At 69.8% G+C, this 54,050-nt stretch carries 58 protein-coding genes and 1 pseudogene (2 of these 59 cut by a window edge); 36 read left to right on the top strand and 23 right to left on the bottom strand.

Going from position 1 to position 54,050, the window contains the following annotated elements; translation table 11 throughout:
- From thrS to RA210_RS04060, 10 genes are all read left to right on the top strand, one after another.
- Nucleotides 1–1,531, top strand: partial view of a threonine--tRNA ligase gene (gene thrS, locus RA210_RS04105; protein WP_201485490.1) — the 3' portion only. The gene continues 401 nt to the left of window position 1, outside the view; the window shows 1,531 of its 1,932 coding nt (coding positions 402–1,932); the start codon falls outside the window, past its left edge; the stop codon is at nucleotides 1,529–1,531.
- Entirely contained in the window at nucleotides 1,525–2,109 is a 585-nt protein-coding gene (locus RA210_RS04100; RefSeq protein ID WP_201485489.1) for a 6-pyruvoyl trahydropterin synthase family protein, read from the top strand. Before thrS ends, RA210_RS04100 begins: the two co-directional genes overlap by 7 nt.
- Nucleotides 2,110–2,257: 148 nt before the next feature.
- Nucleotides 2,258–2,710, top strand: a complete 453-nt coding sequence (locus RA210_RS04095; RefSeq protein ID WP_201485488.1) for a bacteriohemerythrin — start codon at nucleotides 2,258–2,260, stop codon at nucleotides 2,708–2,710.
- Between the two features lie 8 nt (nucleotides 2,711–2,718).
- Entirely contained in the window at nucleotides 2,719–3,087 is a 369-nt protein-coding gene (locus RA210_RS04090; RefSeq protein WP_201485487.1) for a DUF2946 family protein, read from the top strand.
- A gap of 73 nt (nucleotides 3,088–3,160) precedes the next feature.
- The gene (locus RA210_RS04085; RefSeq protein ID WP_201485486.1) at nucleotides 3,161–3,703 is read left to right on the top strand and encodes a putative natural product biosynthesis protein; all 543 of its coding nucleotides are present in this window, start codon (nucleotides 3,161–3,163) and stop codon (nucleotides 3,701–3,703) included.
- 364 nt (nucleotides 3,704–4,067) lie between these two features.
- Nucleotides 4,068–4,283, top strand: a complete 216-nt coding sequence (gene cydP, locus RA210_RS04080; RefSeq protein ID WP_136491084.1) for a cytochrome oxidase putative small subunit CydP — start codon at nucleotides 4,068–4,070, stop codon at nucleotides 4,281–4,283.
- The gene (locus tag RA210_RS04075; protein WP_201485485.1) at nucleotides 4,280–5,893 is read left to right on the top strand and encodes a cytochrome ubiquinol oxidase subunit I; all 1,614 of its coding nucleotides are present in this window, start codon (nucleotides 4,280–4,282) and stop codon (nucleotides 5,891–5,893) included. Before cydP ends, RA210_RS04075 begins: the two co-directional genes overlap by 4 nt.
- Nucleotides 5,894–5,903: 10 nt before the next feature.
- Nucleotides 5,904–7,046, top strand: a complete 1,143-nt coding sequence (cydB, locus tag RA210_RS04070; protein WP_201485484.1) for a cytochrome d ubiquinol oxidase subunit II — start codon at nucleotides 5,904–5,906, stop codon at nucleotides 7,044–7,046.
- Between the two features lie 97 nt (nucleotides 7,047–7,143).
- The gene (gene cydX, locus RA210_RS04065; protein WP_201485483.1) at nucleotides 7,144–7,260 is read left to right on the top strand and encodes a cytochrome bd-I oxidase subunit CydX; all 117 of its coding nucleotides are present in this window, start codon (nucleotides 7,144–7,146) and stop codon (nucleotides 7,258–7,260) included.
- The gene (locus RA210_RS04060) at nucleotides 7,244–7,543 is read left to right on the top strand and encodes a cyd operon YbgE family protein (protein ID WP_201485482.1); all 300 of its coding nucleotides are present in this window, start codon (nucleotides 7,244–7,246) and stop codon (nucleotides 7,541–7,543) included. Before cydX ends, RA210_RS04060 begins: the two co-directional genes overlap by 17 nt.
- Nucleotides 7,544–7,547: 4 nt before the next feature.
- Here the strand turns inward: RA210_RS04060 and RA210_RS04055 are convergent, their stop codons facing one another.
- From RA210_RS04055 to RA210_RS04045, 3 genes are all read right to left on the bottom strand, one after another.
- Entirely contained in the window at nucleotides 7,548–7,934 is a 387-nt protein-coding gene (locus tag RA210_RS04055) for a DUF1850 domain-containing protein (protein WP_201485481.1), read from the bottom strand.
- On the bottom strand, nucleotides 7,931–9,955 hold the full coding sequence (locus tag RA210_RS04050) for a TRAP transporter permease (RefSeq protein WP_201485480.1): 2,025 nt from the start codon (nucleotides 9,953–9,955) through the stop codon (nucleotides 7,931–7,933). Before RA210_RS04050 ends, RA210_RS04055 begins: the two co-directional genes overlap by 4 nt.
- A gap of 168 nt (nucleotides 9,956–10,123) precedes the next feature.
- Nucleotides 10,124–11,080: a TAXI family TRAP transporter solute-binding subunit gene (locus RA210_RS04045; RefSeq protein ID WP_201485479.1), complete on the bottom strand. Its 957-nt coding sequence runs from the start codon at nucleotides 11,078–11,080 to the stop codon at nucleotides 10,124–10,126.
- A 338-nt stretch (nucleotides 11,081–11,418) separates the two neighbouring features.
- Between RA210_RS04045 and RA210_RS04040 the strand changes: the two genes are divergently transcribed.
- Complete coding sequence (locus RA210_RS04040) at nucleotides 11,419–11,778, top strand: hypothetical protein (protein WP_201485478.1); 360 nt, start codon at nucleotides 11,419–11,421, stop codon at nucleotides 11,776–11,778.
- Nucleotides 11,779–11,818: 40 nt separating this feature from the next.
- On the opposite strand, the gene RA210_RS04035 is transcribed toward RA210_RS04040, so the two are convergent.
- The 3 genes from RA210_RS04035 to RA210_RS04025 are packed head-to-tail and all read right to left on the bottom strand — an operon-like array spanning nucleotide 11,819 to nucleotide 15,839.
- On the bottom strand, nucleotides 11,819–13,144 hold the full coding sequence (locus tag RA210_RS04035) for a sigma-54-dependent transcriptional regulator (protein ID WP_201485477.1): 1,326 nt from the start codon (nucleotides 13,142–13,144) through the stop codon (nucleotides 11,819–11,821).
- Nucleotides 13,145–13,146: 2 nt separating this feature from the next.
- The gene (locus RA210_RS04030) at nucleotides 13,147–14,928 is read right to left on the bottom strand and encodes a sensor histidine kinase (protein WP_201485476.1); all 1,782 of its coding nucleotides are present in this window, start codon (nucleotides 14,926–14,928) and stop codon (nucleotides 13,147–13,149) included.
- Between the two features lie 2 nt (nucleotides 14,929–14,930).
- Entirely contained in the window at nucleotides 14,931–15,839 is a 909-nt protein-coding gene (locus tag RA210_RS04025) for a LysR family transcriptional regulator (RefSeq protein ID WP_201485475.1), read from the bottom strand.
- A 166-nt stretch (nucleotides 15,840–16,005) separates the two neighbouring features.
- Here RA210_RS04025 and RA210_RS04020 point away from each other — a divergent pair, with 166 nt between their 5' ends.
- Complete coding sequence (locus RA210_RS04020) at nucleotides 16,006–17,187, top strand: acyl-CoA dehydrogenase (protein WP_201485474.1); 1,182 nt, start codon at nucleotides 16,006–16,008, stop codon at nucleotides 17,185–17,187.
- 153 nt (nucleotides 17,188–17,340) lie between these two features.
- On the top strand, nucleotides 17,341–18,564 hold the full coding sequence (locus RA210_RS04015) for a CaiB/BaiF CoA transferase family protein (RefSeq protein ID WP_201485473.1): 1,224 nt from the start codon (nucleotides 17,341–17,343) through the stop codon (nucleotides 18,562–18,564).
- A gap of 57 nt (nucleotides 18,565–18,621) precedes the next feature.
- Here the strand turns inward: RA210_RS04015 and RA210_RS04010 are convergent, their stop codons facing one another.
- Nucleotides 18,622–18,993 (bottom strand): DOPA 4,5-dioxygenase family protein, encoded by a 372-nt coding sequence (locus RA210_RS04010; protein WP_201485472.1) that lies wholly within the window; start codon nucleotides 18,991–18,993, stop codon nucleotides 18,622–18,624.
- Between the two features lie 109 nt (nucleotides 18,994–19,102).
- Between RA210_RS04010 and RA210_RS04005 the strand changes: the two genes are divergently transcribed.
- Nucleotides 19,103–20,662: a SulP family inorganic anion transporter gene (locus RA210_RS04005; RefSeq protein WP_201485471.1), complete on the top strand. Its 1,560-nt coding sequence runs from the start codon at nucleotides 19,103–19,105 to the stop codon at nucleotides 20,660–20,662.
- Nucleotides 20,663–20,696: 34 nt separating this feature from the next.
- Here the strand turns inward: RA210_RS04005 and aroE are convergent, their stop codons facing one another.
- Both aroE and hemF read right to left on the bottom strand, forming a co-directional pair.
- Complete coding sequence (aroE, locus tag RA210_RS04000) at nucleotides 20,697–21,515, bottom strand: shikimate dehydrogenase (RefSeq protein ID WP_201485470.1); 819 nt, start codon at nucleotides 21,513–21,515, stop codon at nucleotides 20,697–20,699.
- Nucleotides 21,516–21,600: 85 nt separating this feature from the next.
- Nucleotides 21,601–22,509, bottom strand: a complete 909-nt coding sequence (hemF, locus tag RA210_RS03995) for an oxygen-dependent coproporphyrinogen oxidase (RefSeq protein WP_201485469.1) — start codon at nucleotides 22,507–22,509, stop codon at nucleotides 21,601–21,603.
- 156 nt (nucleotides 22,510–22,665) lie between these two features.
- On the opposite strand from hemF, the gene RA210_RS03990 reads away from it, so the two are divergent.
- A complete protein-coding gene (locus RA210_RS03990) occupies nucleotides 22,666–23,640 on the top strand; it encodes a quinone oxidoreductase family protein (RefSeq protein WP_201485468.1) in 975 nt (324 codons plus the stop codon).
- A gap of 155 nt (nucleotides 23,641–23,795) precedes the next feature.
- Nucleotides 23,796–24,008 (top strand): hypothetical protein, encoded by a 213-nt coding sequence (locus RA210_RS03985; protein ID WP_136491372.1) that lies wholly within the window; start codon nucleotides 23,796–23,798, stop codon nucleotides 24,006–24,008.
- On the opposite strand, the gene RA210_RS03980 is transcribed toward RA210_RS03985, so the two are convergent.
- The 4 genes from RA210_RS03980 to RA210_RS03965 all read right to left on the bottom strand — a co-directional run bounded on the left by RA210_RS03980 (nucleotide 24,009) and on the right by RA210_RS03965 (nucleotide 27,795).
- A complete protein-coding gene (locus RA210_RS03980; RefSeq protein ID WP_201485467.1) occupies nucleotides 24,009–24,851 on the bottom strand; it encodes a helix-turn-helix domain-containing protein in 843 nt (280 codons plus the stop codon).
- 69 nt (nucleotides 24,852–24,920) lie between these two features.
- Entirely contained in the window at nucleotides 24,921–25,478 is a 558-nt protein-coding gene (locus tag RA210_RS03975; protein WP_136491370.1) for an L-threonylcarbamoyladenylate synthase, read from the bottom strand.
- Nucleotides 25,479–25,559: 81 nt separating this feature from the next.
- Nucleotides 25,560–26,672, bottom strand: a complete 1,113-nt coding sequence (dprA, locus tag RA210_RS03970) for a DNA-processing protein DprA (protein ID WP_201485466.1) — start codon at nucleotides 26,670–26,672, stop codon at nucleotides 25,560–25,562.
- A gap of 100 nt (nucleotides 26,673–26,772) precedes the next feature.
- Nucleotides 26,773–27,795: a LysM peptidoglycan-binding domain-containing protein gene (locus RA210_RS03965; protein WP_136490043.1), complete on the bottom strand. Its 1,023-nt coding sequence runs from the start codon at nucleotides 27,793–27,795 to the stop codon at nucleotides 26,773–26,775.
- 140 nt (nucleotides 27,796–27,935) lie between these two features.
- On the opposite strand from RA210_RS03965, the gene def reads away from it, so the two are divergent.
- The 9 genes and pseudogenes from def to RA210_RS22145 all read left to right on the top strand — a co-directional run bounded on the left by def (nucleotide 27,936) and on the right by RA210_RS22145 (nucleotide 36,287).
- A complete protein-coding gene (gene def, locus RA210_RS03960; protein WP_201485465.1) occupies nucleotides 27,936–28,445 on the top strand; it encodes a peptide deformylase in 510 nt (169 codons plus the stop codon).
- A gap of 50 nt (nucleotides 28,446–28,495) precedes the next feature.
- Nucleotides 28,496–29,437 (top strand): methionyl-tRNA formyltransferase, encoded by a 942-nt coding sequence (gene fmt, locus RA210_RS03955; RefSeq protein WP_201485464.1) that lies wholly within the window; start codon nucleotides 28,496–28,498, stop codon nucleotides 29,435–29,437.
- Nucleotides 29,437–30,774, top strand: coding sequence for a 16S rRNA (cytosine(967)-C(5))-methyltransferase RsmB (gene rsmB, locus RA210_RS03950; protein ID WP_201485463.1), 1,338 nt, complete (start codon nucleotides 29,437–29,439; stop codon nucleotides 30,772–30,774). The genes fmt and rsmB overlap by 1 nt, the downstream gene beginning before the upstream one ends.
- Nucleotides 30,771–32,144 (top strand): Trk system potassium transporter TrkA, encoded by a 1,374-nt coding sequence (gene trkA, locus RA210_RS03945; protein WP_201485462.1) that lies wholly within the window; start codon nucleotides 30,771–30,773, stop codon nucleotides 32,142–32,144. Before rsmB ends, trkA begins: the two co-directional genes overlap by 4 nt.
- Before the next feature lie 57 nt (nucleotides 32,145–32,201).
- Complete coding sequence (locus RA210_RS03940; RefSeq protein ID WP_136490038.1) at nucleotides 32,202–33,653, top strand: TrkH family potassium uptake protein; 1,452 nt, start codon at nucleotides 32,202–32,204, stop codon at nucleotides 33,651–33,653.
- An 82-nt stretch (nucleotides 33,654–33,735) separates the two neighbouring features.
- Nucleotides 33,736–34,059 (top strand): tetratricopeptide repeat protein, encoded by a 324-nt coding sequence (locus RA210_RS03935; protein WP_136490037.1) that lies wholly within the window; start codon nucleotides 33,736–33,738, stop codon nucleotides 34,057–34,059.
- Nucleotides 34,060–34,089: 30 nt separating this feature from the next.
- A complete protein-coding gene (locus RA210_RS03930) occupies nucleotides 34,090–34,443 on the top strand; it encodes a YkgJ family cysteine cluster protein (RefSeq protein WP_136490036.1) in 354 nt (117 codons plus the stop codon).
- 128 nt (nucleotides 34,444–34,571) lie between these two features.
- Nucleotides 34,572–35,162 (top strand): annotated as a pseudogene (locus tag RA210_RS22150) (MCP four helix bundle domain-containing protein); the annotation flags it as partial.
- 66 nt (nucleotides 35,163–35,228) lie between these two features.
- On the top strand, nucleotides 35,229–36,287 hold the full coding sequence (locus tag RA210_RS22145; protein WP_372239877.1) for a methyl-accepting chemotaxis protein: 1,059 nt from the start codon (nucleotides 35,229–35,231) through the stop codon (nucleotides 36,285–36,287).
- A 107-nt stretch (nucleotides 36,288–36,394) separates the two neighbouring features.
- On the opposite strand, the gene RA210_RS03920 is transcribed toward RA210_RS22145, so the two are convergent.
- Nucleotides 36,395–36,661 carry a PilZ domain-containing protein gene (locus tag RA210_RS03920; protein WP_136490034.1) on the bottom strand — a complete coding sequence of 89 codons (267 nt, stop codon included), beginning with the start codon at nucleotides 36,659–36,661 and terminating at the stop codon, nucleotides 36,395–36,397.
- A 76-nt stretch (nucleotides 36,662–36,737) separates the two neighbouring features.
- Nucleotides 36,738–37,625 carry a lysophospholipid acyltransferase gene (locus tag RA210_RS03915; protein WP_136490033.1) on the bottom strand — a complete coding sequence of 296 codons (888 nt, stop codon included), beginning with the start codon at nucleotides 37,623–37,625 and terminating at the stop codon, nucleotides 36,738–36,740.
- Between the two features lie 205 nt (nucleotides 37,626–37,830).
- Between RA210_RS03915 and glyQ the strand changes: the two genes are divergently transcribed.
- From glyQ to RA210_RS03860, 11 genes are all read left to right on the top strand, one after another.
- A complete protein-coding gene (glyQ, locus tag RA210_RS03910; RefSeq protein ID WP_201485461.1) occupies nucleotides 37,831–38,799 on the top strand; it encodes a glycine--tRNA ligase subunit alpha in 969 nt (322 codons plus the stop codon).
- Nucleotides 38,796–40,850 (top strand): glycine--tRNA ligase subunit beta, encoded by a 2,055-nt coding sequence (glyS, locus tag RA210_RS03905; RefSeq protein WP_201485460.1) that lies wholly within the window; start codon nucleotides 38,796–38,798, stop codon nucleotides 40,848–40,850. The genes glyQ and glyS overlap by 4 nt, the downstream gene beginning before the upstream one ends.
- A 189-nt stretch (nucleotides 40,851–41,039) precedes the next feature.
- Nucleotides 41,040–41,585 (top strand): D-glycero-beta-D-manno-heptose 1,7-bisphosphate 7-phosphatase, encoded by a 546-nt coding sequence (gene gmhB, locus RA210_RS03900; protein WP_136490030.1) that lies wholly within the window; start codon nucleotides 41,040–41,042, stop codon nucleotides 41,583–41,585.
- Complete coding sequence (locus RA210_RS03895) at nucleotides 41,582–42,316, top strand: lysophospholipid acyltransferase family protein (RefSeq protein WP_201485459.1); 735 nt, start codon at nucleotides 41,582–41,584, stop codon at nucleotides 42,314–42,316. Before gmhB ends, RA210_RS03895 begins: the two co-directional genes overlap by 4 nt.
- Before the next feature lie 57 nt (nucleotides 42,317–42,373).
- Nucleotides 42,374–43,495: a PilT/PilU family type 4a pilus ATPase gene (locus RA210_RS03890; protein ID WP_201485458.1), complete on the top strand. Its 1,122-nt coding sequence runs from the start codon at nucleotides 42,374–42,376 to the stop codon at nucleotides 43,493–43,495.
- Between the two features lie 132 nt (nucleotides 43,496–43,627).
- Nucleotides 43,628–44,803: a Fic family protein gene (locus RA210_RS03885; RefSeq protein WP_201485457.1), complete on the top strand. Its 1,176-nt coding sequence runs from the start codon at nucleotides 43,628–43,630 to the stop codon at nucleotides 44,801–44,803.
- A gap of 102 nt (nucleotides 44,804–44,905) precedes the next feature.
- On the top strand, nucleotides 44,906–45,388 hold the full coding sequence (locus tag RA210_RS03880) for a GNAT family N-acetyltransferase (protein WP_201485456.1): 483 nt from the start codon (nucleotides 44,906–44,908) through the stop codon (nucleotides 45,386–45,388).
- An 85-nt stretch (nucleotides 45,389–45,473) separates the two neighbouring features.
- Nucleotides 45,474–45,836: a glutaredoxin family protein gene (locus RA210_RS03875; protein ID WP_201485455.1), complete on the top strand. Its 363-nt coding sequence runs from the start codon at nucleotides 45,474–45,476 to the stop codon at nucleotides 45,834–45,836.
- A 13-nt stretch (nucleotides 45,837–45,849) separates the two neighbouring features.
- Nucleotides 45,850–46,338, top strand: coding sequence for a hypothetical protein (locus RA210_RS03870; protein ID WP_201485454.1), 489 nt, complete (start codon nucleotides 45,850–45,852; stop codon nucleotides 46,336–46,338).
- Nucleotides 46,339–46,344: 6 nt separating this feature from the next.
- Nucleotides 46,345–46,842, top strand: a complete 498-nt coding sequence (locus RA210_RS03865; protein WP_201485453.1) for a hypothetical protein — start codon at nucleotides 46,345–46,347, stop codon at nucleotides 46,840–46,842.
- A 16-nt stretch (nucleotides 46,843–46,858) separates the two neighbouring features.
- The gene (locus RA210_RS03860) at nucleotides 46,859–47,164 is read left to right on the top strand and encodes a hypothetical protein (protein ID WP_201485452.1); all 306 of its coding nucleotides are present in this window, start codon (nucleotides 46,859–46,861) and stop codon (nucleotides 47,162–47,164) included.
- 126 nt (nucleotides 47,165–47,290) lie between these two features.
- Here RA210_RS03860 and RA210_RS03855 read toward each other — a convergent pair whose 3' ends face one another.
- The 8 genes in view from RA210_RS03855 to RA210_RS03820 are tightly spaced (at most 26 nt apart) and all read right to left on the bottom strand, a layout consistent with a single transcriptional unit that may run on beyond the window.
- Entirely contained in the window at nucleotides 47,291–47,515 is a 225-nt protein-coding gene (locus RA210_RS03855; RefSeq protein WP_256659053.1) for a 4-oxalocrotonate tautomerase, read from the bottom strand.
- 23 nt (nucleotides 47,516–47,538) lie between these two features.
- On the bottom strand, nucleotides 47,539–48,333 hold the full coding sequence (dmpH, locus tag RA210_RS03850; RefSeq protein ID WP_201485451.1) for a 2-oxo-3-hexenedioate decarboxylase: 795 nt from the start codon (nucleotides 48,331–48,333) through the stop codon (nucleotides 47,539–47,541).
- Complete coding sequence (gene dmpG / locus RA210_RS03845; protein WP_201485450.1) at nucleotides 48,330–49,370, bottom strand: 4-hydroxy-2-oxovalerate aldolase; 1,041 nt, start codon at nucleotides 49,368–49,370, stop codon at nucleotides 48,330–48,332. The genes dmpH and dmpG overlap by 4 nt, the downstream gene beginning before the upstream one ends.
- Nucleotides 49,371–49,383: 13 nt before the next feature.
- On the bottom strand, nucleotides 49,384–50,307 hold the full coding sequence (locus tag RA210_RS03840; RefSeq protein WP_090350892.1) for an acetaldehyde dehydrogenase (acetylating): 924 nt from the start codon (nucleotides 50,305–50,307) through the stop codon (nucleotides 49,384–49,386).
- Between the two features lie 25 nt (nucleotides 50,308–50,332).
- Nucleotides 50,333–51,115, bottom strand: coding sequence for a 2-oxopent-4-enoate hydratase (gene dmpE, locus RA210_RS03835; RefSeq protein WP_201485449.1), 783 nt, complete (start codon nucleotides 51,113–51,115; stop codon nucleotides 50,333–50,335).
- Nucleotides 51,112–51,978 carry an alpha/beta fold hydrolase gene (locus RA210_RS03830; RefSeq protein ID WP_201485448.1) on the bottom strand — a complete coding sequence of 289 codons (867 nt, stop codon included), beginning with the start codon at nucleotides 51,976–51,978 and terminating at the stop codon, nucleotides 51,112–51,114. The genes dmpE and RA210_RS03830 overlap by 4 nt, the downstream gene beginning before the upstream one ends.
- A 7-nt stretch (nucleotides 51,979–51,985) precedes the next feature.
- On the bottom strand, nucleotides 51,986–53,446 hold the full coding sequence (locus tag RA210_RS03825; protein WP_201485447.1) for a 2-hydroxymuconic semialdehyde dehydrogenase: 1,461 nt from the start codon (nucleotides 53,444–53,446) through the stop codon (nucleotides 51,986–51,988).
- 26 nt (nucleotides 53,447–53,472) lie between these two features.
- Nucleotides 53,473–54,050, bottom strand: partial view of a catechol 2,3-dioxygenase gene (locus RA210_RS03820; protein ID WP_136490014.1) — the 3' portion only. It continues 346 nt past the right edge of the window; the window shows 578 of its 924 coding nt (coding positions 347–924); its start codon lies off the right edge, out of view — the gene reads right to left on this strand; it ends in the stop codon at nucleotides 53,473–53,475.

Genomic DNA, 54,050 nt, shown 5'->3' with positions numbered 1-54,050 from the left:
CAGCCGCCGCGAGCTGCCGCGCGAGGCCGCCATCGACCACTTCGCGGCCCAGGGCGAGCACTACAAGGCCGAGCTGATCCGCGACATCCCCTCAGGCGAGGTGCTGTCGCTGTATCGCCAAGGCGATTTCGAGGATCTCTGCCGCGGCCCGCACATCCCGCGCACCGGCCACCTGCAGGCCTTCAAGCTGACCAAGGTGGCCGGCGCCTACTGGCGCGGCGACGCCAGGAATGCCGCGCTGCAGCGCATCTACGGCACCTGCTGGGCCAGCGCCAAGGAACTCAAGGCCTACCTCACCCGCCTGGAGGAAGCCGGCAAGCGCGACCACCGCAAGCTCGGCAGCCAGCTCGACCTGTTCCACTTCGACGACTGCGCGCCCGGCTCGGTGTTCTGGCATCCCAAGGGCTGGACCCTGTTCCAGCAGCTGATCCAGTACATGCGCCAGCAGCAGGACGCCGCCGGTTATGTCGAGGTCAACACCCCGGACGTGATGGACCGCAGCCTGTGGGAAACCTCCGGGCACTGGTTCAACTACCGCGACAACATGTTCACCACCAGCACCGAGGACGAGCGGGTGTTCGCCCTCAAGCCGATGAACTGCCCCGGCGCGGTGGCGCTCTACGCCCGCGGCCTGAAGAGCTACCGCGACCTGCCGCTGCGCATGGCCGAGTTCGGCAAGGTGCACCGCTACGAGCCGTCCGGCGCGCTGCACGGCCTGCTGCGCGTGCGCCACTTCACCCAGGACGACGCGCACATCTTCTGCACCACCGCGCAGATGGAGCAGGAATGCGCCGACACCATCGCCCTGGTGTTCGCCATCTACCGCGACTTCGGCTTCGATGAGGTGGCGGTCAAGCTGTCCACCCGCCCGGCCAACCGCATCGGCAGCGACGCGACCTGGGACCAGCTGGAAGGCGCGCTGTCCGGCGCCCTGCAACGCATGGGCATCGCCTATCAGCTCAACCCCGGCGAAGGCGCCTTCTACGGGCCCAAGCTGGAGTTCGTGCTGCGCGACGCCATCGGTCGCGACTGGCAGTGCGGCACCCTGCAGGTCGACCTCAACCTGCCGGAGCGCTTCGACATCAGCTACGTCAACGAACAGGGCGAGCGCGAGCGCCCGGTGATGCTGCACCGCGCCCTGTTCGGCTCGCTGGAGCGCTTCACCGGCATCCTCATCGAACACTACAGCGGCCTGTTCCCGCTGTGGCTGGCACCGCAGCAGGCCTCCGTGCTGACCATCTCCGAAGGGCAGAACGACTACGCCCGCCAGGTGCTGGCCGCGCTCAGGCGCGCCGGCCTGCGCGCTAGCGCCGACCTGCGCAACGAGAAGATCGGCTACAAGATCCGCGAAGCCACCCTGCAGAAGGTGCCCTACCTGCTGGTGATCGGCGAACAGGAGAAGGCCGAGGACCGCGTCACCCTGCGCAGCCGCGCCGGCGACAACCTCGGCAGCCTGGCGCTGGCGGAGCTGGTCGAACGCCTCAGCGCCGAGGCGCGCATGCCCGGCCGCGAGCACGCCCAGCCATGCTGATCCGCAAGCTGTTCCGCTTCGAGAACGCGCACATCGTGCGCGGCTGCACCAGCCGTCGCTGCGCGCGCTCGCTGCACGGCCATTCCTATCGCGTCGAGCTGCTGCTGGAGGCGCATGCCCTCGACCACGGGCAGATGGTCTACGACTTCGGCCTGCTCAAGGGCGGCGTGCGCGAGCTGATCGACGCCTTCGACCACGCGCTGAGCTTCTGGGACGGCGACGACCCCGAGTACATCGCCAGCTGCCAGCGCTTCTCCGAGCGCTGGATCGCCCTGCCGGTGTCGCCGAGCGCCGAGCAGCTGGCGCGGGTGATCTTCCGCCTGGTCGATGCGCTGCTGGCGCAGACCGAGACGGCCAACGGCGAAGGCGACGTGCGCCTGCACTCGGTGATCGTCCACGAGACCGAGAGCGGCTACGCGCAGTGCTTCCGCGCGGATGCGTTCAATCCGCGCATGGGGGCCTTCGAGCTGGCGCAGATCCGCTTCTCGACGCAGATCCGCGCCGAGTGGTCGGACCCGCAGCTGTTCGACCGGCTGCTGGCCGGCGAGCGCTGGCGCAATCCCCGCCCACTGCCCTGAGCGCCCGGCGAGGCCGTGCAATTCTCCGCTGCCCATGCTCTGCAGCGGCTTATCGGCTAACATCCGCCCGCGCCGGGAGTGCCGTAACGCAACGGTAACCTGCCGCGAGCGCTTTTCCGTGTTACCTACAAGGAGTTGACGAATTCGCATGGACAGCCTGAGCCTTTCCTGGTCGGACGACTACAAGATCGGCATCGCCGTGATCGACGAGCAGCACAAGCGGCTCTTCGCCTACTTCGACGAACTCGCCACCGTCATCGCCAGCGGCAATCCGCAAGGCATCGAGGTGATCGTCAACGGGTTGGTGAGCTACGCCATTTCCCACAACACCTTCGAGGAAAGCCTCATGGCCAAGGCGCGCTACCCGATGCTCGATGCGCACCACAAGGTCCACGAGAGTTTCAAGAGCCGGGCCAACAAGTACCTTCGCCAGCTGGAGGCCGGCTGCGACCCGCTGAAGCTCGCCGAGCAGGTGCGGATCTTCATCGGCCTGTGGCTGATCAACCACGTCAAACAGGAGGACCGGGACTACGTCCCCTACGTGCAGAAGATCGATAGCGGCTCGCTGCTGTCGGGCCTGTGGAAAAAGCTGTTCCGCTGAGCCCCCGCATGCTCCGCTCCGCTGACAACCGCTGGCTCGCGACCCTGGCGCTGTGCCTGGGCATACTGCTCAACGCGCTCGTCTGCAGCTACCACCATGCCAGCCATGTCGGCCTCGAGCTGCTGCTCGGGCCGGGCGCCTTCTGCCAGACCGACGACGGCGACGCTCCGGCAGGCGGCCTGCCCGCCAGCGACGAGGCGCCGCAGCCGTTCAACTGCCCCCTGTGCAATCCCGCCACCCTCGCCCTGGCGCTGCTGTTCTGCCTGAGCTGGCTGCTCCGGCGGCGCGGCCCGGACGCCGTGCGCCTGCCGCGCGAAAGACGCTGCAAGGCTCCCCCGCGCCACTGCTGGCCGCCGCTGAACCCGCGCGCGCCCTGAAAGCCGCCGTCGTTACCCCTCGACATCCGACCGCGCCCGCGGTCGGCCCATACGGTTTTCAGGATTCGCCACCATGGAAAAAATCGCCCGTGCAGCCGGCAAGCGCCCGGCCGTGCAACCCTTTCCCGACTACCCCGGCAATGCCCGCAGCTTCGTGCACCTCGACGCCCGCCTGCTGCCCTACTGGCACACCCTGTTCGACGTCTGCCCGGCGCTGCTCAAGCTCGACCCGCCGGACGGCACCCGGATCTTCCGCACGTTCATGACCTGGGCCTACCGCCGCCAGGTCATCCTCGACTGGACCTTCCACCTGCAGGTCTGCCGCTGGCTGCTGGAATCCGACTACCGCTTCCGCATCGACGAGGAGCACATCGAGACGCTGATGATCGCCGCCGCCGCCCGCTGGGTGGTCAGCGACCACAGCGAGGCCCTCGGCGTGGTGCTGGCCTGGCAGGGCTCGGCCGCGCCGGTGTTCGACTGGAAGCGCAGCGCGCGTCCGGCATGCCGGCCGATGGCCGTCGAACTGGAAGAGCTGCCGCCGACCCCCTGGGACTTCGCCTGGTGCCCGCTGGGCACCCGCAGCGGCGCCGGCTTCCGCCGCTGGCTGAAGGTGTGAACCTGCGACAACCTGCCACGGCTGCGCCGTCGCTCCCGCCGACCGCCGCAACCACGCCGGGGCGGCGCTGCACTGTGGCAGGCTGTCGCAGTTGAGGACGCCGGCCGCCGGCACGACACTGGCCCTGTCTCGAGCCGGAGCTTAGGGGTTCCACGACTAGGCTCGGGTCAACCAGCTGCAACCACCCAGTGGTTGTCTGTCCCTCTCCCCCCCTCGCCTGCGAGGGGGGGCTTTTTTCAGGTCGCCCGGGGGCCCTCCCCGCCAACAACAATCCGCGACCGTCCGTACGCTGCCGCATCGCCGTCAGCCTGGAACCCCGCCCACATCCGCCGTCAGCCGCCGAATGAAGCCCGGAGTCCCCCGCATGTCGTCACCTCCCCGTTCTTCGCCCTGGCGCATCCCCCTGGTGCGCGAACTCGCCGTCATCCTGCTGCTCAAGCTGGCCATCCTGCTGACCATCCGCGCCCTCTGGTTCGGTGCGCCGACCGTGCCGGAGAACGGCAGCGAGCGGGTCGGCCGGCACCTGCTGGGCCACGGCGCGCCACCGTCTTTGTCACTCACCGAGGAGGAGCCGAGATGATCTCGGAAGCCGTCGTCGACCTGTCGCGTCTGCAATTCGCCATGACCGCGATGTACCACTTCCTGTTCGTGCCATTGACGCTCGGGCTGGCCTTCCTGCTGGCGATCATGGAGTCGGTCTACGTGATGACCGGCAAACAGGTCTACCAGGACATGGTCAAGTTCTGGGGCAAGCTGTTCGGCATCAACTTCGCCCTCGGCGTCACCACCGGGCTGACCATGGAGTTCCAGTTCGGCACCAACTGGGCCTACTACAGCCACTACGTCGGCGACATCTTCGGCGCGCCGCTGGCCATCGAAGGCCTGATGGCGTTCTTCCTCGAGTCCACCTTCATCGGCCTGTTCTTCTTCGGCTGGGACCGGCTGTCGAAGGTGCAGCACCTGGCGGTGACCTGGCTGGTGGCGCTGGGCTCCAACCTGTCGGCGCTGTGGATCCTGATCGCCAACGGCTGGATGCAGAACCCGGTCGGCGCCGAGTTCAACTACCAGACCATGCGCATGGAGCTGGTCGACTTCGGCGCGCTGATCTTCAACCCGGTGGCGCAGGTCAAGTTCGTGCACACCGTGGCGGCCGGCTACGTCACCGGGGCGATCTTCGTGCTGGCGATCTCCAGCTACTACCTGCTGAACAAGCGCGACCTGGGCTTCGCCCGCCGCTCGTTCGCCATCGCCTCGGCCTTCGGCCTGGCCTCGATCCTCTCGGTGATCATCCTCGGCGACGAGTCGGGCTACGAGATCGGCGACGTGCAGAAGACCAAGCTGGCCGCCATCGAGGCCGAGTGGGAAACCCACCCGGCACCGGCTGGCTTCACCCTGTTCGGCCTGCCCAACCAGGAGGAGATGCGCACCGACTACGCGGTGAAGATTCCCTGGGCGCTGGGCCTGATCGCCACCCGCTCGCTGGACGAGGAGGTCAAGGGCATCAAGGACCTGATCGTCGAGCACGAGGCGCGCATCCGCAACGGCATGACCGCCTACGCACTGCTCGAGCAGCTGCGCGCGGGTGACCAGAGCAGCGCGACCATCGCCGCCTTCGAGGCGGTCAAGCACGACCTCGGCTACGGCCTGCTGCTGAAGAAGTACACCGCCAACGTGGTCGATGCCAGCGACGAGCAGATCCGGCTGGCCGCCAGGGACACCATTCCCCACGTGTTCAGCCTGTTCTGGAGCTTCCGCGCCATGGTCGCCTCCGGTTTCCTGATGCTGGCGCTGTTCGCCTGCGCCTTCTGGGCCTCGGCGCGCAAGAACGAGGAGTCCAAGCCCTGGCTGCTCAGGTGGGCGCTGCTCAGCCTGCCGCTGCCGTGGATCGCCGCGCAGACCGGCTGGTACGTGGCCGAGCACGGTCGCCAGCCGTGGTCGATCGGCGAGGTGCTGCCGACCCATCTGTCGGCCTCCAGCCTGAGCACCGGCGACGTGTGGGGCTCGCTGATCGCCCTGATCGCCTTCTACAGCCTGCTGCTGGTGGTGGAGATGTACCTGATGATCAGGTTCGCCCGTCTCGGCCCGTCCAGCCTGCATACCGGCCGCTACCACTTCGAGCGCCCGGCGGTCGCCGCCGAGCTGCCCATCCCGCACGGCGGGCAGGCCGCCGGCCAGCCGGTCCACGCCTGAGGAGAGAGCCATGTTCGACTACGAAACCCTGAAACTCATCTGGTGGGTGCTGATCGGCGTGCTGCTGATCGGCTTCGCCCTCACCGACGGCTTCGACATGGGCGCCATGGCGCTGATGCCCTTCGTCGGCCGCACCGACAACGAGCGGCGGGTGGCGATCAACACCATCGCCCCGCACTGGGACGGCAACCAGGTGTGGTTCATCACCGCCGGCGGCGCGCTGTTCGCCGCCTGGCCGATGGTCTACGCCACCGCCTTCTCCGGACTGTACTGGGCGATGCTGCTGGTGCTGTTCGGCCTGTTCTGCCGTCCGGTGGGCTTCGACTACCGCAGCAAGCTGGAGAGCCAGCAGTGGCGCAGCGCCTGGGACTGGGCGCTGTTCGTCGGCGGCGCTCTGCCTGCGCTGCTGTTCGGCGTGGCCTTCGGCAACCTGTTCCTCGGCCTGCCGTTCCGCCTCGACGAGCTGATGCGGCCGTCCTACGAGGGTTCGTTCTTCGCCCTGCTGCACCCGTTCGCCCTGCTCGCCGGGCTGGTCAGCCTGAGCATGCTCTGCGCCCACGGCGGCGCCTGGCTGATGCTGCGCACCGATGCCGACCTGCAGCAGCGCTCGCGGCTGGCCACCCGGCTGTGCGCGCTGGTTTTCCTGCTGACCTTCGTCGCCGCCGGCGGCTGGCTGGTCAGCGGCATCCAGGGCTTCAGCCTGGTCGGCGGCTTCAGTGACCTGGGCGCGGCGCTCAACCCGCTGCACAAGCAGGTGAGCCTGGACAACAGCGGCTGGCTGGCCAACTACCAGCTCTACCCGCTGACCCAGGCCGCGCCCCTGCTGGGCATCGCCGGCGGGCTGCTCGCCGCGCTGGGGGCGCAGCTCAACCGCGGCGGCGTGGCCTTCCTCGGCAGCAGCCTGGCCATCGTCGGCACCATCTGCACCGCCGGCTTCGCGCTGTTCCCCTTCGTGCTGCCCTCGACGCTCGACCCGGCGTCGAGCCTGACCGTGTGGGACGCGGTATCCAGCCGCAAGACCCTGGGCATCATGCTGGTGGTGGCGGGCATCTTCGTGCCGCTGATCCTTGCCTACACCCTGTGGAGCTACCTGCGCATGTGGGGCCGACTGACCGACAAGACCATCGAGGCCAACCCGCACGGCCTGTACTGAAACCATGACGGTAGCCGCGGCTTCGTGCGCGACCCGCTCGCGGATCAAGCCGCGGCCACCGCGAGATGAGCCCCTCCGGGGCCAAGGAGAACGACAGATGTGGTACTTCGCCTGGATCCTCGGCGTGCTGCTGGCCTGCAGCTGCGGGATCGTCAACGCGCTGTGGCTGGAAACCACCCAGAACCTCGACGAGGGCGATGCGGGTGGCCGCTGAGCCCCGTCCCTGGCTGCGGCGCGGCATCAGCCGCGCCGGTTCCCTGCTGCTGGCCGCACCGCTGGCGCTGGTGCTGCTGATCCATCCCGCCGCCATGCTCGACGCCGAGGGCCGCTACAGCCACGGCCTGCTGATGCTGGTGATGTGGGGCATCTGCAGCGGCTTCGTCCACGGCGTCGGCTTCGATCCGTACAGCCGGCTGTGGCGCACGGTGTTTCATCCGCTGGGCGGCTGGTTGCTGATGGGGCTGGGCTATCTGATCCTCTGGCGGGCGCAGGGCTGAGCCTTCATCCCTGCACACAACTCCACAACTCCAGCGCCGGCCGCTGCGCCGTGGGCGGGCCGAGCCAGTGGCTCAGTTCCCGGCAGCCGCCGTCGAAACACAACTGGTAGTCCCCCGCCTCGGGGGTGCGCCCGACGCGCAGCGGCTGCAGCGGCGGCAGCTGCCGGCGGTAGTGCCAGCTGCCGCCCTGCAGCACGGCGCCGTCGGGGATCTCCATGCCGGCGCCGTTGCCCCTGACCCGCGCCTCGCCGAGGACCAGTCCCTCGGGCGTGACGCGGTAGTCCTCCTCCCAGCGCACCTTCTCGATGGTGTGGGTCCAGGCCAGGGTGAAGGCCGGCACGGGCAGGCTCGCCCACACCGCGCCGGCCAGCCCCAGGCACAGGCCGATCACGCCGCCACCGCCAGGGCGCGGCGCGCGCGCCAGCAGTGCTGGGCGAGGAACAGGCCGCCGAGGGCGAAGCCCAGCTCGTCGCTGAGCGGCAGGGCGAGGATCAGCGCCACCCCGGCGGCGAAGGCCAGCAGGCGCTCCCAGGCGGCCAGGTCGCGCTGCAGGTGGCCGGTGAAGGCCGCGCCCCACAGGGCGATCGCCAGCGCCGCCTTGACCAGCATGTAGGCGATCGCCGCCCAGCTGTCGCCCTGCAGCATCAGCGCCGGATCGTAGACCGCCATGAACGGTACGACGAAGCCGGCCGCGGCGATGCGCACCGCCCACAGGCTGATCCTGAAGCCGCTCTCGCGGGCGATCGGCGCCGCGGCGAAGGCGGCCAGCGCCACCGGCGGGGTGAGGTCGGCCATCAGGCCGAAGTAGAAGACGAACATGTGCGAGACGATCAGCGGCACGCCCAGCTCCAGCAGTGCCGGCGCGGCGATGGCGCTGGTGATGATGTAGTTGGGGATGGTCGGGATGCCCATGCCCAGCACCAGGCAGGTCAGCATGGTCAGCAGCAGCGAGAGGAACAGGTTGTCCTGGCCGATGGCGAGGATGTAGCCGGCGAAGGTGGTGGCGATGCCGGTCAGCGACACCACGCCGATGATCACCCCAACCAGGGTGCAGGCGATGCCCACCGGCACCGCATGGCGGGCGCCCTCGACCAGCGCGTGCAGGCACAGGGTGAGGGTGTCGCGGCCGCCCTTGACGAACCAGCACACCGCCACCAGCAGGCCGATCACCGCGAACACCACGCCGATGCCGAGGCTGAAGAAGCCGGCGCAGAGGATGCCGAGGGCGATCCAGAAGGCCATGCGCAGGCCCCACGAGGACACCTTGAGGATGATCGCCGAGCCGAGGATGACGATGGCGGTCAGCGCCAGGCCGACGATGCCGGAGAACATCGGCGTGCGCCCGGCGAACAGCAGGCAGACCAGCACCACCAGCGGGATCAGCAGGAACCAGCGCTCCTTCACCGCCGCCCAGGCGTTCGGGCACTCGCTCTTCGCCAGGCCGCGCAGGTCGGCGCGCTTGGCCTCCAGGTGGACCATCCAGAACACCGAACCGAAGTACAGCAGCGCCGGCAGCAGCGCCGCCTTGGCCACCTCGACGTAGGGCACGTTGATGGTCTCGGCCATGATGAAGGCCACCGCGCCCATCACCGGCGGCATGATCTGGCTGCCCATGCTGGCGGTCGCCTCCACCGCACCGGCGAACGCCGGGCGGTAGCCGAAGCGCTTCATCAGCGGGATGGTGAACTGGCCGGTGGTCACCACGTTGGCCACCCCGGAGCCGGTGATGGTGCCCATCAGCGCCGAGGACACCACCGACACCTTGGCCGGGCCGCCGAGCTTGTGGCCGAACAGGCCGAGGGCGAAGTCGGTGAACAGCTTGATCATCCCGGCCTGCTCGAGGAAGGCGCCGAACAGGATGAACAGGAAGATGTAGGTGGCCGACACATAGGTCGGCGTGCCGTACAGGCCCTCGGTGCCGAACGCCAGCTGGTTGACGATCTGGTCGACGCCGTAGCCACGGTGCGCCAGGTCGCCCGGCAGGTACTCGCCGAACAGGCCGTAGGCGAGGAACAGCAGGCAGATGATCGGCAGGGCGATGCCCATCACCCGCCGCGCCGCCTCGAACACCAGGGCGACCAGCAGCACGCCGACCGCCATGTCGGCGCCGGTCAGCTCGCCGGAGCGCTGGATCAGGTCGGCCTCGAACAGCCATTGGTAGGCGAAGGTGGCCATGCCGGCCAGGCCGAGCAGCCAGGCCAGCGGCTGGAACGGCCGCGCGCTGCCGCGCGCCGGATAGCAGAGGAACACCAGCAGCAGCAGGAAGCCGACGTGGCCGGCGCGCAGCACCTGGCTGGACACCGGATGGAAGGCGGCGGTGACGATCTGGTAGATGGAGAACAGCAGGGCGACGGTGAACAGCGCCTTCGGCCACTGGCCGGGGCTGGCGTGCAGACCTTGGCTTTCGCTCATGGGGACACCTCGGAGCGGGAAATCGGAAGGGACGAGAGCCGCCAACAAAACCTGCCGCGAGCGTTCACGCTGGCTTTGCTGGCACCTCTGCGGGCGGGCGGCGGGCGCAAGGCCCGCGGCCATGCACCGGCGGAGCGCCGCTGGCGGCGCCCCGACCGGCTCGGCGCCTTACTGGAGCACGCCGGCTTCCTTGTAGAAGCGCTCGGCGCCCGGGTGCAGCGGAATCGGCAGGTTCTGCGTGGCGGTCTGCAGCTGGATGTCCTTGGCCGCCGAGTGCGAGGAGGCCAGCCGGCCGAGGTTGTCGAACATCAGCTTGGTCATCTGGTAGGCCACCTCGTCGGAGACCTTGTCGTGGGTGACCAGGATGTTGGTGATCGCCACGGTCGGCACGTCCTCGCTCTGGCCGTCGTAGGTGCCGGCCGGAATCATCCTGGCCTGGTAGGCCGGGCTGCCGATCTTCGCCACCACCTCCGCCGGCACGCCGATGAAGTTCAGCGGCATCACCGACGACAGGTCGCGGATCGCCGCCATGCCCAGGCCCGAGGACTGCAGGGTGGCGTCCAGCTGGCGGTTCTTGATCAGCTCCACCGACTCGGCGAAGGGCAGGAACTCGACCTTGCCCATGTCCTCGTAGGACAGCCCGGCGGCCTTGAAGATGGCCCGCGCGTTCAGCTCGGTGCCGGACTTGGCGGCACCGACCGAGATGCGCTTGCCCTTGAGGTCCGCCAGGGTCTTGATGCCGGATTCGGCGCTGGCGACGATCTGGATGTAGTTCGGGTAGGTGCCGGCGATGGCGCGCAGCCTGGTCAGCGGCGCCTTGAAGCCGGCGTCCGCGACGCCCTTCCAGGCATCATCCACCGAGTCGGCCAGCGAGAAGCCCAGCTCGCCGCGCCCGGCCTGCAGCAGGTTGAGGTTCTCCACCGAGGCCTTGGTGGCCTGCACCGAGGTCTTCGAGCCGTCGATGCCGGTGCTGTACACCTGCGACAGCGCCACGCCCACCGGGTAGTACACCCCGCTGGTGCCACCGGTGAGGACGTTGATGAAGGTCGGCGCGGCGAGGCTGGCGGTGCTGGCAGTCAGGGCGGCGGCAGCGGCGAACAGGCCGAGGCGTTTGCTCAGGGTCATGGCGTATCTCCGTCTTTGTTGTGCTTGTTCTTGGAATGGTCCGGACGGGCGAGGGGGCGCGCCGGCCGGGTGCAGTCACATTGCAGACGGCGTGCCAGATGGGTGGATGGCTCTGGGATGGGGGTTGGCGGGGAATGGGCGAGGAGGGATCGGCGGATTCTTGCCGGTGATGACCGGGCTCTCGGCAAGAATCCGCCGATCTCCGGACGCGCCGCTCGCCGCGGCCGACCAGCGACGATTGCCGACCCAGCCCCGGCAACTATGGTTGATCCATGGTGACCGTCGGGAAAGGCCGGCGGGCGCAACAGACCAATTCGAATTGCGAGGTGACCATGCCGATGAAACGACTACTGCTAATGACCGCCCTGGCCGGGACGCTGTGCACCGGCCAGGCCATGGCCGAAACCCGGGAGAGGGCCCAGGATCAGGTCCGCGACCAAACGCAGCAGCAGATTCAGGAGAGGACGCAGAGCCAGGAGCGTGTCTATGGCAGCCAGCTGATGACACCCGAGGAGCGGCTGGAATACCAGAACCGCATGCGCAACACGACGACCGCCGAAGAGCGCGAGCGGCTGCGCCTGGAGCATCACCAGCAGATGCAGGAACGAGCCAAGTCGCGGGGCATGACCTTGCCGGACATGCCTGCGGGCATGGGACCTGGTGGCGGCATGGGACCGGGCGGCGGCAGGGGCCGCTGAGCCTGCGCTGCGAAGGGGGGGCGCCTCAGCGCTCCACCTCCTATCCCTCAACGAACTCCCCGCGACTGATCCCATGCCGCTGCATCTTCTCGTTCAGCGTCCGCCGCGGCAGCTGCAGCAGGGCCATGGCCTCGGCGATGTTGCCGCGGCATTGCTGCAGGGCCTGGCGCAGGCACTGGGCCTCGAAGGCGTCGAGCTGCTCGGCCAGCGACTGGCCGGGGCCGCTGGTCGCCGGGGCGCGGCCGAGGCCAAGGACGTGGCGTTCGGCGGCATTGGCCAGTTCGCGCACGTTGCCCGGCCAGTCGTGGGTCAGCAGGCGCGCCAGATCGGCGGCGGTGAGCGGGCGCGGCTCGCGGCCGTGGCGGGTGGCGGCCTCGCGGGCGAAGTGGTTGAACAGCAGGGGGATGTCCTCGCGGCGCTCGCGCAGCGGCGGGATGTGCAGTTCGGCGATGTTGAGGCGGTAGAGGAGGTCCTCGCGGAAGCGTCCGGCGCGTACCTCGGCGGCCAGATCGGGCTTGACCGCACTGATCACCCGCAGGTCGACGGCGATGCTGCGGTTGGAGCCGAGGCGCTCCAGGCTCTTCTCCTGCAGCACGCGCAGCAGCTTGGCCTGCTGGGCCAGCGGCAGGCTCTCCACCTCGTCGAGGAACAGGCTGCCGCCGTCGGCGTGCTCGATGCGGCCGATGCGCTTGCCCTGGGCGCCGGTGAAGGCGCCGCTCTCGTGGCCGAACAGCTCGCTCTCGAACAGCTGCTCGGGGATCGCCGCGCAGTTGAGGGCGACGAAGGCCTTGTTCGCGCGCGGGCCGAAGTCGTGCAGGCAGCGCGCCACCCGCTCCTTGCCGCTGCCGGTCTCGCCGCGGATCAGCACGTTGACCGCGGTGGGCGCCAGTTCGAGGATCTGCCGGCGCAGCTCGACCATCGCCGGCGACACGCCGAGCAGTTGGCCCTCGATGCGTCCGCGCTCGCCCGCCTGGCGGCGCAGGGCGCGGTTCTCGCCGACCAGGCGGCGCTTGTCGAGGGCGCGCTGCAGGCTGGCGAGCAGGCGTTCGGGGGTGAAGGGCTTCTCGATGAAGTCGTAGGCGCCCTGGCGCATGGCCTCTACCGCCATCGGCACGTCGCCGTGGCCGGTGACCATGATCACCGGCAGCTCCGGGTCGAGCGCCTGCAGCTTCGCCAGCAGCACCAGGCCGTCCATGCCGGGCATGCGCACGTCGCTGACCACCACGCCGGGGAACTCGGCGTCGAGCAGCGCCAGCGCCTCCTCGGCGCGCGCGCAGGTGCGCACGGTGAGCCCGGACAGCTCCAGCCACTGCTGCACCGCCTCGCGGATCGGCGCCTCGTCGTCGATGAAGATGATCGGTTGCATGTTCACTCCTGCTGCGCTGCCGGCAGTGTACCCGGCGCCGCCACCGCCGGCAGGCGCAGGCTGAACAGCGCTCCGTCGCCGGCGTTGCGCGCCTCGAGCTGGCCGCCCAGCTCGCGGACGATGCCGTAGGACACGGCGAGGCCGAGGCCCAGGCCGTCGCCCACCGGCTTGGTGGTGAAGAACGGCTCGAACACCCGCGCCAGCGCCTCGGCGGGGATGCCGCCGCCGCTGTCGGCGACGGTCAGCAGCCAGTCGCCGCCGTCGCGGCGCAGGTCGATGCGCAGCTCGCGCACCTCCTTGTCCACCATGGCGTCGAGGGCATTGTGCAGCAGGTTGACCAGCACCTGCTCGAGACGGATGGCGTCGCCCTCCACCCAGGCCTCGGCATTGCGCTGGCGCAACACCAGCACCTGGTCCTGGCGGATGCGCGGCTCGAGCAGCAGCAGGGCATGGTCGACCGCGCTGTCCGGCTGCAGGCGCTCGCGCAGGCCGCCGGGGCTGTTGCGGGCGAAGGTCTTCAGGTGGCCGGTGAGCGCGGCCATGCGGGTGAGCAGGCCGTCGATGCGCGAAAGGCAGGTCTGCACCGCGGTGGCATCGTTGCGCGCCAGCAGCAGGCCGAGACTGCCGAGCTGCATGCGCATGGCGGTCAGCGGCTGGTTGATCTCGTGGGCCATGGCGGCGGACATCTGCCCCAGCGCGGCCATCTTGGCCGCCTGCACCAGCTCGTCCTGGGCCTGGCGCAGCTCGACGGTGCGCGCCTCGACCAAGCGTTCCAGCTCGGCGCGCGAGCGCTGGCGCAGGCGGCGGTTCTTCTGCTTCTGGCCGAGGAACAGCAGCAGGAAGGCCAGCGCCAGCCAGGCGCCGCCGGCGGCGAGGCCAGCGCTGCGCACCGTGGCGTCCGCCGCGCCGGCATCGTGCAGCAGGTGCAGGGTCCAGTCGTCCTCGACCAGCGCCTGGCGCAACCACAGGTAGTCGTGGCGGCCGTCCGGGCCGTCGACGCGCTGCAGCACGGCGCCCTCGTCGAGTTGGCGCAGCGGCTGCAGGTGCAGCGGCTGCAGAGTCTCGCCGGCGTACTTGCGGGCGTCCGGCGGCTGCAGCGGACGGTCGCCCGGCTCGCCCTGCAGGTGGCGGAAGCGCCAGGCCGGGCGGTTGGCGAGGATCACCACGCCGTGGCGGTCGGTGACCAGCAGGGTGCCCGGCTGGCCGACCCAGCCACGCTGCAGCTCCTCCATCTCCAGCTTGAGCGCCACCACGCCGAGCGGCGTGCCGTCGTCGTCGCGCACCAGCCGGGAGAGGAAGTAGCCGGGCACCCCGGTGGTCACGCCGACCGCGAAGTAGCGGCCGCTGCCCAGGCGCAGGGCGTCCTGGAAGTAGGGGCGGAAGGCGTAGTTGTTGCCGACGAAGCTGGTCGGATCGTCCCAGTTGCTGGCGGCGATGGTCTCGCCGCGGGCGTCGAGGACGTAGAGCATCGCCGAGCCGGCCTCGGCATTGAGGCGCTGCAGGCGCCGGTTGAGCAGCTGGCGCTGCCGCGGGTCGTCGCCGGCGCGCAGGGTGGCCTGCACCTCGCCGTCGTGGGCGACGATCGCCGGCACCGCGCGGTAGCGCTCGACCAGGATGCGCAGCGACTGGGCGTACAGCTCCAGCTGGTTGTGCGCCTCGACGCTGCGCTCCTGCCACTGGCGGCTTTCCGCAGCGCGCCCGGCCAGCCAGACGCTGAGGCCCAGGCCGGCGAGGATCAGCAGCAGGACGAGGAGCACGCGCTGGCCGGATGAGGTCGGCGGCATGCTCACTCCAGGCCGTGCTCGCGGCGGTAGGCCTGCGCCTGCTCGAGCAGCCAGTCGCGGAAGGCGCGCAGCGCCGCCGACTCGGCCTTGCGCTCGGGGACGATCAGGTAGTAGGCCTTGTCGCTCAGGTAGGCGTGCTGCAAGGGCACGATCAGGCGGCCCTCGGCCAGCTCGCGCTGGATCAGCAGCGGCGGGATCAGCGCCACGCCCATGCCGTGCATGGCGGCCTGGGCGAGCATGGAGAACAGCTCGTAGCGCGGCCCGCGCATGTCGCCCTCGATCTGCAGGCCGAGCGAGCCGAACCACTGGCGCCAGGCGTAGGGCCGGGTGGTCTGCTGCAGCAGCGGCAGGGCGGCAATCTCACGGGCATTGAGCGTGTACTGCGGGGCGATCAGCTCGGGGCTGCACACCGGCACCGGGTTCTCGCGCATCAGGAAGTCGGCGGCGGTGCCCGGCCAGTCGGCGTCGCCGAAGTACAGCGCGGCGTCGAACTCGGTGTCGGCGAACAGGAACGGCCGGGTACGGTTGGTCAGGTTGACGGTGACCTCGGGGTGCAGGCGCTGGAAGTCCTTGAGGCGCGGCAGCAGCCACTGGGTGGCGAAGGTCGGCACCACGGCCAGCTCCAGGCTGGTGCTGCCCTGCTGGCCCATCACCGCCAGGGTGTCGCGCTCCACCGCGTCGAGCTGGGCGGCGATGCGCCGGCCGTAGGACAGCCCCTCCTCGGTCAGGCGCACGCCGCGGCGGGTACGGCGGAACAGCTCGACACCGAGGAACGCCTCCAGCGCGGCGATCTGCCGGCACACCGCGCTCTGGGTCAGCGCCAGCTCCTCGGCGGCCTTGGTGAAGCTCTGGTGGCGCGCCGCCGACTCGAAGGCGACCAGCGCGGCGGTGCTGGGGATCTTGCGACGCATGTGCGACAGGCTCACTGGCTGGGCTTTGCAAATGACTCTACAGCAGTCTCGGAGTGAGCGAACAGCACAACAGCGTGCGAATTCCTCGGTTGCCCATGGCGAGCCTTGCGGCCTAGGATCAGGACATCGCCCCAGCGCGCCACAACAACATTCGAGGATTGCACCCATGGCTGCCAACGCCCGCTTCAACTGGGAAGACCCGCTGCTGCTCGACCAGCAACTGACCGACGAGGAACGCATGGTGCGCGACAGCGCGCAGAAGTTCGCCGCCGACAAGCTGGCGCCGCGGGTGCTGGAAGCCTTCCGCCACGAGCACACCGACCCGGCGATCTTCCGCGAGATGGGCGAGACCGGCTTGCTCGGCGCGACCATCCCGGTCGAGTACGGCGGCAGCGGCCTCAACTACGTCTGCTACGGCCTGATCGCCCGTGAGGTGGAGCGCATCGACTCCGGCTACCGCTCGATGATGAGCGTGCAGTCCTCGCTGGTGATGGTGCCGATCAACGAGTTCGGCACTGAGGCGCAGAAGCAGAAGTACCTGCCCAAGCTGGCCAGCGGCGAGTGGATCGGCTGCTTCGGCCTGACCGAGCCGAACCACGGCTCCGACCCGGGCTCGATGATCACCCGCGCCAAGAAGGTCGACGGCGGCTACCGGCTGACCGGCAGCAAGATGTGGATCACCAACAGCCCGATCGCCGACGTGTTCGTGGTCTGGGCCAAGGACGACGCCGGCGACATCCGCGGCTTCGTGCTGGAGAAGGGCTGGCAGGGCCTGTCCGCCCCGGCGATCCACGGCAAGGTCGGCCTGCGCGCCTCGATCACCGGCGAGATCGTCATGGACAACGTGTTCGTGCCGGAAGAGAACATGTTCCCCGAGGTACGCGGCCTCAAGGGTCCGTTCACCTGCCTGAACTCGGCGCGCTACGGCATCGCCTGGGGCGCGCTGGGCGCCGCCGAGGCCTGCTGGCACACCGCCCGCCAGTACGTGCTGGACCGCCAGCAGTTCGGCCGTCCGCTGGCCGCCAACCAGCTGATCCAGAAGAAGCTGGCCGACATGCAGACCGAGATCACCCTCGCCCTGCAGGGCTGCCTGCGCCTGGGCCGGATGAAGGACGAGGGCACCGCGGCGGTGGAGATCACCTCGATCATGAAGCGCAACAGCTGCGGCAAGGCGCTGGACATCGCCCGCCTGGCGCGCGACATGCTCGGCGGCAACGGCATCAGCGACGAGTTCGGCGTGGCGCGGCATCTGGTCAACCTCGAGGTGGTCAACACCTACGAGGGCACCCACGACATCCACGCGCTGATCCTCGGCCGCGCGCAGACCGGCATCCAGGCGTTCTTCTGATCGCTCGCCACCCTGCGCCGTCGCGGGCGCAGGGTGCGCCGTCGCGGGCGCAGGGTGCGCCGTGCGCACCAGCAGCGCCATCCGCTGCGTACGGCGTCTGCCGCGCAATATCGCTCGCTATCCGGTGCGCATGGCGCACCCTACGGAGAATCCATGTCCGGTGCCCTGGCCAATATCCGCGTCCTCGACCTGTCCCGCGTGCTGGCCGGCCCCTGGGCCGGGCAGATGCTCGCCGACCTCGGCGCCGACGTCATCAAGGTGGAGCGCCCGGGCACGGGCGACGACACCCGCCACTGGGGCCCGCCGTTCCTCAGGGACGCCGAGGGCCGCGACACCCGCGAGGCGGCCTACTACCTGTGCGCCAACCGCAACAAGCGCTCGCTGACCGTCGACTTCACCCAGCCGGAAGGCCAGCGCCTGATCCGCGAGCTGGCGGCGCAGTCGGACGTGCTGCTGGAGAACTTCAAGGTCGGCGGCCTGGCCGCCTACGGCCTCGACTACGCGAGCCTGAAGGCGATCAACCCGCGGCTGATCTACTGCTCGATCACCGGCTTCGGCCAGCAGGGGCCCTACGCCCAGCGCGCCGGCTACGACTTCATGATCCAGGGCCTCGGCGGGCTGATGAGCCTGACCGGGCGCGCCGCCGACGAGGAGGGCGCCGGGCCGGTGAAGGTCGGCGTGGCGCTGACCGACATCCTCACCGGCCTGCACGCCAGCGTGGCGGTGCTCGCCGCGCTCAACCACCGCCACGCCAGCGGCGAGGGCCAGCATATCGACCTGGCCCTGCTCGACGTGCAGGTGGCCTGCCTGGCCAACCAGGCGCTGAACTACCTGACCACCGGCGTGGCGCCGCGCCGCCTGGGCAACGCCCACCCGAACATCGTGCCGTACCAAGATTTCCCCACCGCCGACGGCGACTTCATCCTTACCGTCGGCAACGACGGCCAGTTCCGCCGCTTCTGCGAGGTCGCCGGCCATCCGGAGTGGGCGGACGATCCGCGCTTCGCCAGCAACAGCGCGCGGGTCGCCCACCGCGGCGAGCTGATCCCGCTGATCCGCCAGGCCACGGTGTTCAGGACCACCGCCGAATGGGTCGCCGCGCTGGAGGAGGCCGGCGTGCCGTGCGGGCCGATCAACGACCTGGCGCAGGTGTTCGCCGACCCGCAGGTGCTGGCCCGCGGCATGCGGGTCGACCTGGCGCACCCGCTGGCCGGCAGCGCGCCCGGGGTGGCCAGCCCGCTGCGCCTGTCGGCCACCCCGGTGGAGTACCGCAACGCGCCGCCGCTGCTCGGCGAGCACACCGAAACCATTCTGGCCGAGCGCCTGGGCCTGGACGGCGAGACGATCGCCGGCCTGCGCGCGCGCGGCGTCATCTGAGCGTCGATCCCACCCTCGGGATTGTCTTGCCGGGCCCTGTGCCCGGCTTTTTTACGTTCAGAGGTCGTAGACCATCGAGTTCTCCGGCAGCACGGAGAGGTCCAGCGGCCGCACGCTGCCGAGCCAGACGGCACGGTCGCGGTGGTCGGCGAGATCCTCGCCGGTGATCGGATGGGCGAACACGGTGAGACCGCCGCGGTTGAGCGCCAGCCACGGCAGCACCGCGGCGAACAGCTCGGCGCGGAAAGCCAGCTGGCAGCTCCAGTCCGGATGCGGGCCGACCGGCCGCTCGTGGACGCGGCCCATCTTCAGGCCGGGAAAGCGCGCGGCCGCCGCCTCGCAGAGCGTGCGGGCCTGTTCGAGGGTCTGCGCGTCGAAGTAGACGTGGGCGTGCCAGCCGCGGATCGCGGCGGGGTCGAGTTCGTGCATGGCGAGGCCTTCCTGGTTGTCGGGCGAGGCCCATGATAGCCCGGACGGGCCGGCGCGGCGCCGATCCGCTACCCTGTGGCCAATCCCCATCCGTCCGTCTCGAGGTCCCATGCCCCATCGCTACAGCCTGCTGCCGTTCCTGCGCTGGCTGCCACAGGTCTCCGTGCACAGCCTCGGCCGCGACGCCCTGGTCGGCCTGACCGGCGCCATCCTCGCCCTGCCGCAGTCGATCGCCTACGCGCTGATCGCCGGGCTGCCGGCCGAATACGGCCTGTACGCCGCGGTGGTGCCGGTGATCGTCGCCTGCCTGTGGGGCTCGTCGCTGCACCTGATCGGCGGGCCGACCGCCGCCGTGTCGGTGGTGATCTTCGCCAGCGTCAGCCCGCTGGCCGCGCCGGGCAGCCCGGACTACGTCGCTCTGGTGCTGCTGCTGAGCTTCCTCGCCGGACTGTTCCAGTGGCTGCTCGGCCTGCTGCGCTTCGGCGCGCTGGTCAACTTCATCTCGCAGTCGGTGCTGCTCGGCTTCACCCTCGGCGCCGCGCTGGTGATCGCCCTCGGCCAGGTGCCCAACCTGCTCGGCCTCGACCTGCCCGGCCAGGCCACCGCGCTGAAGGGCGCCCTGGTGCTCGGCGAACACCTGCGCGAGGCGCACTGGCCGTCGCTGGCGGTGGCGACGCTGACCCTCGGCGTGGCGCTCGGCGTGCGCCGGCTGTGGCCGCGCCTGCCGGCGCTGCTGCTGGCGATCCTGGTCGGCAGCCTGGCGGCCTGGCTGCTGCCGGTGTTCGCCACGGTGCCGACGGTCGCCGCCTTCGCCGGGCGCCTGCCGCCGTTCACCCCGCTGCAGTTCGAGCTGGACAGCGTGCTGGACCTGCTGCCGACGGCGGTGGCCCTCGGCCTGCTCGGCCTGGTCACCAGCCTGTCGATCGCCCGCGCCCTGGCCCAGCAGTCGCAGCAGCCGCTCGAGGTGGACACCGAGGTGCGCGGCCAGGGCCTGGCCAACATGGTCGGCCCCTGGTTCGCCGGCTACCTGTCGGCCGGCTCGTTCACCCGCTCGGCGCTCAACCAGCAGTCCGGGGCACTGACCCCGCTGGCCGGGGTGTGCTCGGCGCTGTGGGTGGCGCTGTTCACCCTGGGCGGCGCGGCGCTGATCGCCCACATCCCGCTGCCGGCGATGGCCGCGGTGATCCTGCTGATCTGCTGGGGGCTGGTCGACCTGGCGGGGCTGCGCGCGCTGTGGCGGGTCAGCCGTGCGGAGTTCGCGGTGATGGCGCTGACCTGCGCGGCCACCCTGCTGCTCGAGCTGCAGACGGCGATCTACGCCGGAGTGCTGGCCTCGCTGCTGTTCTACCTCAAGCGCACCTCGCAGCCGCGCCTGCAGCGCTGGCAGGAGGGCGACCACGAGGTGCTGGGCATCGAGGGCTCGATCTTCTTCGGCGCCTGCGCCTACCTGCAGCGGCACATCCAGGCCAGCCGGGCGCCGCGCCTGGTGCTGGACGCCCACTACGTCAACTTCATCGACTACGCCGGGGTGGTGATGCTGCACCAGGAGGCGCGCCGCCTGCGCCTGCAGGAGCGCGAGCTGGTGCTGCGCCGGGCACGCCCGCAGGTGCGCGAGGAGCTGCTCAAGCTGGAGGGGGCCGAGGGTTGCCCGCTGAGCTTCGAGGATTGACGGGAGGGCGGGGCGCCATGGCGCCCCGCGGCGCTCAGGCCAGTTGCCGGCGCAGTTCGGCCAGCACCGGCGCCGAGTCGGGGCGCACGCCGCGCCAGACGAAGAACGCCTCGGCGGCCTGCTCGACCAGCATGCCCAGACCGTCCAGGGTGCGCTCTGCGCCGTGGGTCTGCGCCCAGCGGTTGAAGGCGGTCGGCTCCTTGGCGTACATCATGTCGTAGCAGACGGTATGGCCGGGGCGGATCAGGGTCGGCGAGATCGGCGGCAGCTCGCCGGCCAGGCTGGCCGAGGTGCCGTTGACGATCAGGTCGACCGGCGCGTCGATCCAGTCGAAGCCGCTGGCCACCACCGGGCCGAGGTCGGCGAACAGCCGCGCCAGCTCCTCGGCCTTCTCCACCGTGCGGTTGGCGATCACCAGCTCGGCCGGCCGCTCGGCCAGCATGGGCTCGAGCACGCCGCGCACCGCGCCGCCGGCGCCGAGCAGCAGGATGCGCTGGCCGCGCAGCCCGATGCCGGCGTTGACGGTGAGGTCGCGCACCAGGCCGGCGCCGTCGGTGTTGTCGCCGAGCAGGCGGCCGTCGTCGAGCTTCTTCAGGGTGTTCACCGCGCCGGCGCGGGCGGCGCGCTCGCTCAGGATATCGGCGAGGCGGAAGGCCTCCTCCTTGAACGGCACGGTGACGTTGGCGCCGCGGCCCTCGACGAAGAAGGCGCGGGCGAAGCCGGCGAAGTCGTCCAGCGGCGCCAGCAGCGCCTCGTAGCTCAGCGGCTCGCCGGTCTGCGCGGCGAACATCCGATGGATCAGCGGCGACTTGCTGTGGCCGATGGGGTTGCCGAACACGCAATAGCGGTCCATGGGAATCCTCGGGAAAGACGGAACTGTAGGGGCGAATTCATTCGCCCGGCTCGACGGCGACAGGCGAATGAATTCGCCCCTACGATCAGGCCAGCCAGTCGCGGTCGGTGAGGAAGTACTCGGTCAGCCGCGCCTCCTCGCTGCCCGGCTCGGGCTTCCAGTCGTAGCCCCAGCGCACCACCGGCGGCAGCGACATGAGGATCGACTCGGTGCGCCCGCCGGACTGCAGGCCGAACAGGGTGCCGCGGTCGAACACCAGGTTGAACTCAACGTAGCGGCCGCGGCGGTAGGCCTGGAACTCGCGCTGCGCCTCGGTGAACGGGGTGGCCTTGCGCTTCCTGACGATCGGCAGGTAGGCCTCGATGTAGGCGTCGCCCACCGCGCGGATGAAGGCGAAGCAGGTGTCGAAGTCCCATTCGTTGAGGTCGTCGAAGAACAGGCCGCCGATGCCGCGCGGCTCGCCGCGGTGCTTGAGGTGGAAGTAGCGGTCGCACCATTCCTTGTAGCGCGGGTAGACGTCGGCGCCGAACGGCTCGCAGGCGGCGCGCGCCACCCGGTGCCACTCGATGCAGTCTTCCTCGTGGGCGTAGTAGGGGGTCAGGTCGAAGCCGCCGCCGAACCACCACACCGGCTCCTCGCCGGGCTTCTCGGCGCAGAACAGGCGCACGTTGGCGTGCGAGGTGGGCACGTAGGGGTTTTCCGGGTGGATCACCAGCGACACGCCGAGGGCCTGGAAGCTGCGTCCGGCCAGCTCCGGGCGGTGGGCGCTGGCCGAGGGCGGCAGGCCGTCGCCGAACACGTGGGAGAAGTTGACCCCGCCCTTCTCGATCAGCGCGCCGTTCTCGATCACCCGGGTGCGGCCGCCGCCGCCGCCCGGACGCTCCCAGGCCTCCTCGCGGAAGCGCGCGCCACCGTCCTCGGCCTCGAGGGCGGCGCAGATGCGGTCTTGCAGGTCGAGCAGGTAGGCCTTCACGGCGGCGATACGGTCGGTCACTTTTCACCTCGGGTCCGGGTCTGCCGCACGGCCCCTGGCCGGCGGCGCAATCAGGCGGCAAGCATACCACCGCGTTTCGCGCCTCGCGCTTGACGCAGGCCATGGCGCAGGCTTGGATGGACGCCCTGTCGTTTTTCCCAAGGAGAATGCCCGGCCATGGCCAAACGCATCCAGCTCAGCCGCCACGGCGGCCCCGAAGTGCTCGAGTACGCCGCCTTCACTCCCGCCGCCCCCGGCCCGCGCGAGGTGCTGGTGCGCAACCACGCCATCGGCCTCAACTTCATCGACATCTACTACCGCAACGGCCTGTATCCGCTGGACCTGCCTTCGGGCCTGGGCAGCGAAGGCGCCGGGGTGGTCGAGGCGGTGGGCGCCGAGGTGCACGAATTCCAGGTCGGCGACCGGGTGGCCTACTGCACCGGCCCGCAGGGCTCCTACGCCGAACTGCATGTCCTGCCGGCCGACGTGCTGGTGCCGCTGCCGGACGGGGTGGGCTTCGAGCAGGCCGCCGCGGCGACCCTCAAGGGCCTGACCGTGCAGTACCTGCTGCGCCAGATCGGCCGGCTCGAGGGCGGCGAGACCATCCTGTTCCACGCCGCCGCCGGCGGCGTCGGCAGCCTGGCCTGCCAGTGGGCGAAAGCGCTGGGGGTGAAGCTGATCGGCACCGTGGGATCGGCCGAGAAGGCCGAGCGGGCCCGGGCGCTGGGCGCCTGGGCGACCATCGACTACAGCCGCGAGGACGTGCGTGCGCGGGTGCTGGAGCTGACCGACGGCGCCAAGTGCCCGGTGGTCTACGACTCGGTGGGCAAGGACACCTGGGAGATCTCGCTGGACTGCGTGGCCAGGCGCGGCCTCTTGGTCAGCTTCGGCAACGCCTCCGGGCCGGTCACCGGGGTCAACCTCGGCATCCTCTCGCAGAAGGGCTCGCTGTTCGTCACCCGGCCGACCCTGGCCGGCTACGCCGACACCCCCGAGCGCCTGCGCACCATGGCCGCCGAGCTGTATGCGCTGATCGCCGACGGCACCCTGCAGGTGGACATCGGCCGGCGCTACGCCCTGGCCGACGCCGGAGCGGCACAGGCCGCGGTGGCGGCGCGGCAGACCACCGGCTCGACCATCCTGCTGCCCTGAGGCAGGCGGCGGCGCGGCCGCCGCGCCGCCGTGACTCAGGTCACAAACGGTTAAACGCTCGCACCTGCGTACCACTAGAGTCCTTCGCCATCCCATCAAGGAACCGGCTGCCAGTCCCTCCCCGACCGGCAGCTTCGATCAGGCGGAGGTCCTGCATGTCCCAGTCCAACGATACCCCTGCGTTGGCGGCCGAGCGCCGCTCAGGCACCCTGCGCCAGTGGCGCTGGGCCTTCCACAAGGTCCGCAGCCTCGAGGCCGGCCTGTGCTGCGCGGCGTGGCGCGCCACGCGCTTCGCCCTGCTGGGCGACAGCGGACGCTTCTACACCAATAGCCGCGGCTGGACCCGCCTGCGTCATCCGCGCGACTGACTAGCCGGCCAGCGAGCAGTGCAGGTCCATGTGCTGCGCCTGGTCGAGGCTGACGACCGGCAGGCGCGGGTAGCACTCGAAGCCACCGGCCTGACCGAAGGACTCGCCGCTCCGAGCCAGCCAGCCATGCACCCGCGAACGCAGGCGAACGAGGCCTTCCGCGTAGCTGCAGTGGATGGAGAACACCACGAAGCGCGAGGGCGGCAGGCCGATGCGGTACCAGCCCGGCGGCGGCTCGCCAGCAGCGGCCGGTGCAGCGATCGCGCAGGCGTAGCGGATGCGCTCGGGCGGGGTGAACAGCGGATCGTCGTAGACCATGCCGAAGAAGGGACCTTCCGCCTGCAGGCCGGCGGCGGCCAGACGGGTGGCGAAATCCTGCCAGTGCTGCGGCACCAGCGGATAGGGGCCGACGTAGCGACAGGCCCACAGGCTACGCGCGGGCGCCTGCACGATGCGCGCCGGGATGGCGGCACCGATCTGCGCCGCCGGGCCTGCCAGCCCCTCGGCCGGCAGGCGGCGCAGCGACTGCGGCGGCATGCCCCAGCGGCGGGTGAAGGCCCGGGTGAACGCCTGCTGGCTGCCGAAGCCGAGACCGAGAGCTATCGACAACAGGCTCTCGCGCGTCAGCCTTACGCGTACCGCCGCCTTTTCCAGTTGCAGGTTCTGCAGGTAGTCGCGCAGGGTCATCCCGGTGTCGCGCTTGAACAGGCGCTGCAGCTGGAAACGGCTCAGGCCGAACGTGTCGGCCAGCGCCTGCACGCTCAGCGCGGCCCGCTCCTCGTCGCTGCCGTAGTGGATGCGCGTATCGATGAGCTGGACGACCTGCTGGATGCGCGGGTCCATGGCGTCTCTCCCTGATGCCTGCCAGTAGGACGCCAGCATGGCCAGCGCCGCGGCGCCGCGCAAGTCGCCTCAGGACGGACGGATCACCTGGCCGGTGCGCAGGTCGCGGATCAGGCTGGGGTTGCGGCGTCCGCCCAGCTCGCCGCCGAGCACGCCGTCGAGCGCCCCGCCGAAGTACTGCTCGACGCGCAGGCGGGTGCGCGCCGCCGGGCGGCCGGCCGGGTTGGCCGAGGTCGACACCAGCGGCCCGGTGTGTTCGCACAGCGCGCGCACCAGCGGATGGTCGCTGACCCGCAGCGCGACGCTGTCGTGCATCCCGCTGATCCACTCGGGCAGGCGGCCCTGGTGCGGCACCAGCCAGGTGTTCGGCCCCGGCCAGCTGAGTTCGAGCTCGGCGCGCCAGGCCCGCGGCAGGTCGTGCAGCAGGAAGTCGAACTGCGCCATGTCGGCGGCGACCAGGATCAGGCCCTTCTCCAGCGGCCGGTCCTTGAGCGCCAGCAGGCGCAGTACCGCCTGGGGATTCCACGGATCGCAGCCCAGCCCCCATACCGCTTCGGTGGGGTAGGCGATCACGCCCCCCTCGCGCACCACCCGCGCCGCCTGCTGCACCCGCCACTGCCCGACCATCGCCACCTCCGCATGCTGGAAAAACTGCGGCGCAGTGTATCCGCTCGGGCCGGCGATGGCAGTGGCTGACGACGGGCCGGGTCAGCCGCAGCACACCCAGCAGCCGCCCTCGCAGACGATGCGCCCGTCCAGCTCCAGTTCGGTGAGCTGGGCGAGCAGCTCGGGCAGGGCCAGGCCGCTGCTGATCGCCAGCGCCTCGCTGCTCTGCGGTTCGGCGCGCAGCAGGGCCAGCAGCGGATGGGCCGACTCGTCCGGTTCGCTGACCGGCCGGCGCGGCGCCGGCCGGGCCGCCACCCGCTGCCAGCCGCGCAAGGCCTCGAGGATGTCCTCGACCGTTTCCACCAGCAGGGCGCCCTCGCGGATCAGCTGGTGGCAGCCGCGTGCGCCGGGGTGGTGGATCGAGCCGGGGATGGCGAATACCTCGCGGCCCTGTTCGGCGGCCAGCCGCGCGGTGATCAGCGAACCGCTGGAGGGGCTGGCCTCGACCACCAGCACGCCGAGCGCCAGGCCGCTGATGATGCGGTTGCGCCGCGGGAAATTGCCGGCCTGCGGCGGCGTGGCCAGCGGCAGCTCGGAGACCAGCGCGCCGCCCTCGGCGACGATGCGCGCGGCCAGGCCGGCATGCCGGCGCGGATACAGGCACTGCAGGCCGGTGCCGAGCACCGCCACGGTGGCGCCGCCGGCCGCCAGCGCGCCCTCGTGGGCCGCGCCGTCGATGCCCAGCGCCAGGCCGCTGGTGACCACGAAGCCGCCGCCGGCCAGGCTGCGGGCGAAGCATGCGGCGTTGTCCAGCCCCGGCCGGCTGGCGCGGCGACTGCCGACCAGCGCCAGCTGCGGGCGCTCGAGCAGGCCGGGGTCGCCGGCGACGAACAGCAGCGGCGGGGCATCGTGCAGCTCGGCGAGCAGGGCGGGGTAGACGGGATCGTCGAAGCCCAGCAGGTGCCGGGCGGGCTGCTCCAGCCAGGCCAAGGCGGCGGCGGCCTGCTCGCGCACCAGCGGGCTGCGCCGCGCCTCGGCGGCCTCCGCCGGCAGGCCGAGGGCGCGCCAGGCGGCTGCAGGAGCGGAGAGGGCGGCACTGGCCGAGCCGAAGGTGCTGATCAGCAGGCGGAAGCGCCGCGGACCGATCGCCGGCAGGCCGTGCAGGCGCAGGCGGGCTTCCAGTTCGGCCGGGGGCAGGGCGGCGGGGTAGGGCATGGCGATCATCCTTGATCGACGGCAGGACATCGGCCGGCGCGCATCCTGCGTCAGGCCAGAAACGCGAAGCCCCCGCAAGCGGGGGCTTCGTTCACGACGCTCAGGGGTTGCGCACCTTGTCGAGCACCGCCAGCGAACGGGTGGCGTTGAGCACCAGGCCATAGCTGAGCTTGTCGTAGGTACGGAACACCATCAGCAGGCCGGAGCGCTCGTCGGGGATCTTCACGCTCTCGCCGGTGATGCGGTCGCGCACCGTCTCGCCGGTCTTGTAGATCGCCAGCACGTTGCCTTCGGCGAGGCCGTCGCGGCGGCCCTTGTTGAGGGTGACCACGTCGAGCTGACCGACCTGGGTCACGCCGCGCGGCACGTCGAGGATCACCCCGTCGATCGGCTCGCTCGGCTCGCTGGGCACGAAGGTGGAGCTGATCGAGCGCTCCTCGGTGGGCAGCAGGCGGTCGCCCAGGCGCACTTCCTGGGTGGTACGGGTGAGGGCCAGGGTAGCGATGTCGCCTTCCTCGGCCACCACGTCGCCGCCGCCGATGTAGTCGGCGTTGATGCCGAGCACTTCCTTGGTCTGCGGGTCGCTGTAGGCCTTGCCCTGACGGTACAGGCCGTAGGCCTGCTCGCCGGTGAAGGCGCCGCGGGCATAGATGCGGTCGCCGGCGCCGCTGACCACGCGCTCGGCGTTGCCGGCCACCACGTAGGGCGCCTGGGACAGCTCGAGGTCGCTGTCGACGATGCGGTTGCTGAGCAGGAAGCTGTTGATCTTTTCCAGCGGGATGGTCGGGATCGCCTCGGCCATCGGCGTGCTGCGCACGTGTGGCGACAGCTTGACGGTACCGCGCGAGGCGCCGCGGTCGAGGACGATGCGCGGCTGGCCGTCGACCCAGGTCAGGCTCAGCACGTCGCCCGGGTAGATCAGGTGCGGATTCTGCACCTGCGGGTTGGCCTGCCAGATCTCCGGCCACTTCCACGGCTGGCGCAGGAACTTGCCGGAGATATCCCACAGGGTATCGCCGCGCGCCACCGTGTAGGTCTGCGGATGGCCGTCCCTGAGCTGGACCTCGGCCTGCGCCAGACCGCCAGCCGCCAGCAGCAGCAGGGCGACTAATGATTTCCTCATGAGGTGAATCCCTTTATCATGTGCCGACACGGGAAACGTGCGCCGGCCGGCGAAATACGCGGCCTCAAGCCGTTTTTCGAGCTGCCGGGCATCTTATCAGCCGGTTTTCGATTTATTCCACAAGTGCATCACAAACGCATATGGCGATCCTGAACATTCTCGAGTTCCCCGATCCGCGCCTGCGCACCCTCGCCAAGCCGGTGGAGGTGGTCGACGACGCCCTGCGCCAGCTGATCGACGACATGTTCGAGACCATGTACGCCGCCCCCGGCATCGGCCTGGCGGCGACCCAGGTCAACGTGCACAAGCGCCTGGTGGTGATGGACCTGTCCGAGGACAAGAGCGCGCCGCAGGTGTTCATCAACCCCGAACTGGAACCGCTGACCGCGGACCTCGGCCCCTACCAGGAAGGCTGCCTCTCCGTCCCCGGCTTCTACGAGAACGTCGACCGTCCGCTCAAGGTGCGCATCAGGGCGCTGGACCGCGACGGCCAGCCGTTCGAGGAGATCGCCGAGGGCCTGCTCGCCGTGTGCATCCAGCACGAGTGCGACCACCTCAACGGCAAGCTGTTCGTCGACTACCTGTCCGGCCTCAAGCGCGACCGCATCAAGAAGAAGCTGGAAAAACAGCATCGCCTGCAGCACAACTGATTCACCGGAAGGCTTGCCCGCGGCAAGCCTTTTTTCTTGAGCGAGAGCCCATGAGCCAGCCCCTGCGCATCGTCTTCGCCGGTACCCCGGAATTCGCCGCTGTCCACCTCCAGGCCCTGCTCGACGCGGGCCTGACGCCGGTGGCGGTGTACACCCAGCCCGACCGCCCGGCCGGCCGCGGCCAGAAGCTGATGGCCAGCCCGGTCAAGCAGCTGGCCGCCACGCACGGCATCCCCGTCCTGCAGCCGCAGACCCTGCGCGATGCGGCGGCACAGGCCGAGCTGGCGGCGCTGCAGCCCGACCTGCTGGTGGTGGTGGCCTACGGCCTGATCCTGCCGCAGGCGGTGCTCGACATCCCGCCTCTCGGCTGCATCAACAGCCACGCCTCGCTGCTGCCGCGCTGGCGCGGCGCCGCGCCGATCCAGCGCGCGGTGCAGGCCGGCGACGCCGAGAGCGGCGTCACCGTGATGCAGATGGAGGCGGGCCTGGACACCGGGCCGATGCTGCTCAAGGTGACCACGCCGATCGCCGACGACGACACCGGCGGCAGCCTGCACGACCGCCTGGCCACGCTGGGCGCCGCCGCGGTGGTCGCGGCCATCCCGCAGCTGGCCGCCGGCACCCTGCACGGCGAGGTGCAGGACGACGCCCTGGCCACTTACGCGCACAAGCTCAACAAGGACGAGGCGCGCCTCGACTGGAGCCGTCCGGCCGTGGAGCTGGAACGCCTGGTGCGCGCCTTCAATCCCTGGCCGATCTGCCACACCACGCTCGGCGAGGCCGCGCTCAAGGTGTATGCCGCCGAAGTCGGTGAGGGGCAGGGCGCGCCCGGCACCATCCTCGCCGCCAGCCGCGACGGCCTGACCGTGGCCTGCGGCGCGGGCGCGCTGCGCCTGACCCGCCTGCAGCTGCCGGGCGGCAAGCCGCTGGGCTTCGCCGACCTGTACAACAGCCGCCGCGAGCAGTTCGCGCCCGGCCAGGTGCTGGTCTGATGGCCGTCGATCCGCGGCTGGCCGCCGCCCGCGCGCTCGGCGCCGTGCTGGCCGGCAAGGCCTCGCTGGGCAGCGCCCTGCCGGCGCAGCTGGACAAGGTCGAGCCGCGCGACCGCGGCCTGACCCAGGAGCTGGCTTTCGGCACCGCGCGCTGGCAGCCGCGCCTGTCCCTGCTCGCCGACAAGCTGCTGCAGAAGCCGTTCAAGGCCGCCGACACGGATCTCGAGGCGCTGCTGCTGGTCGGCCTGTACCAGCTGCTGTACACGCGCATCCCCGCCCACGCGGCGATCGGCGAAACGGTCGGCTGTGTCGACCGGCTGAAGAAGTCCTCGGCCAAGGGCCTGATCAACGCCGTGCTGCGCCGCGCCCAGCGCGAGGGCGAGGCACTGCTCGCCGAACTGGAGCGCGACCCGGCGGCGCGCACCGCCCACCCGCGCTGGCTGCAGAAGGCGCTCAAGGCGCACTGGCCGGCGGACTGGGAAGCCATCTGCGCCGCCAACAACAGCCATCCGCCGCTGACCCTGCGGGTCAACCGCCGCCACGGCTCGCGCGACGACTATCTCGCCGAGCTGGCCGCCGCCGGCATCGCCGCACGCGCCTGTCCGTTCAGCACGGATGGCGTGCAGCTGGCCAGCCCCTGCGACGTCACCACCCTGCCGGGCTTCGCCGAGGGCCGGGTCAGCGTGCAGGACGAGGCCGCCCAGCTGGCCGCCGAGCTGCTCGAACTCAAGCCCGGCCTGCGCGTGCTGGACGCCTGCTGCGCGCCCGGCGGCAAGACCTGCCACCTGCTGGAGACCGAGCCCTCGCTCAGCGTCACCGCCGTCGACCTGGAGGAGAGCCGCCTGGTGCGGGTGCGCGAGAACCTCGCGCGCCTGCAGCTGGACGCCCGCCTGGTCGCCGCCGACGCCCGCGCCGTCGACCAGTGGTGGGACGGCAAGCCCTTCCAGCGCATCCTGCTCGACGCGCCCTGCTCGGCGACCGGGGTGATCCGCCGCCACCCGGACATCAAGCTGACCCGCCAGGCCGATGACATCGCCGCGCTGGCCGCCCTGCAGGGCGAGCTGCTCGACGCCCTGTGGCCGACCCTCGAGGTCGGCGGCGTGCTGCTCTACGCCACCTGCTCGAGCCTGCCGACCGAGAACACCGAGGTGATCGGCGCCTTCCTCGCCCGCACCCCCGGCGCGCGCGAGCTGGACATCCCCGGCCCGTTCGGCGTCAGGCAGCCGCACGGCCGCCAGCTGCTGGCCCAGGTCGACGGCCACGACGGTTTCTACTACGCCAAGCTGATCAAGATCGCCGCCGCCCCCGCGCGCGCGCAAGGAGCAGTCACCGGATGAAGATCATCATTCTCGGCGCGGGGCAGGTCGGCGGCAGCCTGGCCGAGCACCTGGCCAGCGAGGCCAACGACATCACCGTGGTCGACACCGACGGCGACCGCCTGCGCGACCTGGGCGACCGCCTGGACATCCGCACCATCCAGGGCAAGGGCTCCTACCCGACGGTGCTGCGCCAGGCCGGCGCCGACGACGCCGACATGCTGGTGGCGGTGACCAACAGCGACGAGTCGAACATGATCGCCTGCCAGGTCGCCTACACCCTGTTCAACACGCCGACCAAGATCGCCCGGGTGCGCGAGGCGGCCTACCTGACCCGCGCCGGCCTGTTCGCCAACGAGGCGATCCCGGTCGACGTGCTGATCAGCCCCGAGCAGGTGGTGACCAACTACATCCGCCGCCTGATCGAATACCCCGGCGCCCTGCAGGTGCTCGACTTCGCCGAGGGCAAGGCCCAGCTGGTCGGCGTGCGCGCCTACTACGGCGGCCCGCTGGTCGGCCAGCAGCTCAAGCAGATCCGCGAGCACATGCCGACCATCGACGCCCGGGTGGCGGCCATCTACCGCCGCGACCGCGCCATCCTGCCGCAGGGCGACACGGTGATCGAGGCCGACGACGAGGTGTTCTTCATCGCCGCGCGCAGCCACATCCGCGCGGTGATGAGCGAGCTGCGGCGCATCGACGACGGCTACCGCAAGGTGGTGATCGCCGGCGGCGGGCACATCGGCGAGCGCCTGGCCGAGGCCATCGAGACCCGCTACCAGGTCAAGATCATCGAGATGAACGCGGCGCGCTGCCGCTACCTGTCCGACACCCTGGAAAGCACCATCGTCCTGCAGGGCAGCGCCAGCGACCGCGACCTGCTGGTCGAGGAGAACATCGCCGAGGCCGACCTGTTCCTCGCCCTGACCAACGACGACGAGGCCAACATCATGTCCTCGCTGCTGGCCAAGCGCCTCGGCGCGCGCAAGGTGATGAGCCTGATCAGCAACCCGGCCTACGTCGACCTGATCCAGGGCGGCGAGATCGACATCGCCATCAGCCCGCAGCAGGCCACCATCGGCACCCTGCTGACCCACGTGCGTCGCGGCGACATAGTCGCGGTGCACTCGCTGCGCCGCGGCGCCGCCGAGGCGATCGAGGCCATCGCCCACGGCGACGCGCGCTCGAGCAAGGTGGTCGGCCGCCGGGTCGCCGAGGTGCCGCTGCCGCCGGGCACCACCATCGGCGCCATCGTCCGCGACGAGGAAGTGCTGATCGCCCACGGCGAGACGCGCATCGAGTCGGGCGACCACGTGCTGCTGTTCCTGGTCGACAAGAAGCACATCCGCGACGTCGAGCGCCTGTTCCAGGCCGGCCTGACCTTCTTCTGAGCCCGGGTCGGCTGCGCCTGCGGGCGCGGCCGGCTCCGCTGCCGCACGGACCGCCCCATGCACTACGCCGTCATCTCCCGCATCCTCGGCCTGCTGCTGATGATCTTCAGCGTCACCCACCTGCCGCCCATGCTGCTCGGCGTGCACGACGGCGACGACACCTGGCGCAGCTTCGTCTGGTCGTTCGCCATTACCCTGGTCACCGGCACGCTGATCTGGTTCCCCAACCGCGAGGCCCACGGCGAACTGCGCGTGCGCGACGGCTACCTGATCACCGCGCTGTTCTGGTTCGTCCTCGGCGCCTTCGGCGCCATCCCCTTCCTGCTCGGCGAGCGACCGGCGATGGACGCCGCCGACGCGCTGTTCGAGGCCTTCTCCGGCCTCAGCACCACCGGCGCCACCGTGCTCACCGGCCTCGACGCGCTGCCGCGCTCGATCCTCTACTACCGCCAGCAGCTGCAGTGGCTGGGCGGCATGGGCATCGTGGTGCTCGCCGTGGCGGTGATGCCGATGCTCGGCATCGGCGGCATGCAGCTGTACCGCGCCGAGATGCCCGGGCCGCTGAAGGACAACAAGCTGTCACCGCGCATCGCCGACACCGCCAAGACCCTGTGGCTGATCTACTGCGGGCTGACCGCCCTCTGCGCGCTGGCCTACTGGATTGCCGGCATGAGCCCGTTCGACGCCATCGGCCACAGCTTCGCCACCATCGCCATCGGCGGCTTCTCCACCCACGACGCCAGCATCGCCTTCTTCGACAGCGCGCTGATCGAGGCCATCTGCATCTTCTTCATGGCCGCCTCGGGGATGAACTTCGCCCTGCACTTCCTCGCCCTGCGCAGCCGCTCGCTGAAGGCCTACCTGCGCGACCCCGAGTGCATGACCTACCTCAGGCTGCTGGCCGCGGTATTCGTCATCACCACCGCGCTGCTGCTGGTCTACAGCCACCACGACGACCCGCTCGACTCGATCCGCTTCGCCGCCTTCCAGGTGGTCTCGGTGTTCACCACCACCGGCTTCGGCGTCGACGACTTCAGCGTGTGGCCGAGCTTCCTGCCGTTCCTGCTGATCTATACCACCTTCATCGGCGCCTGCGCCGGCTCCACCGGCGGCGGCATGAAGGTGATGCGCGCCATGCTGGTGGTGCGCCAGGGCCAGCGCGAGATCCAGCGCCTGCTGCACCCCAGCGGCGTGTTCGGGGTGAAGATGGGCCGGCGCAAGGTGCCCGACCGGGTGATCGAGTCGGTATGGGGCTTCTGCGCCATGTACATGGTGACCTTCTTCGGCCTGATGCTGCTGCTGCTCGGCACCGGCCTCGACCCGATCACCGCCTTCTCCAGCCTGGCCTCGTGCATGAACAACCTCGGCCCGGCGCTGGGCGACGCCGCCGCCCACTACGCCAATCTGCCGGACAGCGCCAAGCTGCTGCTCAGCGTGGCGATGATCCTCGGCCGTCTCGAGGTGTTCTCGCTGATCGTGTTGCTGTCGCCGGCGTTCTGGCGCTACTGAGGCGCGCTCGGCTAGGCTGGACGACCACAACGCGTCGCCCACCAGCGGCGGCGCAATCTCCACCCACTGCAGGGGAACGCCCATGACCACCGTCGCCGCCCTGGAAAGACTGCTGGCCGCCGGCCACGACAACGCCCTGCTGCGCTTCGGCCTGGGCAACGCCCACCTGGATGCCGGCGACGCCGTCCAGGCGCTGCCCCACCTGCAGCGCTGCGTGGAATTCGATCCCGGCTACTCGGCGGCCTGGAAACTGCTGGGCAAGGCCCATGCGGCGCTCGGCGCCACGGACGCGGCGCGCGCCGCCTGGCAGCAGGGCCTGGAAGCCGCCCGCACCCGCGGCGACAAGCAGGCGGAGAAGGAGATGACGGTGTTCCTGAAGAAGCTGGACAAGCCGCGTGCCGGCTAGAGCCCCGGCGACGGCACGAGGAGGCCGCCGATGAGCTGCACCGGCCGCACGATAGACCGCCTGCGTCGGCAGATCCCCGGCTTCGCCTGCGAGCCCGGCTGCCACGACTGCTGCGGGCCGGTCACCGCCTCCTCCGAGGAGATGTCGCGCCTGCCGGTGAAAAGCGTCGCCGCGCATGACGCGGCGCTGGCCGACTGGAACTGCGTGCACCTCGGCCCGCAGGGCTGCGAGGTGTACGACGAACGCCCGCTGATCTGCCGCCTGTTCGGCACCACGGCGAGCCTGCCCTGCCCGCGCGGCCGCGGACCGGCGACACCCACCCCGGCGCAGGTCGAGCAGCAGGTCCACGAGCTGATCGCCAGCACCCGCCAGGTGCTGGTCTAGCACCGGCGCGTCCTCAAGCGCTTGATGGCGCCCTCGACCACAGCGTCGGCATCCAGCCGTCACGGCCCGCCGGACCGTGGCGGCCGCTCTTCTGCGCACACTCCGCCCTTGCGTGCACAAACCTATGCATGGATATTGTACAGTACGCACAACTTGTACAACTTAGCCTGTCCCAGCGGAGTTCCACAATGCCGGCCTCTACCAGAAGAAGACTCAGCATCGGCCAGCGTCTGGCCCTCGGCTTCGCCGTCATCCTGGCGATGATGGTGCTGCTCACCCTGATCGGCGTGAATCGCGTGGGAGGGATCAGGAACAGCCTGGTCGCCATCAACGAGGAGCACAGCGTCAAGCAGCGCCAGGCGATCAACTTCCGCGGCAGCGTGCACGACCGCGCCATCGCCCTGCGTGACGTGGTGCTGGCCCGCTCGACCGCCGAGCAGCAGGCCGCCCTCGCCGAGATCCAGCGCCTGGCCGACAACTATGCCGAGGCGCAACGCGTGCTCGACGGCCTGCTGCAGAAGAGCAGCGGCGTGCTGCAGCAGGAACGCGAGCTGGCCGCGGCGATCCGCGAGGTCGAGCAGCGCACCCTGCCGCTGGCCAGTGCGGTGATCGCCGCCCAGCAGGGCGGCCGGCCGGACGAGGCCCGCACCCTGCTGCTCGAACGGGCAGCACCGGCCTTCAGCGACTGGCTGGCCAGCATCAACGCCTTCATCGACCTGCAGGAAGGCGAGATCCGCCGCGACTCGCAGCAGGCCACCGCGATCGCCTTGAGCTTCTCCTGGCTGATGATCATCCTCTGCAGCGCGGCCCTGCTCTGCGGCGTGCTGCTGGCCGTCCTGATCACCCGGCGCCTGCTGGCCCAGCTGGGCGCCGAACCGGACGAGGTGCGCGAACTGGCTGCCGCCATCGGTCGCGGCGAACTGGCCGTCGGCGGCCAGCCCCGCGGGCATACCGACAGCATCCTGGCCGCCCTGCTGGCGATGGCCGCCCAGTTGCAGGACACCGTGGCGCGGGTGCGCCGGTCGGCCGATGCGGTGTCGGTCGGCAGCACGCAGATCTCCCGGCATGGCGACGAGCTGAGCGAGCGCTCCGAGCAGCAGGTCAGCGCGCTGACCGCTACCGCCGCCGCCATGGAAGAGCTCGGCGCCACCGTGCGCCTGAACGCCGACAACGCCCGCCAGGCCGACCGGCTGGCCGCCTCGGCCGCCAGCGTGGCCAACCGCGGCGGCGAGCTGATGCAGGCGGTGGTGGCGACCATGGGCGACATCAACAGCCGCTCGCGGCAGGTCGCCGACATCGTGGCGATCATCGACGGCATCGCCTTCCAGACCAACATCCTCGCCCTCAACGCCTCGGTCGAGGCGGCGCGGGCCGGCGAGGAGGGCCGCGGCTTCGCCGTGGTGGCCAACGAGGTACGCCATCTGGCCCAGCGCAGCGCGGAGGCCGCCCGGGACATCAAGGCGCTGATCGGCGAAACCCTGCAGAGCGTCGAGCGCGGCGCCGGGCTGGTCGACGACGCCGGGCACACCACCGCCGAGATCGTCACCGCCATCGCCCGCGTCTCGCAGATCATGAGCGAGATCAGCACCGCCAGCCACGAGCAGAGCACGGCAGTCGAGCAGGTCAGCCGCGCGGTGGTCGACATGGACCAGACGACCCAGGTCAACCGCCTGCTGGTCACCGACAGCGCCCAGGCCGCGCACAGCCTGCAGCAGCAGGCCGAGGCGCTGGCCGCGGCGATGGCGGTGTTCCGCCTCGACAGCCAGGCCGACGCCCCGCACGTGCCGGCCCCTGCGGCGCTGCCGGCAGCGCACGCCGCCCGCGCGCCGAGCCCGGCATTCTGAAGCGCCCCGGCTGCCGCACCATGCGCTGCAACAGCGACGCCGCTGCCCCTGGACGGGGCAGTGGCGTCGTTCATTACCGCGTGGCGCCCGGCAGTCCGAGCGCGGCTTCAGTCGCCGACGAAAACCAGCGCCACGCCGCCGCTCTCGCAGCGCAGCACACGCATGTGCACCAGCGGGGCCTCTCCCGGCAGGCCCTGGACCTGACCGCAGACCAGCTCGCCGGGCTGCATGAGGCCCCGGGGCTCGTCGAGCAGCACGAACACCCCGCCATCGGAGATGTCGCGGGTGATGACCTGCAACCTGCCATGCTGCGGATGCTCGATGCACAGCGGAACCTTCATCGGTGTGCGCACATGCACGCGACGGTTTTCCATGTTCGGGATCGTCCTGTCTGCGGGGGAGAGCTCAGACGCTACTGGCTATGCGCCAGCGCGGCAAGCCCGGGCGGTTTCAGTACCAGCGCTGCTCGCCCTCCGGGCGCTTCTTGAAGCGCTTCATGCTCCACATGTACTGGCTCGGCCAGCGCCGCACGTAGCCCTCGATCATCCGGCTCATCGCCGCCACGCCGACCTCGGGGTCCTTGCTGTACATGTCCTCCGGCGCCGCCTCGAGGATCACCTTGAAGCCGCTGCCGTCCTCCAGGCGGATCGCATGCAGGAACACGCCGACCGCCTTGTGTCCAGCCAGCATGCCCGGCACGAACTTGCTGGTCAGCGCCTGCACGGCGAAGAACGGCACGAAGATGCCGCTGCCTTCGCTCGGCTCCGGGTCGGCGGGAATGCCCACCGCGCCGCCGCGGCGCACTTCCTTGATCACGCTGAGGATGCCCTCCTTGGTCGACGGCGCCACGCGGTTGCCCATCTGCACGCGCTGGCGCTGCAGCAGCTCGTCCACCGCCTTCTGCTTGGGCGGGCGGTAGAAGATGATCGGCTTGCACTGGTTGCAGTAGAAGTGGTTGAGCACCTCCCAGTTGCCCAGGTGGCTGGTGATGCCGACCACGCCCTTGCCGCTGGCCAGCGCCGCCTCCAGCACCTCGAGGCCCTCGACCTCCTTGACCAGCGCCAGCGACTTCTGCGCCGGCCAGATCCACGCGCAGGCGCTCTCGGTGAAGGTCTTGCCGATGTCCTTCAGGGTGCGTCCGAGCAGCGCCTCGCGCTCGGCGGCGCCCAGTTCGGGAAAGCACCTGGCCTGGTTGATGCGCACCACCTCGCGCGAGCGGTTGGGCAGCTTCCACAGCAGCCAGCCGATCGCCGCGCCGAGGCGCTGCACGGCGGACCAGGGCAGGGCGGCGACCAGCCGCAGCGCGCCCACCACCAGGGCGCCTTTGATCTTCTCCACGGGATTCTCCGGCGGTTGGATTGAGCGGGCATTGTACCCCGCGGCCCGCTGCCTGGTTCCGCCTGCCGGCGAATTGGCGGGCGATGTTCCACGTGGAACATATCAACCGGCGAGCTGCGCACGCCGCACAACACGCGCCCCCTCCACGGCTTTCGCCATCGGTTATACTCGCCGGCTTTACGCAAGCCTCAGAACAGGTGATTTCGTGAGCCAGACTACGCCTGCCGTGCGCACCTTCCAGGACCTGATCCTCGCCCTGCAAAGCTACTGGGCGGAGCAGGGCTGCGTGGTATTGCAGCCCTACGACATGGAAATGGGCGCCGGCACCTTCCACACCGCCACCTTCCTGCGCGCCATCGGTCCCGAGACCTGGAACGCCGCCTACGTACAGCCCTCGCGCCGTCCGGCCGACGGCCGCTACGGCGAGAACCCCAACCGCCTGCAGCACTACTACCAGTTCCAGGTGGTGCTCAAGCCGAACCCGGACAACATCCAGGACCTCTACCTCGGCTCGCTGCGCGCCATCGGCATCGACCCGCTGGTCCACGACATCCGCTTCGTCGAGGACAACTGGGAATCGCCGACCCTCGGCGCCTGGGGCCTGGGCTGGGAAGTCTGGCTCAACGGCATGGAAGTCACCCAGTTCACCTACTTCCAGCAGGTCGGCGGCGTCGAGTGCTACCCGGTGACCGGCGAGATCACCTACGGCCTCGAGCGCCTGGCCATGTACCTGCAGGGCGTCGACTCGGTGTACGACCTGGTCTACTCCGACGGCCCGTTCGGCAAGGTCACCTACGGCGACGTGTTCCACCAGAACGAGGTGGAGCAGTCCACCTATAACTTCGAGCACGCCAACGTCGACAAGCTGTTCGAGCTGTTCGACTTCTACGAGGCCGAGGCCAACCGCCTGATGGCCCTCGAGCTGCCGCTGCCGACCTACGAGATGGTGGTCAAGGCCTCGCACACCTTCAACCTGCTCGACGCCCGCCGCGCCATCTCGGTGACCGCGCGCCAGCAGTACATCCTGCGCGTGCGCACCCTGGCCCGCGCCGTGGCGCAGAGCTACCTGATCGCGCGCGCCAAGCTCGGCTTCCCGATGGCCACCCCTGCTCTTCGTGATGAAGTGCTTATGCGTGACGAAATACAGGCCAAGCTGAAGGAGGCCGCGGAATGAGTGCACAAGATTTTCTGGTCGAACTGGGCACCGAAGAGCTGCCCCCCAAGGCGCTGAAGACCCTCGCCGAGGCGTTCCTCGCCGGCGTCGAGAGGGGCCTCAAGGCCGCCGGCCTCGGCTACGCCAAGGCGCGCTACTACGCCGCACCGCGCCGCCTGGCGATCCTCGTCGAGCAGCTGGCCGTGCAGCAGCCGGACCGCGAGGTGCGTCTGGACGGCCCGCCGCTGCAGGCCGCCTTCGACAAGGACGGCCAGCCGACCCAGGCCGCCCTGGGCTTCGCCAAGAAGTGCGGCGTCGATCTGGAACAGGTCGACACCAGCGGCCCCAAGCTGAAGTTCGTCCAGTCCATCGCCGGCCAGCCGGCCACCAGCCTGCTGCCGGGCATCGTCGAAACCTCGCTGAACGAGCTGCCGATTCCCAAGCGCATGCGCTGGGCGGCGCGCCGCGAGGAGTTCGTGCGTCCCACCCAGTGGCTGGTGATGCTGCTGGGTGAGCAGGTGGTCGACTGCACCATCCTCACCCAGCAGGCCGGGCGCGTGTCGCGCGGCCACCGCTTCCACGCCAACCACGAGGTGCGCATCAGCAACCCGGCCAGCTACGCCGAGGACCTGCGCAGCGCCTACGTGATCGCCGACTTCGCCGAGCGCCGTGCGCTGATCGACGCCCGCGTCGCCGAGCTGGCCAGCGAGCAGAACGGCAAGGCCATCGTGCCGCCGGCGCTGCTGGACGAGGTGACCGCGCTGGTCGAGTGGCCGGTGCCGCTGGTCTGCTCCTTCGAGGAACGCTTCCTCGAGGTGCCGCAAGAGGCACTGATCGCCACCATGCAGGACAACCAGAAGTACTTCTGCCTGGTCGATGCGGGCGGCAAGCTGCTGCCGCGCTTCATCACCGTGGCCAACATCGAGTCCAAGGACCCGGCGCAGATCGTCGCCGGCAACGAGAAGGTGGTGCGCCCGCGCCTGACCGACGCCGAGTTCTTCTTCAAGCAGGACAAGAAGCACGCCCTCGAAGACAACAACCAGCGCCTGGCCAACGTGGTGTTCCAGGCCCAGCTGGGCAGCGTGTTCGACAAGGCTAAACGAGTTTCCGAACTCGCCGCCTTTATCGCCGCGCGCATCGGCGGCGACGCCGAGCGCGCCGCGCGCGCCGGCCTGCTGTCCAAGTGCGACCTGGCCAGCGAGATGGTCGGCGAGTTCCCGGAGATGCAGGGCATCGCCGGCTACTACTACGCCCTGCACGACGGCGAGCCGGCCGACGTGGCCCTGGCGCTCAACGAGCAGTACATGCCGCGCGGCGCCGGCGCCGAGCTGCCGTCCACCCTGACCGGCGCTGCCGTGGCGGTGGCCGACAAGCTCGACACCCTGGTCGGCATCTTCGGCATCGGCATGCTGCCCACCGGCTCCAAGGATCCCTACGCCCTGCGCCGCGCCGCGCTGGGCGTGCTGCGCATCCTGATCGAGAAGCAGCTGGACCTCGACCTGGTGCAGGCGGTGGCCTTCGCCGTCGAGCAGTACGGCGACAAGGTCAAGGCCGACGGCCTGGCCGCCCAGGTGCTGGACTTCGTGTTCGACCGCCTGCGCGCCCGCTACGAGGACGAGGGCGTCGAGGTGGCCGTGTACCAGGCGGTGCGCGCCCTTCAGCCTTCCGCGCCGCTGGACTTCGACCAGCGCGTGCAGGCGGTGCAGGCGTTCCGCCAGTTGGCCGAGGCCGCCACCCTGGCCGCCGCCAACAAGCGCGTGTCCAACATCCTCGCCAAGGCCGAGGGCGAGGTGCCGCGCGAGGTCAGCAGCAGCCTGCTCATCGAGCCGGCCGAGCAGACCCTGGCCCTGGCGGTCAGCCAGGCCGCCGAGGCGGTCGCCCCGCTGGCCGCGGCGCGCAACTACAACGCCGTGCTGCAGCGCCTGGCCGCCCTGCGCGCGCCGGTGGATGCGTTCTTCGAGGAAGTGCTGGTCAACGCCGACGACGCCGCGGTGCGTGGCAACCGCTACGCGCTGCTGGCCCAGCTGCGCGGGCTGTTCCTCGGCGTGGCGGACATCTCGCTGCTGGGCTGACCGCCCCTGTGGATAACGGCTCCGGCCGTTATCCACAGATACCGGATTGCCGGCCCTGTGGATCTTGCCTCTGCTTCTGTTCCACAGGGCCCAAGCGTAGGGTGGACAACGGCGCAGCCTTGTCCACCATCCATCCCGGTGGAAAATCGCGGCGCGAGTTTTCCACCCTACGCCCTTGAAACCGCCCTTATGAAACTGCTGATTCTCGACCGCGACGGGGTCATCAACGAGGACTCCGACGCCTACATCAAGTCCGTCGCCGAGTGGATCCCGATCCCCGGCTCGATCGCGGCGATCGCCCGCCTGAGCCTGGCCGGCTGGACCGTGGCGGTGGCCACCAACCAGTCGGGCCTGGCGCGCGGCTACTACGACGAGGCCACCCTCGAGGCCATGCACGCGCGCCTGCGCCAGCTGGTGGCCGAGCAGGGCGGCGAACTCGGCCTGATCGTCCACTGCCCGCACGGCCCGGACGAGGGCTGCGAATGCCGCAAGCCGCTGCCCGGCCTGCTGGTGCAGATCGCCGAACACTACGACGTCGCCCTCGACGGCGTCTGGTTCGTCGGCGACAGCCCCGGCGACATCGCCGCCGCCCAGGCGGTGGCCTGCCAGCCGGTGCTGGTGCGCAGCGGCAAGGGCGAGCGCACCCTGGCCAGGGGCGTGCCGGAAGGCGTCAAGGTGTTCGACAACCTGGCGGCCGTGGCCGCCCATCTGCTGGCCGGGGAGGCCGCCCGATGACCCTGCGTACCGCCCTGTTCTATTTCCTGCTCGGCCTGAGCACCGTGATCTGGTGCATCCTCAGCCTGCTGATCGCCACCTGGCTGCCACAGAAGGCCCGCTACGAGTTCATCGCCCGCACCTGGTGCCGCTTCGCCGTGTGGCTGACCCGGGTGATGCTCGGCATCGACTACCGCCTCGAAGGACTGGAGAACATCCCCCGGCAGCCGTGCGTGATCCTCGCCAAGCACCAGAGCGCCTGGGAAACCTTCTTCCTCACCGCCCACTTCGCACCGCTGACCCAGGTGCTCAAGCAGGAGCTGCTGCGCATCCCGTTCTACGGCTGGGCGTTCAAGCTGCTCAAGCCGATCGGCATCGACCGCAGCAACCCCAAGCAGGCACTCAAGCAGGTGGCCAGCGTCGGTCTCGAACGCCTGCAGCAGGGCAACTGGCTGCTGATCTTCCCGGAAGGCACGCGCATTCCGGCCGGCGAGATGGGCAAGTTCTCGCGCAGCGGCGCCTCGGTGGCGGTGGCCGCCGGCGTGCCGGTGCTGCCGGTGGCGCACAACGCCGGCGAGTGCTGGCCGCGCGACGGCTGGCAGCGCCATCCGGGCACGGTCAGCGTGGTGTTCGGCCCGGCCCTGCACGCCGAGGGCGAAGGCCCACGCGCGGTGGCCGACCTCAACCAGCGCGCCGAGACCTGGATCGGCGAGACCATGCAGAAGATCAACGGCACGGCGCGCGCCCGATAGGGCAGACTGGAGGCCTGGCGCCGCCCACATTCCTTCCCGATTCAGGAGGCAAGCGGCATGGATGTGTTTCGTTACCTGCACCTGATGGTCGAGCAGGGCGGTTCCGACCTGTTCTTCAGCGTCGGCGCACCGCCGCAGCTCAAGCGCGAGGGCCAGAGCCTGCCGATCGGCAAGGCGCCGCTGCCGCCCGGCTCCGTGCAGCAGCTGGCCTACCAGATCATGAGCCAGAAGCAGATCGCCGAGTTCGAGCGCGATCTGGAGATGAACCTGGCCATCGGCCTGGAAGGCGCCGGACGCTTCCGCGCCAACGTCTACTACCAGCGCGGCGAAGTCTCGATGGTGGTGCGCCACATCAAGAGCCAGATTCCCGGCATCGAGGAACTCGGCCTGCCGAAGAAGCTCGAGGAGCTGATCATGCTCGACCGCGGCCTGATCCTGGTGGTCGGCGCCGCCGGTTCCGGCAAGTCGACCACCCTGGCGTCGATGATCGACCTGCGCAACCGCTCGCGCGGCGGCCACATCGTCTGCATCGAGGACCCCATCGAGTTCCTCCACAGCCACCAGCGCTCGATCGTCGACCAGCGCGAGGTGGGCCTCGACACCCGCAGCTTCGAGCAGGCGCTGCTCAACGTGCTGCGCGAGTCGCCGGACGTGATCATGATCGGCGAGATCCGCGACCGCGACGCCATGCAGCACGCCCTGCACTACAGCGAGACCGGTCACCTGTGCATCGCCACCCTGCACGCCACCAACACCACCCAGGCCATCGAGCGCATCTGCAACTTCTTCCCCAAGGAGGCGCGCCAGCAGGTGCTCGGCGACCTGGCGCTCAACCTGCAGGCGATCGTCGGCCAGCGCCTGGTGCCGGGGCGCGAGGCCAAGCGCGTCGCCGCCGTCGAGCTGCTGCTGAAGACCCCCTACATCGCCGACCTGATCCAGCGTGACCAGCTCGACGACATCAAGGCCGCCATCGGTCGCGGCCAGGAACTCGGCCTGCAGACCTTCGATCAGCATCTCTATGCCCTGGTGCAGGCCGGACGCATCAGCCTCGACGAGGCCCTGCGCCACGCCGACTCGCGCACCGACCTGACCCTGCGCGCCAAGCTCGCCCGCGGCTTCCACGCCGAGGACGCCGAGCTCAAGGTGATGCGCGACTCCGAGCTGCACATCACGCCCTGATCCGCCGGACGCCGTCGCACGGCGCCCGGCGGCATGCGCGGAACTTGAACGAAAGCACGTCCGCCCTCGCCCGCCCTCCGCGCCATTTGGTTAACATGCCCGCTGCTCTCGCGCGCAAACAGGGTATCGCGGATGAAAGAACCAGCAGACCTCGAGTGGAAAGGCCTCCCGACCGAGGCGGCCAGCGACCGTTTCCTTCCCCCCGAAACCGGTGGCAGCTGGGACGACCAGGCGGTGCCGCAGCTGCGCCTGGCCGATCTCGACGCCGACGCACTGGCCGATTTCCAGCGGCGCAGCGGCGCAGCGGAGGAGGGCGGCGCCGTGCTGCTCGAGCAGCTGCAGCTGTTCCACCTCAAGCGCGCCGCCGTGCTGCTGTTCCATGCCGAGCCGGAAAAACTGGTCGGCGGCGCCTACGTCCGCGTCGGCCGCTTCGACCGCGAGCAGGGCCTGGTCGAGCAGCACGCCATCGGCGGCCCGCTGTTCGCCCAGTTCGAGCACGCCCTGGCGCTGCTGGAGGCGCACCTGCGGCATGACCCCGACGGGCAGCCTCGCGCGCCGGCGGCCTGGCCGCTGCCGCTGACGGCGCTGCGCGAGGCGCTGCTCAACGCCCTGGTGCACAAGGACTACGCCAGCGGCATCCCCATCCAGATCCGCCTGCACGACGACCGCATCAGCCTGTGGAACCCCGCGCGCCTGCCGCATGGCTGGAGCGTCGCCAGTCTGCGCACCCGTCACCTGTCGCGCCCCGGCAACCCGGACATCGCCAGCGCCTTCCAGCGCGCCGGGCTGATCGAGGCCTGGGGTCTGGGCATCGACCGTCTGCTCGGCGCCTGCCGCGTCCACGGCGTGGTCGAACCACTGCTGCGCCATGAGCAGGACGGCCTGTGGCTGGAGTTCGCCTATACCCGTGCGCTGCCGCGCCAGTACCCGCGTTCCGCGGCCTCGCGGACTTTTTCCATGCCGACAGGCGAAGTGAAAAGTGCTGTCGCAGGCGAAGCTGCAGGTCATGTCACAGGTGAAGATGCAGGTGAAGTCAACATACATGCTGCAGGTGAAGAAAGAAGTCATGTTGCAGGTCATGTCACCAGTGAAGTCCGCCGCCTGATCGGCGCCTGCGACGGGGTGATGAGCCGCAAGGCCCTGCAGGACGCCCTCGGCCTGAAGAGCGACGCCAACTTCCGCACCCTGTATCTGGTGCCGGCGCTGGAGGCCGGGCTGATCGAGATGACCATTCCCGACAAGCCCAAGAGCAGCCGCCAGCAATACCGGCTGTCCGCCGCCGGCCAGGCCTTGCGCCAGCAGAAATGATCTCCCCCGGCTGTGGACAAAAACTGTCCACAGCCAGAAGTTTGACGCCTCAGCGCAAGCCGTCGAAGCACTTTTCCACAACCCATCTACCAAGAGTTCAGGATGAACACCGATCTCGATTTCCGCCCGGTCCGCGACGCCGACCTGCCCGCCATCTGCAGCTTTGCCCGGAGTGCCGAGGAGCTGTACTACCTCGCCCCGCGCGCCCGCTTCCCGCTCGACGTCGAACAGCTGGCCGCCAGCATCGCCCAGCGCAGCGATTCCAGCGTGGTGTGCCGCGGCGAAGAGGTGCTGGCTTTCGCCAACATCTACAGGCGCGAGGAGGGCGCCTGCTGGGTCGGCAACGTCGCGGTGGCAGCGCAGGCACGGCGCCAGGGCGTGGCGGGCTTCCTGATGCAACGGATGGCCCGGCTGGCCGCCGAGCGCCACGGCGCCCGCGAGCTGCGGGTGTCCTGCTTCAACCGCAATACCGCCGGCCTGCTGCTGTACTCGCGGCTCGGCTACACCCCCTTCGCCCTCGAGGAAAGGCTGGATGACCGTCAGCAGCCCATCATGCTGATCCACCTGCGTCTGCCGCTGACCTGAGCCCGCGCCCTGCCAACCGGCGCGCAGCCCGCGCCGGCCGGCTCAGCCAGAATGCTGCTCCCGCCTACGACAAACGGACTTGTCCATGCGCAACCTTCTCCTGCTGCTCGCCCTGTGCGGCGGCGGTTACCAGGCCTGGGAGCACTTCTCCCGCGCCTCTCTCGAAAGCAACGCCCCGCTGCACGCCGAGCCCTACCTGGCGGTCTACGGCCGTGACGCCTGCGGCTACACTCAGGCCACCCTGCGCCAGCTCAACCAGGCCGGCATCCGCTACCGGTACCACTCGGTGGACGAGCCGGCGGTGGCCGACCTGCTGCACCGGCGCATGCAGAACGCCGGGCTCGAGGTGCGCCGCTACCTGCTGCCGGTGGTCGATCTGAACAACGCCCTCACGGTGCATCCGGACAACGGCGAGCTGGTGGCGCAGGCGCGTCAGCAGCTGCGCTAAGCAGGAAACAGCCATGCTGCCGAAGCATCCGCTGGCCCGCCTGTTGTGCAAGCTGAGCCTGCTACCGTTCGCCTGGTTCGCCTTCCTGTTCTGGTTCGAGAACTTCGCCATCTGGGAGACTCGGGCCAGCATCGACTCGCCCGCCGGCGGGACGACCGCCCACCTACTGAGCCTGATCCACGAAAGCAGCAAGCCCGGCCATGCGCCCTACGGCCTGCACCTGTACCTCGCCCCGGCGTGGCTGCCGCTGCCGCAGCACTTCGGCGAGCTGGCCTTTGCCGGCTACTGCAAGGGCGAGGCGGCCATCGCCTGGCAGGCGGCAGACCGGCTGGTCATCCGCTGCGATGCTCGCAAGATCAGGACGCCGCCGACCAGCCGGCGCGGCATCCGCGTCGAGCTCGACAGTCGGCCCCAGCCAGCGCCTGCGCCACCTCCAGCCGTTCGCCAGGTGCAAGAGATGCTGCACCAGTCGAATCCCGACTCGCCCACTTCCAGCCGATAGACCAGCATGCTCAACCTTTTCCGCAACACCCTCTATATCCGCCTGCAGGCCGACCTGCTGCGCGTCCTTCACGTGGAGTCCGGCAAGAGCTTCAGCGAGGCGCCAGTGCTGGCCCTGCGTACCGAAGAGCGCGGCAAGCGCGTGCCGCTGGCCATCGGCAACGAAGCACTGGCCCTGCGCGACCGCGACGGCGTCGAGCTGGCCAACGGTTTCCGTCATCCGCGCACCCTGCTGGCCGACTTCGCGGTGGCGGAGAAGACCCTGCAGTTGCTGCTGAAAAGGGTCCAGCCGCCCGCCCTGCTGCGCCCAAGGCCAACGGTGGTCCTGCAGCTGCTGGAGCATCTAGAGGGCGGCCTGACTGTGATCGAAACCCGCGGTTTCTACGAGCTGCTGTCGGTCGCAGGAGCGCGCAAGGTGTACATCTGGACCGGCCGGGAACTGCAACGTCACGAACTCGAGCACCTGCAGTTTCCCGAAGCTGGCGGCAACCTGCTCTGGCCATGAGCCCGTGGAGACCACCATGCAGATCGAACTCCACCGCCAGCGCGGTTACTTCGCAAGCTCGATGGCACTGGACGTCCTCGCCGATGGCCACAAGCTTGCCACGCTGTGCGGCGGCCAGCGCTGTCACCTGGCGCTGCCCGAGCAGGGCGCCGTTCTACAGGTGACAATGGGCATGTTTTCCAGCCCGCCGCTGCAGATAACCCCGGATGATAGCGGACGGCTCTTCGCCTGTGGCGGTGCATGGTGGCTGTGGCTGGACGTCGCCTCTCTCTGCTACCTGCCGCCGCTGGCGCAGCGCGCCCTGTTCCTGCGCCCGGCCTGAATGGTTCCACGTGGAACATCCACTAGCGGCAGGCTCACCGCAGCACCTGTTCCACGTGGAACACACCGCGCAGAAACGACAAAGCCCGGCGAGCCGGGCTTTGCTGACAGCAGGGCAGGGGCGCGCTCAGCGGCGCACCTTGCTGGCCGGCTCGCCGCCGATGCCCCAGTGATCCTTGGGCACCTCGGTGATCAGCACCCGCACGCGGTCCAGCGGCGAGTCGAGGGTGCGCGCCAGCGCCTCGCTGACCTCGCGGATCATCGCTTCCTTCTGTTCCGCGCTGCGGCCTTCCATGATGTGCACATGGGCAATCGGCATGAGACGGTTCCTCGCGAAAAAGTCCCCGGCCAGCGGCCGGGGCAACAGGGGTGAACTCAGACGAAGCGGGCCGACACGCTGCCCAGGCCCTGGTAGCGCACGGTGACGTTGTCGCCCGGCTGCACCGCCACGGCGGCGGTGATGCCGCCGGTCATGATGAAGGTGCCGGCCGGGATGTGCTCGCCGCGCTCGGCCAGCAGGTTGGCCAGCATGGCCACGCTGGACAGCGGATGGCCGAGCACCGCGGCGCCGGCGCCGACTTCCACCACCTCGCCGTTCTTCTCCATCACCACGCCGAGGGTACGCAGGTCGACGTCCTCGAGGTTGGCCATCTGGCCGCCGGTGATGTAGCGGGTCGAGGAGGCGTTATCGGCCACCACGCTGATCAGGTCGAACTTGAAGTTCTCGTAGCGCGAGTCGATCACCTCGACGGTGGGGATCACGTAGTCGATCGCCGCGATCACGTCGCCGATGTGGCAGCCCGGGCCGTGCAGCGGCGCCTTGGTGACCACGGAGATTTCCGCCTCGATCTTCGGGTGGATCAGCTTGGAGCAGTCCACCACGCCGCCGTCCGGCACGCTGAAGTAGTCGGAGAGGAAGCCGTAGATCGGCGTCTCCACGCCCATCTGCGCCATCTTCGCCCAGGAGGTCAGGCCCATCTTCAGGCCGACGGTCTTGTTGCCACGGGCCTCCTTGCGGCGACGGATCTCCCACTGGATATCGTAGGCGTCGGCGAAGGTCATCTGCGGGTAGTCGTTGGTGATCTTCGGAATGTCGTGGACATTCAGCTCGGCGCCTTCGACGTGCTCGGCCAGGGCCAGCACCTGTTCGCGGGTCAGGGTACGGTTCATGCGGTCACCTTCTGGGTCTGGCGGGCCTTGGCCATGTCGAGGGCCAGGTCTTCGATCATGTCTTCCTGGCCGCCGACGGTACCGCGGCGACCGAGTTCTACGAGGATGTCGCGGGCCGGCACGCCGTACTTCTTCTCGGCGCGCTGGGCGAACAGCAGGAACGAGCTGTACACGCCGGCGTAGCCCAGGGTCAGGGCATCGCGGTCGACGCGGATCGGCTGGTCCATCAGCGGCACCACCAGGTCCTCGGCGACGTCCATGATCCTGTACAGGTCGATGCCGGTCTCGGCGCCCATGCGCTTGAGCACGGCGCACAGCACTTCCAGCGGGGTGTTGCCGGCGCCGGCGCCGAGGCCCGCCACCGAGCCGTCGATGCGCACCGCACCGGCCTCGATGGCGGCCAGCGAGTTGGCGATAGCCATGCCCATGTTGTGGTGGCCGTGGAAGCCGATCTGGGTCGCCGGGTTCAGCTCGGCGCGCAGCAGGCCGATCTTGGTGCTCACCTCGTCGGGCAGCATGTAGCCGGCCGAGTCGGTGCAGTAGATGCAGTTGGCGCCGTAGCTTTCCATCAGGCGGGCCTGCTCCAGCACCTTCTCCGGGCTGGCCATGTGCGCCATCATCAGGAAGCCGACGGTGTCGACGCCCATCTTCGCCGCCATGCCGATGTGCTGCTCGGAGACGTCGGCCTCGGTGCAGTGGGTGGCGACGCGGATGGTCGACACGCCGCAGTCCACCGCCATCTTCAGGTGGTCGACGGTGCCGATGCCCGGCAGCAGCAGGGCGGAGACCTTGGCCTGCTTGAGCTGGGGGATCACCGCGCTGAGGTACTCCTCGTCGCTGTGCGCCGGGAAGCCGTAGTTGATCGAGCGCCCGCCGAGGCCGTCGCCGTGGGTGATCTCGATCAGCGGCATGCCGGCGGCATCCAGGCCGGTGGCCACGGCGACCATCTGCTCGAGGCTGATCTGGTGGCGCTTGGCGTGCATGCCGTCGCGCAGGCTCATGTCGTGCAGGGTGACTTGCTTGCCTTGCAGATTCATCGTGCTATTCCCCTCAGGCCAGTGCAGCTTCGCGGCTCGGCAGTTGGATGGTGCCGGCGGCGATTTCCTCGGCGAACATCTCGGCGGTGCGCAGACCGGCGGCGGTCATGATGTCCAGGTTGCCGGCGTACTTGGGCAGGTAGTCGCCCAGGCCCTCGACCTCCATGAAGATCGACACGCGGTTGCCGTCGAACACCGGGCCGTTCTTCAGGCGGTAGCCCGGCACGTACTTCTGCACCTCGGCGAGCATGGCGTGCACCGACGCGGTGATGGCGTCGCGGTCCGGCTCGCTCTCGGTCAGGCAGTGGATGGTGTCGCGCATCATCAGCGGCGGCTCGGCCGGGTTGATGATGATGATCGCCTTGCCTTCCTTCGCGCCGCCGACCTTCTCGATGGCGCCGGCGGTGGTGCGGGTGAACTCGTCGATGTTCTTGCGGGTGCCCGGGCCGACCGAACGCGACGACACGGTGGCGACGATCTCGCCGTAGGCCACCGGCTGCACGCGCGATACCGCAGCGACCATCGGGATGGTCGCCTGGCCACCGCAGGTGACCATGTTGACGTTCATCTCCAGCTTGCCGACGTGCTCCTTGAGGTTCACCGGCGGCACGCAGAACGGACCGATGGCGGCCGGGGTCAGGTCGATCATCAGCACGCCCAGCTCGTTGAGCTTGCGGCTGTTCTCGGCGTGGGCGTAGGCGCTGGTGGCGTCGAAGGCGACGCGGATGTCGTCGGCGATGACGTGCGGCAGCAGGCCGTCGACGCCCTCGGCGGTGGTCTTCAGACCGAACTCGCGGGCGCGCTTGAGGCCGTCGGACTCGGGGTCGATGCCGACCATCCATACCGGCTCGATCCACTCCGAGCGCAGCATCTTCATCACCAGGTCGGTACCGATGTTGCCCGGGCCGATGATCGCCGCTTTCAGTTTCTTGCTCATGGGTCTGTCCCCTGTTCTTGTTCGGTCAGGTGAAACGCACGCTGGCGCTGCCGATGCCGCCGATGTCGACGCGCATGAAGTCGCCGGCCTTGACCGGCTCCAGCGGCACCAGCGAGCCGGAGAGGATCACCTCGCCGGCCTTCAGGCCGATGCCGAAGTGGCCGAGGGTGTTGGCCAGCCAGGCCACGCAGTTGACCGGCGAGCCCAGCGCGGCGGCGCCGGCGCCGGTGCTGATCTGCTGGCCGTTCTTCTCCACCACCATGCCGCAGGTGACCAGGTCGACCTGGCGCGGGGAGACGGCGTTGTCGCCGAGGATGAACAGGCCGCAGGAGGCGTTGTCGGCGACGGTGTCCTGGATCTTGATCTTCCAGTCCTGGATGCGCGAATCGACCACCTCGAAGCAGGGGATCACGCACTCGGTGGCGGCCAGCACGTCGGCGTTGGTGATGCCGGGGCCCATCAGGTCCTTCTTGAGGATGAAGGCGATCTCGCCCTCGGCCTTGGGCTGGATCAGGCGGTCGCTGATCGGCATGGTCGCGCCGCTGCTAAACACCATGGCGTCGGTCAGGTAGCCGAAGTCCGGCTGGTTGACGCCGAGCATGGTCTGCACCGCCTTGCTGGTCAGGCCGATCTTCTTGCCGATGATCCGCTCGCCGGCAGCCAGGCGGCGCTCGAGCATGCGCAGGGAGATCTGGTAGGCGTCCTCGATGGTCAGGTCGAAGCGGCTGGTCAGCGGGGCGACGGCCTCGCGGCTCTGCATGGCCTGGTAGAGCTCGTCGCCGAGCTGTTGGATCAGTTCTTGGTTCATGCGCATTTTTCCTGAAGGTTGGCGGCGGCATCGGCCTCGGCGAGGAAGTCCTCGACCAGGCGGGCGAAGCGGCCGGCGTGTTCGATCTGGGTCCAGTGGCCGCAGTGGCCGAAGACGTGCAGCTGGCTGTTGGGGATCAGCTCGGCCAGGCGCAGCGAGGCCTCGAGCGGGATGATGCGGTCCTCGCGGCCATGGATGACCAGCGCCTGGTGGGGCAGGGCGCGGATGTCCGCCTCGTCGCTGGCCAGGTCGTCGACGCCGTTCTGCCGCGGCGGCGGGAACATGGCGGCGAACGACTCCTGGAAGCCCGGGCGGATGCTGGCCTGGTAGCGCAGCTCGGCCAGCTCGTCGTTGACCAGATTGCGGTCGTAGGCGAACAGGTCGAGCAGCTGGCGCATGTTGGCCTGCGACGGCGTGTAGCCCCAGGCGGTCTCCAGTCCCGCGGTGATCGGGAAGGACACGCCGACGCTGCCCATCAGCACCAGCCGGCGCACCCGCTCGGGGTGGCGGATGGCCAGGGCCAGCGCCAGGCCGCCGCCGAACGAGTTGCCGACGATGTCGGCCTGCTGGATGCCGAGGGCGTCGAGCACGCCGATGGCATGCTCGACCCAGCGCTGCTGGCTGTACTGCGCATCGGCCGGGCGCTCGCTGTAGCCGAAGCCGAGCATGTCCGGAGCGATCACCCGGCGCTGCTGCGCCAGCTGCGGGATGATCCCGCGCCAGTTGGCCCAGGCGGTGACGCCCGGGCCGGAGCCGTGGATCAGCAGGACCGGGAAGCCTTCGCCCTGCTCATGCAGGTTGGTGCGGTAGCCGGCGGCGACGATCTCGCGGCCGATTTCCGGGCTCTGTACGGGCTGGTTCATGACTGCCTCACAGCTTCACGCAGATGTTCTTCAGCTCGGTGTAGAACTCCAGCGAGTGCACCCCGCCTTCGCGACCGATGCCCGACTGCTTGCTGCCGCCGAAGGCGGTGCGCAGGTCGCGCAGGAACCAGCTGTTGACCCAGACGATGCCGGCCTCGATCTGCCCGGCGACACGGTGGGCGCGCGAGCTGTTCTCGGTCCAGATCGCCGAGGCCAGGCCGTAGGGCAGGCTGTTGGCCAGCTCGATGGCTTCCTCCTCGGTGTCGAACGGACGGATGTGGCAGCACGGGCCGAAGATTTCCTCGGTGACCACCGCGGAGTCGTCGGGCAGGCCGGTCCAGATGGTCGGCTGCACCCAGGCGCCGCCGGCCAGGTGCGCCGGCATCTCCGGCACGCCGCCGCCGGTGACGATGGTGGCGCCCTCGTCCTTGGCCTTCTGGTAGTAGGAGAGGACCTTCTCGCGGTGCTTGTGGCTGACCAGCGAGCCGAAGTTGGCGCTCGGGTCGTTCGGCTCGCCGATCTTCAGCGCCTCGGCGCCGGCCTTGAGGCGGGCGACGAACTCGTCGAAGATCGGCCGCTCGACGTAGACGCGCTCGGTGCCCAGGCACACCTGGCCGCAGTTGGCGAAGGCCGAGCGCAGGGTGCCCTCGATGGCCTTGTCCATGTCGCAGTCGGCGAACACGATGCCGGCGTTCTTGCCGCCCAGCTCCAGCGACACCTGACGCACGCCCTTGGCGGCGGCGCGCATGATGGTCTCGCCGGTGCCGGTCTCGCCGGTGAAGGTGATGGCGTCGACGTCCGGGTGGGCGGTGAGGAAGGCGCCGGCCGAGTTGCCGCCGAAGCCGTGCACCACGTTGTACACGCCGGCCGGCACGCCGGCGGCGTTCATCACCTCGCCGAGCAGGGCGGTGGTGGTCGGGGTCTCTTCCGAGGGCTTGACCACCACGGTGTTGCCGCAGGCCAGCGCCGGGCCGACCTTCCAGGTCATCAGCAGCAGCGGCAGGTTCCACGGGCTGATCACGCCGATCACGCCCTTCGGGCGGCGCACGCCGTAGTTCAGCGCGCCGACGCCATCCGGGGTGGCCATCTCGAAGGCCTCGGTGGCGACGTTCTTGATCAGGTCGGCGAACACCTTGAAGTTGGCGGCGCCGCGCGGGATGTCGATGTGGCTGGCCAGCGACTTCGGCTTGCCGGTGTCCAGGCATTCGGCCTCGAGGAACTCGTCGAAGCGCGCGGTGATGCCGTCGGCGACGCGATGCAGGATCTCGGTGCGCTCGGCCACGGTCATCTTGCCCCACGGGCCCTTGAGCGCCGCGCGCGCGGCCTTAACCGCGGCGTCGACCTCGGCCTCGCCGGCCTCGTGGATCTTGGCGATCACCTGGCCGTTGGCCGGGTTGACGTTGTCGAACAGCTTGCCGCTGGCGGAACCGACGTATTCGCCGTTGATGAAGTGCTTGATCTCTTTCATGGATGAGTCTCGTTGGGCAGTGGCAATCAGGTCAGGACGGTGAGGAAGCGCTCGTTGAGCTCGCGGTCGTGGTAGAAGATCGCCTTGCCCAGTTCGGCGGCGGTCCAGGTCACCGGCGGATGGTCCGGGTAGTGGTAGTCGCCGCCGCAGAACACCTCGTTGCGGTTGCCGGACGGGTCGAAGAAATAGATGGTCTTGCCGTGGGTCAGGCCGTGGCGGGTCGGGCCGATGTCGATCGAGGTGTTGGTCATGCTGATCAGGTCGGCGGCGCGCAGCACGTCGTCCCAGGTCTCGAGGAAGAACGAGGCGTGGTGCAGCTTGCCCTGCTCGGTGTGCTGGATGAACGCCACGTCGTGGGCCTTCATGCCGACGGTGAGGAACTGGGCGATGCGGTTGCCGTGCGGGTCGACCACCTGCTCGGCCAGATCGAAGCCGAGCACCTCGGTGAACAGGCGCAGGGTTTCCGGCAGGTTGCCGCCGTACAGCAGGGCGTGGTCGAAGCGGGTCGCCTTCATGCCCTTGAGGCCGCGCGGCCAGGCTTCCGGGTTGATCTCGGACAGGCCCCACTTGCCGGTCTGCTCCTTGTCGGCGAACAGCTCGAAGC

This window comes from Pseudomonas sp. OF001 (assembly GCF_904426495.1).
Lineage (GTDB): Bacteria > Pseudomonadota > Gammaproteobacteria > Pseudomonadales > Pseudomonadaceae > Geopseudomonas.
The sequence above is the reverse complement of the archived record's forward strand: the minus strand, read 5'-3'. Positions and strand labels throughout refer to the sequence as shown.

Excerpts from the sequence above, each read along its gene's own strand:
- RA210_RS04100 (WP_201485489.1), top strand. The coding sequence starts at position 1,525 with ATGCTGATCCGCAAGCTGTTCCGCTTCGAGAACGCGCACATCGTGCGC.
- RA210_RS04095 (WP_201485488.1), top strand. The coding sequence starts at position 2,258 with ATGGACAGCCTGAGCCTTTCCTGGTCGGACGACTACAAGATCGGCATC.
- RA210_RS04090 (WP_201485487.1), top strand. The coding sequence starts at position 2,719 with ATGCTCCGCTCCGCTGACAACCGCTGGCTCGCGACCCTGGCGCTGTGC.
- RA210_RS04085 (WP_201485486.1), top strand. The coding sequence starts at position 3,161 with ATGGAAAAAATCGCCCGTGCAGCCGGCAAGCGCCCGGCCGTGCAACCC.
- cydP (WP_136491084.1), top strand. The coding sequence starts at position 4,068 with ATGTCGTCACCTCCCCGTTCTTCGCCCTGGCGCATCCCCCTGGTGCGC.
- RA210_RS04075 (WP_201485485.1), top strand. The coding sequence starts at position 4,280 with ATGATCTCGGAAGCCGTCGTCGACCTGTCGCGTCTGCAATTCGCCATG.
- cydB (WP_201485484.1), top strand. The coding sequence starts at position 5,904 with ATGTTCGACTACGAAACCCTGAAACTCATCTGGTGGGTGCTGATCGGC.
- cydX (WP_201485483.1), top strand. The coding sequence starts at position 7,144 with ATGTGGTACTTCGCCTGGATCCTCGGCGTGCTGCTGGCCTGCAGCTGC.
- RA210_RS04060 (WP_201485482.1), top strand. The coding sequence starts at position 7,244 with ATGCGGGTGGCCGCTGAGCCCCGTCCCTGGCTGCGGCGCGGCATCAGC.
- RA210_RS04050 (WP_201485480.1), bottom strand. The coding sequence starts at position 9,955 with ATGAGCGAAAGCCAAGGTCTGCACGCCAGCCCCGGCCAGTGGCCGAAG.
- RA210_RS04045 (WP_201485479.1), bottom strand. The coding sequence starts at position 11,080 with ATGACCCTGAGCAAACGCCTCGGCCTGTTCGCCGCTGCCGCCGCCCTG.
- RA210_RS04040 (WP_201485478.1), top strand. The coding sequence starts at position 11,419 with ATGAAACGACTACTGCTAATGACCGCCCTGGCCGGGACGCTGTGCACC.
- RA210_RS04035 (WP_201485477.1), bottom strand. The coding sequence starts at position 13,144 with ATGCAACCGATCATCTTCATCGACGACGAGGCGCCGATCCGCGAGGCG.
- RA210_RS04030 (WP_201485476.1), bottom strand. The coding sequence starts at position 14,928 with ATGCCGCCGACCTCATCCGGCCAGCGCGTGCTCCTCGTCCTGCTGCTG.
- RA210_RS04025 (WP_201485475.1), bottom strand. The coding sequence starts at position 15,839 with ATGCGTCGCAAGATCCCCAGCACCGCCGCGCTGGTCGCCTTCGAGTCG.
- RA210_RS04020 (WP_201485474.1), top strand. The coding sequence starts at position 16,006 with ATGGCTGCCAACGCCCGCTTCAACTGGGAAGACCCGCTGCTGCTCGAC.
- RA210_RS04015 (WP_201485473.1), top strand. The coding sequence starts at position 17,341 with ATGTCCGGTGCCCTGGCCAATATCCGCGTCCTCGACCTGTCCCGCGTG.
- RA210_RS04010 (WP_201485472.1), bottom strand. The coding sequence starts at position 18,993 with ATGCACGAACTCGACCCCGCCGCGATCCGCGGCTGGCACGCCCACGTC.
- RA210_RS04005 (WP_201485471.1), top strand. The coding sequence starts at position 19,103 with ATGCCCCATCGCTACAGCCTGCTGCCGTTCCTGCGCTGGCTGCCACAG.
- aroE (WP_201485470.1), bottom strand. The coding sequence starts at position 21,515 with ATGGACCGCTATTGCGTGTTCGGCAACCCCATCGGCCACAGCAAGTCG.
- RA210_RS03990 (WP_201485468.1), top strand. The coding sequence starts at position 22,666 with ATGGCCAAACGCATCCAGCTCAGCCGCCACGGCGGCCCCGAAGTGCTC.
- RA210_RS03985 (WP_136491372.1), top strand. The coding sequence starts at position 23,796 with ATGTCCCAGTCCAACGATACCCCTGCGTTGGCGGCCGAGCGCCGCTCA.
- RA210_RS03980 (WP_201485467.1), bottom strand. The coding sequence starts at position 24,851 with ATGGACCCGCGCATCCAGCAGGTCGTCCAGCTCATCGATACGCGCATC.
- RA210_RS03975 (WP_136491370.1), bottom strand. The coding sequence starts at position 25,478 with ATGGTCGGGCAGTGGCGGGTGCAGCAGGCGGCGCGGGTGGTGCGCGAG.
- dprA (WP_201485466.1), bottom strand. The coding sequence starts at position 26,672 with ATGCCCTACCCCGCCGCCCTGCCCCCGGCCGAACTGGAAGCCCGCCTG.
- RA210_RS03965 (WP_136490043.1), bottom strand. The coding sequence starts at position 27,795 with ATGAGGAAATCATTAGTCGCCCTGCTGCTGCTGGCGGCTGGCGGTCTG.
- def (WP_201485465.1), top strand. The coding sequence starts at position 27,936 with ATGGCGATCCTGAACATTCTCGAGTTCCCCGATCCGCGCCTGCGCACC.
- fmt (WP_201485464.1), top strand. The coding sequence starts at position 28,496 with ATGAGCCAGCCCCTGCGCATCGTCTTCGCCGGTACCCCGGAATTCGCC.
- rsmB (WP_201485463.1), top strand. The coding sequence starts at position 29,437 with ATGGCCGTCGATCCGCGGCTGGCCGCCGCCCGCGCGCTCGGCGCCGTG.
- trkA (WP_201485462.1), top strand. The coding sequence starts at position 30,771 with ATGAAGATCATCATTCTCGGCGCGGGGCAGGTCGGCGGCAGCCTGGCC.
- RA210_RS03940 (WP_136490038.1), top strand. The coding sequence starts at position 32,202 with ATGCACTACGCCGTCATCTCCCGCATCCTCGGCCTGCTGCTGATGATC.
- RA210_RS03935 (WP_136490037.1), top strand. The coding sequence starts at position 33,736 with ATGACCACCGTCGCCGCCCTGGAAAGACTGCTGGCCGCCGGCCACGAC.
- RA210_RS03930 (WP_136490036.1), top strand. The coding sequence starts at position 34,090 with ATGAGCTGCACCGGCCGCACGATAGACCGCCTGCGTCGGCAGATCCCC.
- RA210_RS22145 (WP_372239877.1), top strand. The coding sequence starts at position 35,229 with ATGATCATCCTCTGCAGCGCGGCCCTGCTCTGCGGCGTGCTGCTGGCC.
- RA210_RS03920 (WP_136490034.1), bottom strand. The coding sequence starts at position 36,661 with ATGGAAAACCGTCGCGTGCATGTGCGCACACCGATGAAGGTTCCGCTG.
- glyS (WP_201485460.1), top strand. The coding sequence starts at position 38,796 with ATGAGTGCACAAGATTTTCTGGTCGAACTGGGCACCGAAGAGCTGCCC.
- gmhB (WP_136490030.1), top strand. The coding sequence starts at position 41,040 with ATGAAACTGCTGATTCTCGACCGCGACGGGGTCATCAACGAGGACTCC.
- RA210_RS03895 (WP_201485459.1), top strand. The coding sequence starts at position 41,582 with ATGACCCTGCGTACCGCCCTGTTCTATTTCCTGCTCGGCCTGAGCACC.
- RA210_RS03890 (WP_201485458.1), top strand. The coding sequence starts at position 42,374 with ATGGATGTGTTTCGTTACCTGCACCTGATGGTCGAGCAGGGCGGTTCC.
- RA210_RS03885 (WP_201485457.1), top strand. The coding sequence starts at position 43,628 with ATGAAAGAACCAGCAGACCTCGAGTGGAAAGGCCTCCCGACCGAGGCG.
- RA210_RS03880 (WP_201485456.1), top strand. The coding sequence starts at position 44,906 with ATGAACACCGATCTCGATTTCCGCCCGGTCCGCGACGCCGACCTGCCC.
- RA210_RS03875 (WP_201485455.1), top strand. The coding sequence starts at position 45,474 with ATGCGCAACCTTCTCCTGCTGCTCGCCCTGTGCGGCGGCGGTTACCAG.
- RA210_RS03870 (WP_201485454.1), top strand. The coding sequence starts at position 45,850 with ATGCTGCCGAAGCATCCGCTGGCCCGCCTGTTGTGCAAGCTGAGCCTG.
- RA210_RS03865 (WP_201485453.1), top strand. The coding sequence starts at position 46,345 with ATGCTCAACCTTTTCCGCAACACCCTCTATATCCGCCTGCAGGCCGAC.
- RA210_RS03860 (WP_201485452.1), top strand. The coding sequence starts at position 46,859 with ATGCAGATCGAACTCCACCGCCAGCGCGGTTACTTCGCAAGCTCGATG.
- dmpH (WP_201485451.1), bottom strand. The coding sequence starts at position 48,333 with ATGAACCGTACCCTGACCCGCGAACAGGTGCTGGCCCTGGCCGAGCAC.
- dmpG (WP_201485450.1), bottom strand. The coding sequence starts at position 49,370 with ATGAATCTGCAAGGCAAGCAAGTCACCCTGCACGACATGAGCCTGCGC.
- RA210_RS03840 (WP_090350892.1), bottom strand. The coding sequence starts at position 50,307 with ATGAGCAAGAAACTGAAAGCGGCGATCATCGGCCCGGGCAACATCGGT.
- dmpE (WP_201485449.1), bottom strand. The coding sequence starts at position 51,115 with ATGAACCAAGAACTGATCCAACAGCTCGGCGACGAGCTCTACCAGGCC.
- RA210_RS03830 (WP_201485448.1), bottom strand. The coding sequence starts at position 51,978 with ATGAACCAGCCCGTACAGAGCCCGGAAATCGGCCGCGAGATCGTCGCC.
- RA210_RS03825 (WP_201485447.1), bottom strand. The coding sequence starts at position 53,446 with ATGAAAGAGATCAAGCACTTCATCAACGGCGAATACGTCGGTTCCGCC.